Origin of the sequence: Virgibacillus sp. M23 (assembly GCF_034190895.1) — a bacterium.
Classification (GTDB): Bacteria; Bacillota; Bacilli; order Bacillales; family Amphibacillaceae; genus Virgibacillus; species Virgibacillus salarius.
This window is the reverse complement of sequence record NZ_JAWDHA010000008.1, coordinates 1-57,671: the sequence shown is the minus strand read 5'-3', so window position 1 is coordinate 57,671 and position 57,671 is coordinate 1. Positions and strand designations below refer to the sequence as shown.

General features: G+C 36.1%; 51 protein-coding genes, 1 pseudogene and 1 other annotated feature (1 of these 53 running past the window's edge). Of the genes and pseudogenes, 51 read left to right on the top strand and 1 reads right to left on the bottom strand.

Annotation, left to right across the window (positions count from 1 at the left end):
* From purC to RVS70_RS04730, 44 genes are all read left to right on the top strand, one after another.
* Positions 1-498, top strand: the 3' portion of a protein-coding gene (gene purC, locus RVS70_RS04940) for a phosphoribosylaminoimidazolesuccinocarboxamide synthase (RefSeq protein ID WP_026682852.1). It extends 216 nt beyond the left edge of the window; 498 of the gene's 714 nt are visible here — the last part of the coding sequence; the start codon falls outside the window, past its left edge; the stop codon is at positions 496-498.
* Positions 495-746: a phosphoribosylformylglycinamidine synthase subunit PurS gene (gene purS / locus RVS70_RS04935; protein WP_026682851.1), complete on the top strand. Its 252-nt coding sequence runs from the start codon at positions 495-497 to the stop codon at positions 744-746. The genes purC and purS overlap by 4 nt, the downstream gene beginning before the upstream one ends.
* Positions 743-1,426: a phosphoribosylformylglycinamidine synthase subunit PurQ gene (gene purQ / locus RVS70_RS04930; RefSeq protein ID WP_026682850.1), complete on the top strand. Its 684-nt coding sequence runs from the start codon at positions 743-745 to the stop codon at positions 1,424-1,426. Before purS ends, purQ begins: the two co-directional genes overlap by 4 nt.
* A complete protein-coding gene (gene purL / locus RVS70_RS04925) occupies positions 1,410-3,638 on the top strand; it encodes a phosphoribosylformylglycinamidine synthase subunit PurL (protein WP_321132571.1) in 2,229 nt (742 codons plus the stop codon). The genes purQ and purL overlap by 17 nt, the downstream gene beginning before the upstream one ends.
* Positions 3,614-5,023, top strand: coding sequence for an amidophosphoribosyltransferase (gene purF, locus RVS70_RS04920; protein ID WP_321132570.1), 1,410 nt, complete (start codon positions 3,614-3,616; stop codon positions 5,021-5,023). Before purL ends, purF begins: the two co-directional genes overlap by 25 nt.
* A gap of 26 nt (positions 5,024-5,049) precedes the next feature.
* A complete protein-coding gene (gene purM / locus RVS70_RS04915; protein WP_321132569.1) occupies positions 5,050-6,066 on the top strand; it encodes a phosphoribosylformylglycinamidine cyclo-ligase in 1,017 nt (338 codons plus the stop codon).
* Positions 6,063-6,632, top strand: a complete 570-nt coding sequence (purN, locus tag RVS70_RS04910) for a phosphoribosylglycinamide formyltransferase (RefSeq protein WP_121604628.1) — start codon at positions 6,063-6,065, stop codon at positions 6,630-6,632. Before purM ends, purN begins: the two co-directional genes overlap by 4 nt.
* A gap of 2 nt (positions 6,633-6,634) precedes the next feature.
* Positions 6,635-8,167 (top strand): bifunctional phosphoribosylaminoimidazolecarboxamide formyltransferase/IMP cyclohydrolase, encoded by a 1,533-nt coding sequence (purH, locus tag RVS70_RS04905; RefSeq protein WP_121604629.1) that lies wholly within the window; start codon positions 6,635-6,637, stop codon positions 8,165-8,167.
* Between the two features lie 17 nt (positions 8,168-8,184).
* The gene (purD, locus tag RVS70_RS04900) at positions 8,185-9,444 is read left to right on the top strand and encodes a phosphoribosylamine--glycine ligase (RefSeq protein WP_121604630.1); all 1,260 of its coding nucleotides are present in this window, start codon (positions 8,185-8,187) and stop codon (positions 9,442-9,444) included.
* Positions 9,445-10,135: 691 nt separating this feature from the next.
* On the top strand, positions 10,136-10,831 hold the full coding sequence (locus RVS70_RS04895) for a response regulator transcription factor (protein ID WP_321132568.1): 696 nt from the start codon (positions 10,136-10,138) through the stop codon (positions 10,829-10,831).
* Entirely contained in the window at positions 10,824-11,921 is a 1,098-nt protein-coding gene (locus RVS70_RS04890; protein WP_321132601.1) for a HAMP domain-containing sensor histidine kinase, read from the top strand. The genes RVS70_RS04895 and RVS70_RS04890 overlap by 8 nt, the downstream gene beginning before the upstream one ends.
* Before the next feature lie 106 nt (positions 11,922-12,027).
* Positions 12,028-12,918, top strand: coding sequence for a M15 family metallopeptidase (locus tag RVS70_RS04885; RefSeq protein WP_321132567.1), 891 nt, complete (start codon positions 12,028-12,030; stop codon positions 12,916-12,918).
* 512 nt (positions 12,919-13,430) lie between these two features.
* Positions 13,431-15,173, top strand: coding sequence for an adenine deaminase C-terminal domain-containing protein (locus RVS70_RS04880; RefSeq protein ID WP_026682840.1), 1,743 nt, complete (start codon positions 13,431-13,433; stop codon positions 15,171-15,173).
* A 45-nt stretch (positions 15,174-15,218) separates the two neighbouring features.
* The gene (locus tag RVS70_RS04875; RefSeq protein ID WP_166530069.1) at positions 15,219-16,268 is read left to right on the top strand and encodes a DUF3048 domain-containing protein; all 1,050 of its coding nucleotides are present in this window, start codon (positions 15,219-15,221) and stop codon (positions 16,266-16,268) included.
* A 21-nt stretch (positions 16,269-16,289) separates the two neighbouring features.
* The gene (locus RVS70_RS04870) at positions 16,290-16,592 is read left to right on the top strand and encodes a YerC/YecD family TrpR-related protein (RefSeq protein WP_026682838.1); all 303 of its coding nucleotides are present in this window, start codon (positions 16,290-16,292) and stop codon (positions 16,590-16,592) included.
* Between the two features lie 392 nt (positions 16,593-16,984).
* The gene (locus RVS70_RS04865) at positions 16,985-17,662 is read left to right on the top strand and encodes a heptaprenylglyceryl phosphate synthase (protein ID WP_321132600.1); all 678 of its coding nucleotides are present in this window, start codon (positions 16,985-16,987) and stop codon (positions 17,660-17,662) included.
* 18 nt (positions 17,663-17,680) lie between these two features.
* Positions 17,681-19,903, top strand: a complete 2,223-nt coding sequence (gene pcrA, locus RVS70_RS04860) for a DNA helicase PcrA (protein ID WP_121604636.1) — start codon at positions 17,681-17,683, stop codon at positions 19,901-19,903.
* Between the two features lie 13 nt (positions 19,904-19,916).
* The gene (gene ligA, locus RVS70_RS04855; protein WP_321132566.1) at positions 19,917-21,929 is read left to right on the top strand and encodes an NAD-dependent DNA ligase LigA; all 2,013 of its coding nucleotides are present in this window, start codon (positions 19,917-19,919) and stop codon (positions 21,927-21,929) included.
* Between the two features lie 3 nt (positions 21,930-21,932).
* Entirely contained in the window at positions 21,933-23,045 is a 1,113-nt protein-coding gene (locus RVS70_RS04850) for a CamS family sex pheromone protein (protein WP_321132565.1), read from the top strand.
* A 418-nt stretch (positions 23,046-23,463) separates the two neighbouring features.
* On the top strand, positions 23,464-24,741 hold the full coding sequence (locus RVS70_RS04845; RefSeq protein WP_026682833.1) for a helix-turn-helix domain-containing protein: 1,278 nt from the start codon (positions 23,464-23,466) through the stop codon (positions 24,739-24,741).
* Positions 24,742-24,755: 14 nt separating this feature from the next.
* Complete coding sequence (locus RVS70_RS04840; protein ID WP_161629293.1) at positions 24,756-24,899, top strand: hypothetical protein; 144 nt, start codon at positions 24,756-24,758, stop codon at positions 24,897-24,899.
* Between the two features lie 926 nt (positions 24,900-25,825).
* The gene (gene putP, locus RVS70_RS04835; protein WP_321132564.1) at positions 25,826-27,346 is read left to right on the top strand and encodes a sodium/proline symporter PutP; all 1,521 of its coding nucleotides are present in this window, start codon (positions 25,826-25,828) and stop codon (positions 27,344-27,346) included.
* Positions 27,347-28,004: 658 nt separating this feature from the next.
* Positions 28,005-28,295 carry an Asp-tRNA(Asn)/Glu-tRNA(Gln) amidotransferase subunit GatC gene (gene gatC, locus RVS70_RS04830; protein ID WP_026682830.1) on the top strand — a complete coding sequence of 97 codons (291 nt, stop codon included), beginning with the start codon at positions 28,005-28,007 and terminating at the stop codon, positions 28,293-28,295.
* A gap of 11 nt (positions 28,296-28,306) precedes the next feature.
* The gene (gene gatA / locus RVS70_RS04825) at positions 28,307-29,776 is read left to right on the top strand and encodes an Asp-tRNA(Asn)/Glu-tRNA(Gln) amidotransferase subunit GatA (protein ID WP_026682829.1); all 1,470 of its coding nucleotides are present in this window, start codon (positions 28,307-28,309) and stop codon (positions 29,774-29,776) included.
* Positions 29,773-31,203, top strand: coding sequence for an Asp-tRNA(Asn)/Glu-tRNA(Gln) amidotransferase subunit GatB (gene gatB, locus RVS70_RS04820; protein WP_205389617.1), 1,431 nt, complete (start codon positions 29,773-29,775; stop codon positions 31,201-31,203). The genes gatA and gatB overlap by 4 nt, the downstream gene beginning before the upstream one ends.
* A 222-nt stretch (positions 31,204-31,425) precedes the next feature.
* Positions 31,426-32,340, top strand: a complete 915-nt coding sequence (locus RVS70_RS04815; protein ID WP_166530064.1) for a diacylglycerol kinase — start codon at positions 31,426-31,428, stop codon at positions 32,338-32,340.
* An 85-nt stretch (positions 32,341-32,425) separates the two neighbouring features.
* Positions 32,426-33,811: a 23S rRNA (uracil(1939)-C(5))-methyltransferase RlmD gene (rlmD, locus tag RVS70_RS04810; RefSeq protein ID WP_321132563.1), complete on the top strand. Its 1,386-nt coding sequence runs from the start codon at positions 32,426-32,428 to the stop codon at positions 33,809-33,811.
* A gap of 673 nt (positions 33,812-34,484) precedes the next feature.
* A complete protein-coding gene (locus RVS70_RS04805) occupies positions 34,485-34,682 on the top strand; it encodes a hypothetical protein (protein ID WP_321132562.1) in 198 nt (65 codons plus the stop codon).
* Between the two features lie 632 nt (positions 34,683-35,314).
* Positions 35,315-35,506, top strand: coding sequence for a hypothetical protein (locus RVS70_RS04800; RefSeq protein WP_228088950.1), 192 nt, complete (start codon positions 35,315-35,317; stop codon positions 35,504-35,506).
* A 336-nt stretch (positions 35,507-35,842) separates the two neighbouring features.
* Positions 35,843-36,064, top strand: a complete 222-nt coding sequence (locus RVS70_RS04795) for a hypothetical protein (RefSeq protein WP_228088949.1) — start codon at positions 35,843-35,845, stop codon at positions 36,062-36,064.
* Between the two features lie 89 nt (positions 36,065-36,153).
* The gene (locus RVS70_RS04790; protein ID WP_228088948.1) at positions 36,154-36,978 is read left to right on the top strand and encodes a DUF4037 domain-containing protein; all 825 of its coding nucleotides are present in this window, start codon (positions 36,154-36,156) and stop codon (positions 36,976-36,978) included.
* Complete coding sequence (locus tag RVS70_RS23360; RefSeq protein ID WP_374488431.1) at positions 36,968-37,339, top strand: TniQ family protein; 372 nt, start codon at positions 36,968-36,970, stop codon at positions 37,337-37,339. The genes RVS70_RS04790 and RVS70_RS23360 overlap by 11 nt, the downstream gene beginning before the upstream one ends.
* A gap of 933 nt (positions 37,340-38,272) precedes the next feature.
* Positions 38,273-39,964 (top strand): methyl-accepting chemotaxis protein, encoded by a 1,692-nt coding sequence (locus tag RVS70_RS04785; RefSeq protein WP_121604651.1) that lies wholly within the window; start codon positions 38,273-38,275, stop codon positions 39,962-39,964.
* A 710-nt stretch (positions 39,965-40,674) separates the two neighbouring features.
* Entirely contained in the window at positions 40,675-41,037 is a 363-nt protein-coding gene (locus tag RVS70_RS04780; RefSeq protein WP_121604652.1) for a PadR family transcriptional regulator, read from the top strand.
* The gene (locus RVS70_RS04775) at positions 40,998-41,765 is read left to right on the top strand and encodes a VanZ family protein (RefSeq protein ID WP_166530059.1); all 768 of its coding nucleotides are present in this window, start codon (positions 40,998-41,000) and stop codon (positions 41,763-41,765) included. Before RVS70_RS04780 ends, RVS70_RS04775 begins: the two co-directional genes overlap by 40 nt.
* 80 nt (positions 41,766-41,845) lie before the next feature.
* Positions 41,846-42,334, top strand: coding sequence for a VanZ family protein (locus tag RVS70_RS04770; RefSeq protein ID WP_026682816.1), 489 nt, complete (start codon positions 41,846-41,848; stop codon positions 42,332-42,334).
* 152 nt (positions 42,335-42,486) lie between these two features.
* Positions 42,487-43,314, top strand: coding sequence for a helix-turn-helix transcriptional regulator (locus tag RVS70_RS04765; RefSeq protein WP_205389623.1), 828 nt, complete (start codon positions 42,487-42,489; stop codon positions 43,312-43,314).
* 86 nt (positions 43,315-43,400) lie between these two features.
* Entirely contained in the window at positions 43,401-44,378 is a 978-nt protein-coding gene (locus RVS70_RS04760; RefSeq protein ID WP_321132561.1) for an iron-siderophore ABC transporter substrate-binding protein, read from the top strand.
* Positions 44,379-44,548: 170 nt separating this feature from the next.
* Positions 44,549-44,866 carry a cupin domain-containing protein gene (locus RVS70_RS04755; protein ID WP_080668761.1) on the top strand — a complete coding sequence of 106 codons (318 nt, stop codon included), beginning with the start codon at positions 44,549-44,551 and terminating at the stop codon, positions 44,864-44,866.
* A gap of 950 nt (positions 44,867-45,816) precedes the next feature.
* Positions 45,817-46,170, top strand: coding sequence for a PadR family transcriptional regulator (locus tag RVS70_RS04750; RefSeq protein ID WP_026682812.1), 354 nt, complete (start codon positions 45,817-45,819; stop codon positions 46,168-46,170).
* Positions 46,163-46,888 (top strand): pentapeptide repeat-containing protein, encoded by a 726-nt coding sequence (locus tag RVS70_RS04745; RefSeq protein WP_321132560.1) that lies wholly within the window; start codon positions 46,163-46,165, stop codon positions 46,886-46,888. The genes RVS70_RS04750 and RVS70_RS04745 overlap by 8 nt, the downstream gene beginning before the upstream one ends.
* 557 nt (positions 46,889-47,445) lie before the next feature.
* Positions 47,446-48,063, top strand: coding sequence for a lysozyme inhibitor LprI family protein (locus tag RVS70_RS04740; protein ID WP_034679703.1), 618 nt, complete (start codon positions 47,446-47,448; stop codon positions 48,061-48,063).
* Positions 48,064-48,196: 133 nt separating this feature from the next.
* Positions 48,197-48,280: a MerR family DNA-binding transcriptional regulator gene (locus RVS70_RS04735; protein ID WP_121605866.1), complete on the top strand. Its 84-nt coding sequence runs from the start codon at positions 48,197-48,199 to the stop codon at positions 48,278-48,280.
* Between the two features lie 198 nt (positions 48,281-48,478).
* Positions 48,479-48,874, top strand: a complete 396-nt coding sequence (locus RVS70_RS04730) for a VOC family protein (RefSeq protein ID WP_026682809.1) — start codon at positions 48,479-48,481, stop codon at positions 48,872-48,874.
* A 152-nt stretch (positions 48,875-49,026) separates the two neighbouring features.
* Here the strand turns inward: RVS70_RS04730 and RVS70_RS04725 are convergent, their stop codons facing one another.
* On the bottom strand, positions 49,027-49,941 hold the full coding sequence (locus RVS70_RS04725) for a DMT family transporter (RefSeq protein ID WP_321132559.1): 915 nt from the start codon (positions 49,939-49,941) through the stop codon (positions 49,027-49,029).
* 118 nt (positions 49,942-50,059) lie between these two features.
* Between RVS70_RS04725 and RVS70_RS04720 the strand changes: the two genes are divergently transcribed.
* The 7 genes and pseudogenes from RVS70_RS04720 to RVS70_RS04690 all read left to right on the top strand — a co-directional run bounded on the left by RVS70_RS04720 (position 50,060) and on the right by RVS70_RS04690 (position 57,461).
* Positions 50,060-50,947, top strand: coding sequence for an AraC family transcriptional regulator (locus tag RVS70_RS04720; protein WP_321132558.1), 888 nt, complete (start codon positions 50,060-50,062; stop codon positions 50,945-50,947).
* 123 nt (positions 50,948-51,070) lie between these two features.
* Positions 51,071-51,778 carry a metallophosphoesterase family protein gene (locus tag RVS70_RS04715; RefSeq protein ID WP_034679700.1) on the top strand — a complete coding sequence of 236 codons (708 nt, stop codon included), beginning with the start codon at positions 51,071-51,073 and terminating at the stop codon, positions 51,776-51,778.
* 223 nt (positions 51,779-52,001) lie between these two features.
* Positions 52,002-52,457 carry an NUDIX hydrolase gene (locus RVS70_RS04710; RefSeq protein WP_121604664.1) on the top strand — a complete coding sequence of 152 codons (456 nt, stop codon included), beginning with the start codon at positions 52,002-52,004 and terminating at the stop codon, positions 52,455-52,457.
* A 276-nt stretch (positions 52,458-52,733) separates the two neighbouring features.
* Positions 52,734-52,998 (top strand) — a binding site (T-box leader).
* Positions 52,982-53,860 (top strand): annotated as a pseudogene (locus RVS70_RS04705) (methionine--tRNA ligase); the annotation flags it as partial. Its footprint overlaps the feature before it by 17 nt.
* A 249-nt stretch (positions 53,861-54,109) precedes the next feature.
* Entirely contained in the window at positions 54,110-55,222 is a 1,113-nt protein-coding gene (locus RVS70_RS04700; protein ID WP_162986368.1) for a HesA/MoeB/ThiF family protein, read from the top strand.
* Positions 55,223-55,241: 19 nt separating this feature from the next.
* The gene (locus RVS70_RS04695; protein WP_166530056.1) at positions 55,242-56,171 is read left to right on the top strand and encodes a lysophospholipid acyltransferase family protein; all 930 of its coding nucleotides are present in this window, start codon (positions 55,242-55,244) and stop codon (positions 56,169-56,171) included.
* A 24-nt stretch (positions 56,172-56,195) separates the two neighbouring features.
* Positions 56,196-57,461, top strand: a complete 1,266-nt coding sequence (locus RVS70_RS04690; protein ID WP_121604668.1) for an MFS transporter — start codon at positions 56,196-56,198, stop codon at positions 57,459-57,461.
* The last annotated feature ends 210 nt before the right edge of the window (positions 57,462-57,671 follow it).

The following is a 57,671-nucleotide window of genomic DNA, read 5'->3' as shown; positions in this document are numbered from 1 at the left end:
CGATTAACGGAGACAGAACAGTTGGTTCATCAAACAGAAATTATCCCATTAGAAGTAGTTGTTCGTAATGTTGCTGCAGGCAGCATTACGAAACGACTAGGGATAGAGGAAAAAACGACATTTGCTCGACCTCTTGTTGAATTGTTTTATAAGAACGACGAATTAAATGATCCATTAATCAATGATGAGCATGCCTTTATTTTATCAGATGTAACACGGACAGAGCTGCAAGAAATAAAAGAGAAGGTATTGAAAATTAATGAGGAACTAAGAAAGATATTTCGTGATATTCATATTACATTAGTGGATTTTAAAGTTGAGTTTGGAAGATTAGCGAGTGGCTGTATCGTCCTAGCTGATGAGATTTCTCCAGATACATGTCGCCTATGGGATATTACAACGCAGGAAAAGCTTGATAAGGATGTTTTTCGCCAAGGAACAGGCGATTTAATTGAGGTCTATGAAGAGATTTTACGACGACTGGAGGATAAACAATGAAAAACGTAAAGGTCCATATTACATTAAAGTCAGGGGTATTAGATCCTCAAGGAAAGGCTATACAGGAATCATTACATGCACTAGGATATCAAGAAATAGAAGAAGCTCGTGTTGGTAAAGTAATTGAATTACAGGTTCAAGATGAAGCAGATATCGAGGCACGCGTTACAGAAATGTGCGAAAAGTTGCTAGCTAATCCAGTTATTGAAGACTACCGATTTGAAGTGGAGGGGGCTGTTCAGTCGTGAATTTCGCTGTAATTATGTTTCCGGGTTCTAACTGTGATCATGATATGTATCATGCCGTTAAAGATGTACTTCAAGAAGAGGCAGATCTCGTTTGGTATGAAAATAGTGATCTAACAAACTATGATGCTATTCTACTTCCTGGTGGTTTTTCGTATGGCGATTATTTACGCTCAGGAGCTGTAGCTTCTACTTCCAATGTAATGAAGCAAATCAAAGAGCATGCTGCAAAAGGAAAACCTGTATTAGGAGTCTGTAATGGATTTCAAATATTAACAGAAGCTGGGTTATTACCAGGAGCATTACTTCGTAATAAAAAACTTTCCTTTATGTGCCATCAGGAGGAGCTACAGGTTGTTAACAATCGGACGCTATTCACTACAGAATATACGTCAGGGGAAGTAGTGCGCTTTCCGATTGCGCATGGAGAAGGAAATTACTTTTGTGATGACGCTACATTACAAGCAATGAAGGCAAATGGTCAAATTGTATTTACCTATCAAGATAATCCAAATGGTTCCGTCGCCGATATTGCTGGGATTAGTAACAAAGAAGGTAATGTATTAGGAATGATGCCACATCCGGAACGAGCTGTAGAAGCATTATTGGGTAGTGATGACGGCTTACGTTTATTCAAATCAATGGTGCTGAATTGGAGGGAATCCTATGTTGCAAACGCATGAAATTAGTCCAGAAGTGATTGAAAGCGACAAACTGTATAAAGAAATGGGATTAAGTGATGAAGAGTTCCAATTGGTTAAAACCATTTTAGGTCGACGCCCAAATTTTACAGAAACGGGCATATTTTCAGTAATGTGGTCAGAGCACTGTAGCTATAAAACATCGAAGCCATTACTAAAAAAGTTCCCGACAAAATCACCGCATGTATTACAAGGACCAGGTGAGGGGGCTGGAATCATCGATATTGGTGATAATCAGGCAGTCGTGTTTAAGATCGAAAGCCATAATCACCCTTCTGCAGTTGAACCATATCAAGGAGCTGCGACAGGTGTCGGTGGAATTATTCGTGATGTTTTTTCCATGGGAGCACGTCCAATTGCTTTATTAAATTCATTACGTTTTGGGAATCTGACTTCGGAACGCGTAAAGTATTTATTCTCCGAAGTAGTGAATGGCATCGCTGGGTATGGGAATTGTGTCGGTGTTCCAACGGTTGGTGGAGAAGTTCAATTTGATACAAGCTATGAGGACAATCCGCTCGTTAATGCAATGTGTGTAGGATTAATTAATCATGATGATATCCAAAAGGGAATAGCAAAAGGGATTGGTAATACAGTATTGTACGCCGGCGCTCCAACAGGTCGAGATGGTATTCACGGTGCCACTTTTGCTTCAGACGATTTAGGAGAAGATGCAGCAAAGGATCGTCCTGCGGTACAAGTTGGGGATCCATTTATGGAAAAATTATTAATAGAAGCTTGCTTAGAAGTCATTCATTCAGATGCACTTATTGGAATGCAGGACATGGGCGCAGCTGGTTTAACTTCTTCTGCGAGTGAAATGGCAAGTAAGGCTGGAACAGGATTAGAAATGAACTTGGATTTAGTTCCGCAGCGAGAACAGCATATGTCAGCATATGAGTTAATGCTATCTGAATCACAGGAGCGTATGCTACTAGTGGTTAAACAGGGACGTGAACAGGAAATTATCGAAGTATTCCAAAAATACGGATTGCAGGCAGTGGCTGTTGGAAAGGTAATAGAGGAAAAAATATTTCGTATTAAGCAGCACGGAGAAGTGATGGCAGACATTCCAGTGGATGCGCTTGCAGAGGAAGCCCCGGTCTACCATTTACCAGCAAAAGAAGCTAGCTACTATCAAGCATTTCAACAAATGGAAAATGCGATACCATCGATAGAAAACCATGCAGAAGTGCTGAGAAAACTATTACAGCAGCCAACAATTGCATCAAAAGAATGGGTATATGACCAGTATGATTCCATGGTTCAAACAAATACGGTTGTCACTCCAGGATCAGATGCTGCTGTTATTCGGATCAAAGGAACAAAAAAAGCATTGGCGATGACGACAGACTGTAATTCCCGTTATATTTATTTAGACCCAGAAGTGGGTGGGAAGATTGCAGTAGCAGAAGCTGCTCGAAATATTGTTTGTTCTGGTGCCAAACCCTTAGGTCTTACAGATGGGTTGAATTTTGGCAACCCAACAAACCCGGAAGTATTCTGGCAAATGGAGAAGAGTGTGGAAGGTATGAGCGAGGCTTGTCGTATCTTGAATACCCCAGTAATTAGTGGAAATGTATCGCTATATAATCAGTCCAAAGGAAAGGCTGTTTTTCCAACGCCGGTTGTCGGTATGGTCGGCTTACACGAATCTTTAGAGGATATTACGCCAAGTCATTTCCAGTCACCTGGGGACACGATTTATATGATTGGCGAAACGGATATTGCCTTCGGTGGTAGTGAACTTCAACAGCTTGTTAAAGGAACATATGAAGGAAAAGCTCCAGCCATTGACTTACAGGTGGAGGCAAGAAGACAGGAGCAATTATTAACAGCAATTCAAGAAGGGGTCATTGTATCCGCACACGATTTGACAGAAGGTGGTTTAGCTGTCGGTTTAGCTGAAAGTCTATTTAATAATACCTTTTTAGGTGCTGATATTGAGTTGACAGGGGATGCCACCGTTGCATTATTTAGTGAAACACAGTCACGCTTTATCGTGACGGTCAAGGAAGAAAATAAAGCAAGATTTCTAGACTTGGTTGAGGATGCACGAGCCATCGGTACGGTAACAGATAAGCAAACATTATCTATTTCTGTGAATGAAAAGAACGTTATAGAAGAGGAAATTCATCAATTACGAGATTTATGGAAGGGAGCTATTCCATGCTTGCTGAAATCAAAGGCATAAATGAGGAATGTGGTGTATTCGGAATTTGGGGTCATGAAAAAGCAGCAGAGCTTACCTATTATGGTTTGCATTCGATGCAGCATCGTGGTCAGGAAGGTGCTGGCGTAGTAGTAAGTGATGGCAAGAACCTTAAGGCTCATAAAGAGATGGGGCTCGTAAACGATGTATTTAAACATGCTGATTTTTCCGCTTTATCTGGAAGCGTAGCAGTAGGACATGTTCGTTATTCCACGCAAGGTGGAAAAGTCCTTGAAAATGTGCAGCCCCTATTATTTCGTTCACAAACAGAAAGTATGGCGCTAGCACATAATGGGAATATCATGAATGCCTATAAGTTACGAGGAGAGCTGGAGGCAGAGGGAAGTATTTTGCAAACCTCTTCGGATTCCGAGGTTCTTGCTCATTTAATTAAACGAAGCGGCAATAAAATAACCGAGGAAACAATCTCGAAAGCACTTAATCAAGTAGTTGGTGCATATGCCTATATTATTTTAAAGGAAGACAAAATGTTTGTAGCTTTAGATCCGACAGGTATTCGCCCGTTATCTATCGGAAGATTAGGTGATGCCTATGTTGTTGCTTCTGAAACCTGTGCATTTGGGCAAATAGGGGCTACATTTGAGCGGGAAGTGTTACCTGGCGAATTAATAACCATTAGCAATGATGGGTTATCATCTATAAGATTTGCTATGCGTCAGCAACGTAAGATGTGTGCAATGGAGTATGTTTATCTTTCCAGACCAGATAGTGATGTTAATCATGTCAATGTCCATGCTTCTCGTAAAAACATGGGAATGGAACTGGCTAAAGAGTCGCCGGTAGAAGCAGATATTGTCGTAGGTGTGCCGGACTCTAGTATTTCTGCCGCAATTGGTTATGCAGAGGAGAGCGGGCTGCCCTATGAAATGGGGATTATTAAGAATCGCTATGTTGGTAGAACATTTATTCAACCATCACAGGAACTGAGAGAGCAAGGGGTAAAAATGAAGCTTTCTCCGGTTCGCAGCATTATTGAAGGAAAGCGGGTAATTATGATTGATGATTCGATAGTTAGGGGGACCACTAGTAAACGAATTGTGCAAATGTTGAAACAAGCTGGTGCTAAAGAAGTTCATGTACGAATCGCTTCCCCGTCGATTCAAAACCCTTGCTATTACGGTATTGATATGTCGACGAGAGTTGAGCTAATTGCAGCCAATCATTCTGTTCCTGAAATTAGCAATATAATCGGCGCAGATAGTGTTGCTTATTTATCAGAAGCGGGATTAGAAAAGGCAGTTCTTAAGGATAAAACGATCCATCAAGGAATTTGTACCGCATGTATGACAGGAAAATACCCAGTTAAAGAAGAAGGGGAAAAAGAAATTGCCTATACCAGTTGTTAACTTAAACTATAGAGGAAGTGGCGTTCATGTCAGAAGTATATAAAGATGCAGGGGTAGATGTAGAAAAGGGCTATGAAGCCGTAGAAAGAATGAAAAAACATATTCAACGTACGACTCGCCCCGAGGTACTTGGTGGTATTGGTTCGTTTGGGGGTTTGTTTGACCTTACTTCTTTTGCTTACGAGGAGCCAGTTTTAGTATCAGGTACAGATGGTGTTGGAACAAAGCTAAAGCTAGCATTTGAATTAAATAAGCATGATTCTGTAGGAATAGATCTTGTCGCTATGTGTGTAAATGATATTATTGCTCAGGGTGCAAAGCCGTTATTTTTTCTTGACTATATTGCTTGTGGCAAAAACGAACCAGTTCAGATGGAACAAATAGTATCGGGGATTGCCGAAGGCTGTGTTCAGGCGAATGCTTCCTTAATTGGCGGTGAGACTGCTGAAATGCCTGGGATGTATCAAGATGGTGAGTATGACTTGGCGGGATTTGCTGTTGGTATTGCTGAAAAGTCCAAGCTCGTAACTGGAGAAGCAATTCAAGCAGATGATGTCATCATAGGTCTTCCCTCTAGCGGCATTCATTCGAATGGCTACTCATTAGTCCGTAAGCTTGTAGCCGATCTTGATTTTCATAACACCTACGGGTTGAGTTGCTCCCTAGGAGAAGCATTACTGACACCAACGAGGATTTATGCTACATCAATGAAAAACGTGCTAGATTCTGGAAGGATAAAGGGTATTTCTCATATAACGGGCGGTGGTTTCTATGAAAACCTCCCACGTATGCTACCGACTGGTTTAGGTGCAGAGATAGACCGTAACACTTGGGAGCCGCCAGAAATCTTCCCATTTTTACAAGCGCAAGGGAAGATCAACGAAGAAGACATGTACGGGATATTTAATATGGGAATAGGTATGGCTATTGTTGTTGCAGCAGAGAATGTCCGTGATGTGCTCCGTTTATTGGAAATACAAGGAGAACTACCAACAGTGATTGGAAAAGTTATTCCGGAAGAAGGAGTGCATTTTTGTTCATGAGCCGTATTAAAGTAGCTGTATTTGCATCAGGTACAGGTAGTAATTTTCAAGCATTGATGGAGACAAAAAGCTTAGCCTGTGACATTGTACTTCTCGTTTGCGATAAGCATGATGCTCCAGTCATACAGAAGGCAAAGGCGAATGGAGTTGCGACATTCATTTTTGACCCAAAATCCTATTCTTCGAAGCAGGCATATGAGCAAGAAATTACGGATAGGCTAAAGGCGGCTTCTGTTAGTTGGGTATTTCTAGCTGGCTATATGCGAATTGTTGGTTCTGAGCTGCTCACTGCTTATCGTGACAAAATCGTTAATATACATCCATCGTTATTGCCGGCTTTTCCAGGTAAGGATGCTATCAAGCAAGCATTTGAAGCTGGCGTAACAAAAACAGGGGTAACGATTCATTTTGTTGATGAAGGCATTGATACAGGACCAATGATTCAACAGCAGGAAGTATATATCGATGCTACAGCTACATTAGAGGAGTTAGAAGAACGTATTCATCAGGTGGAACATCAATTATATCCACAGGTCATTAATCAACTTTTACAGAATGAGGGGTAATTATGAAAAAACGTGCATTAATCAGTGTATCGAATAAAGAAGGCATTATTGAATTTGCTAAAGGACTTCATGAAGCTGGAGTAGAAACCGTTTCTACAGGTGGGACACTTCGAGCTTTACAAGAGGCAGGCGTGCCAACAATTGCTGTAGAGCAGATTACTGGCTTCCCTGAAATATTAAATGGACGTGTTAAAACATTGCATCCGTTTATCCATGGAGGATTACTGGCAAAACGAGATAATGAAGAGCATCAAAACCAGCTGGAAGAAAACAAGATTTCTCCAATAGATTACGTCATTGTTAATCTGTATCCATTTAAACAAACATTAGAAAAACAAGGCGTAACCAAGGAAGAGATCATTGAAAATATCGATATCGGTGGTCCTACCATGCTAAGATCCGCTGCTAAAAATTATAAGGATGTGGCGGTAGTTGTTGATCCAAGTGATTATAATCAAGTATTACAGGCCATTAAACAGGATACGTTGACGGTTGACCAAAGGCAACAATTGGCTGCAAAGGTTTTCCGACACACAGCAAATTATGATGCACTTATTGCGCGTTATTTTACAGAAGAAACAGGTGAGGATTTTCCAGAAACCTATACGATTACGTATGAAAAGGCTCAGACGCTTCGTTATGGGGAAAATCCACATCAATCCGCTGCATTTTATAAACGATCGATTCCTGTTAAGGGAAGTTTAGCAACCGCAGAACAGCTTCATGGCAAGGAATTATCTTATAATAATATTCAAGATGCGAATGCCGCATTAGAAATACTTGCAGAATATACGGAACCAGCGGCAGTAGCTGTAAAACATATGAACCCCTGTGGAATAGGAGTAGCTCATACGATTGATACTGCCTTTCAACGTGCATACGACGCAGACCCAATCTCCATTTTTGGAGGAATCGTGGCATGTAACCAAGTCATCGATCAACTTACAGCAGAAAAGCTAAGCAAAATTTTCTTAGAAATTGTAATTGCTCCAGGATATACAGAGGAAGCACTTGCTTTATTAACCGTGAAAAAAAATATCCGATTGCTAAAACTCCATGTGGAGCCAGCGGAGGAAGTAGGTCATACATTTACATCTGTAAACGGTGGCATGCTTATCCAAACGAAGGATAACGGTCGTATTAATCCGGATGAACTAACGATTGCTACTACTCGTGAACCGACAGAGAAGGAGCTGGCAGACTTATTATTTGCTTGGAAGGCTGTTAAGCATGTGAAATCGAATGCGATTGTTTTAGCGAAGGAAAAACGAACAGTGGGAGTTGGAGCTGGTCAAATGAATCGAATTGGTGCAGCCAGCATTGCTATCGAACAGGCTGCTGAACATGCGCAAGGTGCAGTGATGGCTTCAGATGCATTCTTTCCAATGCCGGATACGGTGGAGGCTGCAGCAAAAGCTGGAATAACTGCAATTATTCAGCCTGGTGGTTCTAAGCGTGATCAGGACTCCATTGATGTGTGTAATGAGTACGGTATTGCAATGGTATATACAGGGATGCGCCATTTTAAACATTAAATGGAAGGGGATATTTCATGAAGATTTTAGTAGTTGGTCGAGGTGGACGTGAACATAGCATCATTATGAAAGTGGCTGAAAGTGAACGTGTTTCCGCGATTTATGCAGCCCCTGGAAACGGTGGGATTGCTGAGCAAGCAACGTGTATACCAATTGATGAGTTAGATATAGATGGACTTCTAGCATTTGCAAAAGAGGAAGCGATTGATTTAACAATCATTGGACCAGAAAATCCATTGAATGCGGGAATTGCTAACAAATTTAATGAAGCTGGTTTAGCTATTTTTGCACCGACGAAAGAAGCGGCATTATTAGAGGGAAGTAAGCAATTTGCAAAACAATTTATGCAAGCATACGACATACCAACTGCTGCCTATCAGTCCTTTACATCTGTTGAACAAGCAAAAGCCTATATCGCAGAAAAGGGAGCGCCAATTGTTATAAAGGCAGACGGCTTGGCTGCAGGGAAAGGCGTTATTGTTGCCGAAACAAAGGAGCAAGCGTTTACTGCTGTAGAAGAGATGCTTGTAGAAAAAACCTTTGATGAGGCGGGATCTACCATTGTGATAGAGGAGTTTCTTCAAGGGGAAGAATTTTCCCTAATGGCGTTTGTCCATGAAAATCAGGTATATCCAATGGTACCTGCAAGAGATCATAAGCGGGCATATGATCAGGATCACGGCCCAAATACAGGGGGGATGGGGGCTTTTTCACCAGTACCAGACCTCACTCAAGCAGATATTGATTTTTCATATACGCATATTTTACAGAAAACAGTGGACGGTTTAATAGAAGAAGGTAGAGCCTTTACGGGAATTCTTTATGCGGGTTTAATGAATACAGAAGATGGACCTAAAGTAATTGAGTTTAATACCCGGTTTGGTGATCCGGAAACACAGGTTGTACTACCATTATTAAAAAATGATCTTGTTCAAGTAGTTCTCGATGTCCTAGCAGGTAGAAACCCAGAGCTTCAATGGCATAACAAAGCTTGCGTTGGAGTTGTTTTAGCCTCTGAAGGATATCCAGGTGCTTACCAAAAAGGGGTTGAATTACCTACGCTGCATACAGAACGTGCTTTTATCGCTCATGCAGGGACAAAACAAGCAGACGGCGTGTTTGTCTCGGATGGAGGGCGTGTGCTGTTGGCTGGATCAACTGCAGCCTCGATAGAAGAAGCAGCGAGAAATGCATATACCGCATTTGCTAGCGTAAAGAAGGATGGTGGATTCTTTTATCGAACCGATATTGCAAAAATTGAAATGAAGCAAGCATAAAAACGGTACTTCCCTATATTTTTGGAGAGTATTCAGCTAGTGGATAGAAATATTGTTTGTTAAACAGCTACTCAATTGTTAGATCAAACAATAGAGGAAACCAATATGGGTAAAGTGTGGGATTGTCTGCCAGTAAATGTCCGATAGGTTTAAAGGCCTTTAGGTCATACCCGTGGTACTAAATTGGGGGATAAACAACCCCCAAACGGATTGAAGTTTCATTTTATATGACAGATGATAATATTAGGAAAACCAGCTACTCTCCTTATAGGATGGTAGCTGTTTTTTTATAGTCCGGGAAATTAAGGAAATTATAAAATTTGCCCATCTGGACGTGTGGAGCCACCGTCCAGCGCCCAGAAACGAGGCGACTTCACGAATCGCCCTAATCGAAGCCATTATGGCTCCGAACCACATCGAGATTCCTTTATCTCCGTTGACTCGATCCAGTCGCTACGCTTCTAATCGGGCGCTTGCACTTTTGCTCTTGAATCCCCTTTTATCTTGGAAGGGCATGCAAGGATGCTTTTGTATATGACTTACCATGAAATATTTAGTGATTATAAAAAGGTGGAACAACGAGCAATCTGAAGCAGATTAATAGGAATTGTGTTTTATGATAGCACGTGTAAAATAATAAAGAAAGATAAACTGATTTAAAGGTAATGCTCAAAGGAAAGAGATGAATGACATGAACGAATCCTCAATTGTCGTTGCAGACGACGAAAAAGAGATAGCTGATTTATTAGCTATTCATTTAGAGAAGGAAGGATATAAAGTCCATAAAGTTTATAACGGAAAAGAAGTTATGAAAGTGATTGATCAGCAATCTATCGATTTAGTGATTCTAGATATTATGATGCCAGAAATGGATGGGTATGAAGTAACAAGGCAGATAAGAGAGAAACATAATATGCCTATTATTTTTTTGAGTGCCAAGACCTCTGAATTCGATAAAGTGCAGGGGCTTGTTATTGGTGGTGACGACTATATGATTAAACCATTCTCTCCAATGGAGCTTATGGCACGCGTTCAAGCACAGTTAAGAAGATACAAAAAATTAAATGAAACCAAATTAATGTCAACAGCCAATATGGAGTTTGGTGAACTAACTATTTCTAAGGAAGAGCATGTAGTTTATCTATTAAATGAAAAAGTTGAATTAACCCGTAAAGAATTTGAGATTCTATATTTATTAGCAAAGCATCCGAGAAAGGTTTATAGTGTTGACAAGATTATGCAAATCGTTTGGGGAGATACCTATTATGATGGTGCGAATACAGTGATGGTTCATATAAGAACATTACGAAAAAAATTAAAAGAAGATAAAAGAAAGAATAAGTTTATAAAAACGGTATGGGGGGTTGGCTACATATTTGATGGTTAAATGGTTAAGAAGTTTTCGCGCAAAAATAATTGGTATGTTTGCTTTAAGTAGTTTATTATCAGGTCTTTTAACATATCTCATTATCATGCTTGCGAAGCAGTATTATTCTACAGTTGATTATGGTAGCACTGGGCATGCTATTCGTGAATTTATTCGAACGATTGGTGATGTATATGTCTTTCTTTTCATATTCATTGTGTTTTCCTTTTTGTTTTTCTATATGTTAATGAAGCCATATACAACGTATTTCAATAAAATCTCAAAAGGTATTCGGCAATTAGCTCAAGGTGATTTTGATTACCAGGTCAAGCTATCGTCTAAAGATGAATTTAATGATATAGCAAACGATATTAATCGGACTAGTGCTAGACTGAAAGAAGCAATTGAAAAGGGGGAGTTCTTAGAAAGTAGTAAGGATCATTTAATTGTGAATTTAGCACATGATCTACGAACACCGCTCACCTCTGTTTTAGGATATATAGAAATTATCTTAAAGGATAAAACACTTGGTGAAGAAGAAAAGAGGCATTTCTTAAAAATTGCATTTAATAAATCGCAACGCTTAGAGAGACTGTTAGATGAATTATTTGAGATAACAAAAATGAATGACCATATGTATTCTATTGAAAAAACAAAAATTAATATATCTGCTTTACTTTATCAATTAGCAGAAGAAATGTATCCAATTTTTGAAAAAAGTTCTCTACATTTACGACAGGATATCCAATCTAATTTGATGACTTTAGGGGATGGTGATTTACTAGCTCGTGTATTTGAAAATTTACTAACAAATGCCAATCGGTATGGGTCCGATGGGGAATTTATTGATATTCGTGCTTTTCAAGAAAATCAGGAAGCTATTATCCAAGTTATTAATTATGGAAGTATCATAGCAGATGAAGATTTACCACATATATTTGATATGTTTTATACAGGAGATAAATCACGAACGATGCAAAAAAATAAAAGCGGACTGGGCTTATTTATAGCAAAGAATATAATAGAGCAACATAACGGCACAATCACTGCAAAGAGTAATTTGAAGCAAACCGTATTTGAAGTTCGTCTTACTAGCAGTGATGATGAGTAAGAAACAGAATTAGTTAAGAAATATTTAAGATTTTACCCACTTTTTTATTAAAGATATTTTCCTAAGATGTGTATAGAGAGAAGAAATCAAGGAGGGAAAGTTCTACATGAAGAAGTGGTTTTTCATATTGTTGTTTTTATCTATTGTAATAGGCATGGTATATATTACCCCTGTATCCGTATTAAATGAAGATAAACCAAATATGGTTCCAAAGGAAAATATCAATTTGGAACAATTTGATTTACAAGAAAAAGAAATAAATAAGGAAGAAATGTATCAGGGTGAATTATTATTAGTTAATGATGAATTTCCTGTAAAGGAACGATATATTAAAAAAGATATGATCCAATTAATTAACCATCGAGAATTAATCGCAAATTATGGATTGCTCCATCAAGATCTACGTTTATCCGAAAAAGTAGCTAGAAAATTCTCGGACATGGTTGAAGCTGCCCAAAAGGATAATGTGCATAACTTTTTATTAAGTAGTGCTTTTAGAGACCAAGAGGAACAAAAAGTGTTATACGAGGAAAAGGGAAAAGATTATGCTTTACCACCAGGTTATAGTGAGCATAATTTAGGATTGGCTCTAGATGTTGGATCTACGAAGGAAAGTATTAAATATGCAGCGGAGGGAGCTTGGATACAAAAAAACGCTTGGAAATTTGGTTTTGTACTTCGCTATCCTAAAGCTAAAGTGCATATTACAGTTATTGAATATGAGCCATGGCATTTACGTTATGTTGGTCTGCCTCATAGTGCAATTATGTATGAAAAGAATCTCGTATTGGAAGAGTATTTAACTTATTTAAAGAAAGAAAAGCAAATAGCAACCACATACCAAGGGGAGAAATTCCTTATTTGTTTCTTTCCTGTTTCAGAAGACCATCCAAAAATATTGGTACCAACCGATAGTGAATATACTATCTCAGGTAATAATATGGATGGAGTAATTGTGACAACAAGGCAGAATATGGATAGCGGTACTCAAGTATAGCAGAATTGATAGAGAGAAATTTGATACAATGGCTAAATCTAGTGTTGGTTTAGTCTTTTTAATGTCCTGAAAGAATCAGTTAAACTCGAATTATATCCCACATATAACTATTAATGAAGAATCCCTACTGAAAATTTATCTATTACTGTTTACTGTGATCGTTACCTAGAGTTAGTAACACTTGAAAAGTGCCATTCCTGTCTTCACAAAAATTTCACTTTAGTTTACAAAAACATTACAGTGAGAAAGCAAAAAATATGGTAAAATAAAGGAAAATATCGGCTTAGATCTTTTTTATCCGCAGTAAGCCTCCCACTTTATTCAAGTAAGCTAGAGGTTTGTAAGTCATGAGTTCACTTATGCTTCCCTGTCGAACAGGGTTTAGCTAAGCAAATACGAAGGGATTTGGTTGTTACGGATAAAGTTAGCTGTTAACAGTATTTATATCTTTACAGAAGGTATACGGTTAGGAAATGAAAAAGAAATATTAAGATGGAGAGAGTTGTTTAACCATGCAAAATAACGGATATCACTGGAGAAATAGAGAAATTAGGCAACATGTTCGAGTGATTGATGAAGCGTCGTCACCGACATTAGTTTTAACAAATTGCACGTATTTAAATGCGTATACAAAACAATGGTTACAAGCGAACATTTGGATCGATGAGGATCGGATCGTATATGTTGGAGACAAAACTCCTAAAAATATGAACCGTACGGAAGTTTATGACTGTCAGGGAAAGTATGCAGTGCCAGGTTATATCGAGCCACACGCACATCCATTCCAACTGTATAATCCAGAACAATTGGCAAAACATGCTGGAAGGACTGGTACAACGACATTAGTAAATGATAACCTGTTATGGCTTTTTTTGTTGCAAAAAAAGAAAGCGTTTTCTATATTGGATGAATTTCGTAAGCTACCTGTGTCAATGTATTGGTGGGCAAGGTTTGACGCTCAAACTGAAATGCAGCAGCAAGATGATATCTTTCGTACGGAAGACGTCTTAGAATGGATTAAGCATCCAGCCGTTTTACAGGGTGGCGAATTAACCGCATGGCCAGAACTATTAGCTGGGGATGATCGGCTACTTTACTGGATACAAGAGACGAAGCGACATGGAAAGCCGGTTGAAGGGCATTTTCCGGGTGCGTCTGAACGGACATTAACGAAAATGAAATTATTAGGAATTAATGCAGACCATGAATCGATGACAGGAGAAGAAGTAATCCGGCGTTTACAGCTAGGGTATCAAGTTGGTTTACGCTACTCCTCCATTCGACCAGACTTGCCAAGGATACTAGCAGAGCTGATTGCGCTTGACCTAAAGTCATTTGATCATTTAACGATGACAACGGATGGAGCTACACCTGGATTTTATGAAGATGGCTTAATGAATGTCTGTATTGATATTGCTATCAAAAAAGGTATTCCATTGGAGGAGGCATATCTGATGGGGAGCTTTAACGCTGCTAAGCATCTTCGCATGGAAGAACAATTGGGAAGTATTGCGCCTGGTCGGCTTGCTCATATTAATATTTTATATGCAAAGGATAATCCGCATCCAGAAAGTGTCCTTGCTAAAGGAAAATGGATTGTAAAAAATGGAGCGGAAGAAACCGTTCACCAAAAAATTGATTGGCAAGCATACGGACTTAAACCGTTGAATTTAGATTGGGAACTAGGAAAAAATGAACTGCAATTTTCCGTTCCAATTGGTTTAGAAATGGTGAATGATGTCATTATGAAGCCTTATCCAATTGAAATCGATATAACGGTCGATAGACTTCCTGAGCAAACAAATGAGGCCTTTTTATTGATGCTGGACAGAAAAGGAAAGTGGCGAGTTAATACAACATTACGCGGATTTACTAGTAAATTAGGTGCCCTTGCCAGCTCGTATTCAACAACTGGAGACTTTGTGTTCATTGGTAAGGATAAACAAGATATTATACTTGCGGGGAAACGGATAAAAGAAATGGGTGGAGGTATTGTCCTCGTCCATCAAGGGAAGATCCTTTTAGAAATTCCGCTTTCTCTAAGTGGTATGATGTTTGATGGAGATATGAAAGAGCTTATTGAAAAGGAGAAAGAATTAAAGGATTATTTACAGGATTTTGGCTATCCATTTCAAGATCCGGTATATTCCATCTTCTTTCTTGCGTCAACACATCTACCTTATATACGAATTACACAACAAGGAATTATCGATGTGAAGAAAAAAGAAGTTCTATTCCCGGCAACGATGTGTTAGCGTATAATATAATACTATACTAACTTTTCAAAGGTGTTGTGGAATATGAAAAAATTATTATGTATCGTTTTTCTAGCTTTTATATTTCTTGCAGCGTGTAATGATGAAAAGGAAGCTCGTGATAATGAATCGAAGGATTCTGGCTTGGAACAGAAGTCCGATTCGTTCCAAGTCCCGGAAGAATATGAAAATATGTATCCACTAACAGGAATAGGTACAGATGAAGTCGTTAATAATAGAATGGTAGGTGTAATGGTTAATAATCACACAAAAGCTAGACCACAGACAGGATTATCGAAAGCAGATATCGTATTTGAAATGCTAGCAGAAGGTAAAATTACTCGGTTTTTAGCACTCTTCCAAAGTGAAATGCCAGATGTTGTAGGACCTGTACGAAGTGCGAGAGAATACTATTTCGAACTAGCAAATGATTATAATGCAATCTATGTTTATCATGGGGCTGCTGGATTTGTAAATGATAGGATAGAACAGCGGGGAATTGACCATTTGAATGGTTCGTTTTATGATAATGATGGTGTATTATTTAAACGTGAACCTTTTAGAAAGGCACCGCATAATTCGTATTTACAGCTTGGATCTGTCTATGAAAAAGCAGAAGCGAAAGGCTATGATACGAAAGCAACGTATGAGCCCTTGCCTTTCTTATCAGAAGGTGAGCAGGTAGCTGGTGAACCTGGTAACCATGTGAAAATTGTATATTCCGATACGCCTACGGAGATTGTTGAATTTGATTATAATAAACGTTCGCAAGCATATACAAGATACAGTGATCAGGAAAAGACAATAGAGTTAGAATCAGAGGAAGCTATTCAGGCTAGTAATGTATTTATAATAGAGACTCATCATGAAGTAATTGATGATGCTGGTCGTCGGGCTATCGATTTACAATCAGGTGGAGATGCTTATCTCTTGCAAAAAGGTGTAGTTCAAGAACTTCGCTGGGAAAATAGAAATGGAAGAATTGTTCCAATGAAAGACGGGAAAGAAGTTGCATTTGCTCCAGGAAAAACGTGGATTAATGTGATTCCGACCGAACCTGGTATAAAGAGAGCCGTAATGATATCAAATGAGTAATGGAAGCAGGAGGGCTTTGGTGTGCAAATAGATAAACTACGTGGGAAACAATTGGATCAATTATTTGATGCAATCCTTTCATTAAAAGACCGGGAAGAATGCTATCGTTTTTTTGATGATATTGCAACGATGTCAGAAATCCATTCTATTTCCCAACGATTACAAGTAGCAAAAATGCTAATGGATGGAAGTACGTATAATGCAATTGAACAGGAGACAAATGCATCAACTGCTACGATATCACGAGTAAGACGGTGCATTAATTTTGGAAGTGAAGGGTATCAATTAGTACTTGATCGCATCATAGGGGACAAAGACGATTAAACAAAAAACTAGAAATGTCATCATCGACATTTCTAGTTTTTTGTTTTAAACCTCCCTAGCTATGCCAAGGGTTCTGGGAAGCTTTAATGTGGGTCAAAAAACTTCTTGGTAAGATAACGCTGGTTTCCCGACCACTATATGTGCTCTAGGAAGCTGTCCTATGAAGGTCAAGAATAGAAGCACATACAGCAAGAAACGATGAAGTTAACTTTTTGCTTAACAGTTGATAATAAATCCACTTGTTTGCAGTGTACAGCGTTTTCGTTAAAATATATGGACTCACGCATGTTTTACGTAAAAAGATTATCCTTATCTCTAAATTCCTAGAATGTTTTTTGGTATAATAAACTAATGGATTATAATGATGGAGGACTATTATTTTGGATAAAACAATGAATGCTTGGCAGCATATTTTTAAGCTTGATCCTGCCAAAGAAATCTCAGATGAAGATTTAGAAATGGTTTGTGAGTCAGGGACAGATGCCATAATTGTAGGTGGGACAGATAACATAACATTAGATGGCGTGCTTGATCTACTCTCAAGAATACGTAGATATACAGTACCTTGTATTTTAGAGATTTCATCCATGGATGCAATAACTCCAGGCTTTGATTATTACTATATTCCTATGGTGCTTAATTCGAAGGAAAAAAAGTGGATGATGGATATTCAGCATCAAGCTATTAAAGAATTTGTTGATATGCTTGAGTATAGTGAGATATTATTTGAAGGATATTGTATATTGAATAAGGACGCAAAAGCTTTCATACATACGAACAGTTATTTACCGGATGAAGATGATGTGATTGCGTATGCTTATATGGCAGATAAGGTTTTTCACTTGCCTGTCTTTTATATGGAGTATAGTGGAACCTACGGGGAGCCAGTGCTGGTCGAAAAAGTAAAAGCTCAATTGGAACATTCACTATTGTTTTACGGTGGTGGTATTGAAACAGTCCAACAGGCACGGGAAATGAAAGAACACGCGGATGTAATTATCGTTGGCAATCGTATATATACAGATATCAAGCAAGCATTAAAAACGGTAAAAGCGGTAAAAGATAGTTAATAGTTAGGCGGTGTAAAAATGAGTCAAACAAAAGATGACTTATTAAAAGGATTAAATAAACAGCAAAAAGAAGCTGTTACACATACAGACGGCCCTTTACTTATTATGGCCGGTGCAGGAAGTGGAAAGACAAGAGTATTAACCCATCGGATTGCTTACTTATTAGGAGAAAAGGACGTTTCTCCTCGTAATATTTTAGCAATTACATTTACGAATAAAGCTGCACGTGAGATGAAAGAACGCGTGCGTAAATTAGTTGGACCTGAGAGTGATCAAATGTGGGTTTCGACCTTTCACTCCATGTGTGTACGAATTTTACGAAGAGATATTGACCGAATTGGTTATAACAGTAACTTTACTATCTTGGACAGCAGTGACCAGTTGTCTGCGATTAAACAAATTTTAAAAAACCTTAATATGGATCCAAAGAAATTTGAGCCACGAGCAATGCTAGGACAAATTAGTGCTGCGAAAAATGAATTAGTTACTGCTGAAGAATTTAATAAAAAGGTAGGTAACTTCTTTGATCGTCAAGTAGGTCAAGTATATGAGGCTTATCAAAAGATGCTACAAAAAAATCAATCTCTGGACTTCGATGATTTAATTATGCAGACGATACATCTTTTTCAACGAGTACCAGAGGTATTGGAATATTATCAAAGGAGATTTCAATACATTCATGTTGATGAGTATCAAGATACAAACCATGCACAATATGCACTTGTGAAACAACTTGCAAGCAGGTATCAAAACCTTTGTGTTGTTGGTGACTCGGATCAATCGATCTATCGTTGGCGGGGAGCTGATATTACCAATATCCTTACTTTTGAGAAGGATTATCCAACATCACGGACAATTTTGTTGGAGCAGAATTACCGATCAACGAAATCAATTTTACAAGCCGCTAATAAAGTTATCGAACGCAATAGTGGAAGAAAACCAAAGAAGCTGTGGACAGAAAATCCAGAAGGTAAAAATATTCATTACTTTCAAGGTGCTACAGAACAAGAAGAGGCATTGTTTGTAACTGAAAAGATTCAAGAATTAACGCGTAGTCAAGGATATTCACCAAGTGAAGTGGCAATACTGTACAGAACAAATGCACAGTCACGTGCGATTGAGGACACATTAGTGAAGTCAAATATTTCCTATCAAATGGTAGGTGGTACTAAGTTCTATGATCGTAAGGAAATTAAAGATATGGTAGCTTACCTTCGACTTATAGCTAATCCCGATGACGACCTTAGCTTTGAACGCGTTGTTAATGTTCCAAAAAGAGGAATCGGAAAAACATCCATTGATCGATTACGTGAATATGCAGCACTCCATGATATATCCTTTCATGAAGCAGTTAAAGAGGTTGATTTTACCGGTGTTTCGAAAAAGGCCGCAAATGCTCTAGCGGAATTTGGTAATCTTATTCGTACATTATCGCAGCAGCAAGAGTTTCTTACTGCAACCGATATGGTAGAAGCCGTTTTAGAACGGACAGGCTATGAAACAATGCTGAAAAATGAACGAACGATCGAGGCGCAAAGTCGCTTGGAAAACTTGGAAGAATTTATGACTGTAACAAAGGATTTTGAAGAAACCAGTGAGGACAAGACACTTGTTGCTTTTTTAACAGATCTCGCTTTAATTGCTGACATTGATCAAGTAGATGAAGAAGAGACAGAGGCAGAGGAAAAAATTACATTAATGACATTACACGCGGCCAAAGGACTAGAATTTCCGGTTGTCTTCTTAATCGGTTTAGAAGAAAATGTTTTCCCGCACAGTCGTTCGATGTTAGATGAAGAAGAAATGGAAGAAGAACGAAGACTAGCTTATGTAGGCATTACGAGAGCGGAGAAAGAGCTTTATATGACGCATGCTAAAATGCGTACACTTTTCGGCCGGACGAACATGAACCCCGTTAGTCGATTTATTAATGAAATTCCAGAAGAATTAATTGATGGAATGGAAGAAGCGAAAATGTCTATGTTTGGTGGAAGTATCGGACAGAAATCTAAGCCAGCTCCTGCACCTATGAAACGTAAAGCGGAGCGTATGCAAAAAACGACAGGTGCAGAGAATGAGACGTGGGGACCTGGTGAGAAGGCACGCCATAAAAAATGGGGTGTTGGTACAGTTGTTAAAGTTCAAGGAGAAGGAGAGGCAATGGAGTTAGATATTGCTTTTCCAGCGCCAGTAGGTATAAAACGAGTCTTGGCTAAATTTGCGCCAATCACGAAGGAGTAAGGGAGGTGCTTGCATGGATCGACAACAGGCACAAGATAAGGTTAAGCAATTAACCGAAATTTTAAATCACTATAATTATGAATATCACGTGCTGGATAACCCTTCCGTTCCAGATGTGGTCTATGACCAGAAAATGCAGGAACTGCGAAAACTTGAAGAGGCTTTTCCAGACCTGGTAACTGCCGAATCTCCAACGCAAAGAGTGGGCGGAGAACCGTTAGACACATTTCAAAAAGTTCAGCATAAGATTCCGATGTTAAGCTTGGGAAATGCGTTTAATGAACAGGATTTGCGAGATTTTGCACGACGCGCAAGTCAGGGAACAGATGAACCAGTTCAATTTGTCTGTGAATTAAAAATTGATGGTTTAGCTGTTTCGCTGACGTATGAAAATGGAAAATTGGTACGTGGAGCTACGCGTGGGGATGGTACGACAGGTGAGGATATTACTAGTAATCTGCGAACCATTCGTAGTATCCCACTATCCATTAAAGAAACGGAAACCATTGAAGTTCGTGGTGAAGCATTTATGCCTCATCAATCGTTTTTAGCCTTAAATAAGGAAAAAGAAGCAAATGAGGAAGAGCCCTTTGCGAATCCTCGTAATGCGGCAGCAGGTTCTTTACGGCAGCTTGACCCAAAGATTGCTGCTAAGCGAAATTTGGACATCTTTCTCTATGGGGTTGGTGTGTGGGAAAATAGTAAACTAACCACACATAGTGAGCGTTTGGAACGACTGAAGGAGTTAGGGCTGAAAACAAACCCAGAGTGGAAAAAATGCGATACCATTGATGAAGTTTTAGAGTATGTTTCCTATTGGACGAATGAACGTCCAAATTTAAATTATGAAATCGATGGGATAGTTATAAAAGTAAATAATCTCAAGCAACAAGAGGAGTTAGGTTTTACTGCGAAAAGTCCACGCTGGGCAATTGCTTATAAATTTCCAGCAGAAGAAGCAGTAACAAAATTAACGGATATTGAATTAAGTGTAGGGAGAACTGGCGTTGTCACACCAACGGCTATTCTCAACCCTGTAAAAGTAGCTGGAACTACCGTACAACGAGCTTCCTTGCACAATGAGGATCTTATCCGAGAACAGGATATCCGTATTGGCGATACCGTAGTGATTAAAAAAGCTGGTGATATTATCCCGAAAGTGGTACGAGCGATGGTCGAAGCGCGTACTGGCTCAGAGCAGGAATTCCATATGCCAGCTGAATGTCCAGCCTGTGGGAGTGAATTAGTTAGATTAGAAGAGGAAGTTGCCTTACGTTGTATTAATCCTAGTTGTCCTGCGCAATTGAAGGAAGGGCTTATTCACTTTGTTTCACGTAATGCTATGAATATTGATGGTTTAGGAGAGAAAGTAATTATTCAACTTTTTCAGGAGAACCTTGTGCATACAATAGCTGATATTTACCGTCTGAAAAAAGAAGAATTGCTTGAGTTAGAACGTATGGGCGAAAAGTCAGTTGATAATTTATTACGTGCTATTGAAGTATCAAAGGAGAATTCACTGGAGCGCCTGCTGTTTGGATTAGGTATTCGATTTGTCGGATCAAAGGCTGCAAAGACATTAGCAATGGAATTTGAAACGATGGATAACCTGCAAAAAGCAACATATGAAGATCTATTAGAAATAAATGAAATTGGAGATAAAATGGCTGATTCAATCGCGCAATATTTTCAAGAGCAGCAAGTTATTGATCTCTTAAATGAGCTAAGAGATCTGGGAATTAACATGACGTATTTAGGAACGAAGCCTTCTACACAAACAGAGGAAAGCATATTTCATGGGAAGACGATTGTATTAACAGGGAAAATGGAGTATTTTACTCGGCCTCAAGCAAAGGAAATCATTGAGGGATTAGGTGGGTCTGTTACTGGCAGTGTTAGTAAAAAGACGGATATCCTAATCGCAGGAGAAGATGCCGGATCGAAGCTGGTGAAAGCCCAGAAGCTTGAAGTTGACGTATGGAACGAAGAACAATTTCAGCAAGCTATTGAAAATGGAGGAGTGTAAGTCATGAAAAAATTAAGTATTTGGTTACTGGGCGTGCTTTTATTCGTGACAAGCTGTGCTCCCGATGTCAATGAAGAAGAAGTTGTTCAAAACGATGAATCTGATTCGAAGCAGGAAACAGCAATTGTACCAAGCTATCAATTATCGGAGGAGAATTATAAAATGATCCTTCCCTTTGAACCTGGGAAAGCTAGGGGAGTCATCGTTGGACAAGTGGCCAATCGACTAGATATAGATGAGATGGAGGAAGGATTACGTCGTCAATCCAAGGAAGTGTATGATCCAAAGAAATATTTATTTCAGGAAGGTCAATATATTGATGAAGATACTGTGCTTAAATGGATTGATAAGTTAAACCCGCCTAAAAAGGAAAAGGCCAAGAAAAAATACTTTGAGGATAATCCACGTTATCTTTCTCATGTTTTAGAGCAAAATTACTTAGTTAAAAAAGAGGATAAATCTGTAGAATTAGCCGGAATATCGCTTGGAATTGCAATGAAATCCGTTTATCGCTTCCAAACGGAGCCCGGTGGTCCCTACTATTATGAATCGATTTCCAAGTCTGAAATGCTAAAGGAAGGAAATAAGATTGCCCAGAAGGTCATAAAAAGTATTCGAGAAATCGAAGGTTTAGAAAAAGTACCCGTGATGATGGCTTTATATAGGGAGGAAGATCAATCTTCCCCAGTTCCAGGAAATTTTGTTGCAAAGACTAATGTTCCTAGTAATAGTGCATCCATTGGTGATTGGGATACGATTGATGAAGAATATGTTTTATTCCCTTCCGACGAGGGGAAGAAAAAATATTATGAGGATCAAGAGATCGTTACTAGCTTTGGAAAAGAAATTGCTTCATATTTTCCAAACTATGTAGGAGTCATTGGGGAAGGATTCTATATGAATGAAGAATTGCAAAAGATGACAATTGAAATCCCGATTGAATTCTACGGAAAAGGTGAAGTGGTTGGCTTCACACAGTATGCCTATGGATTAGTACAGGATATGTTTAAGGATTACTATGATTTAGAGATTAAAATTACTTCCAGTGATAAACTAGAAAGTATGATATACCGTGAGGCAGGAGCCGATAAGCCGACGGTGCATATTTTCCATTAATAAAGAAAGTAATAAGTAAAAGGATGGAGATCGTCTCCATCCTTTTACTTTATTTGGTTAGGAAAGTCAGGAAAACAAACGAGAACTAAACAATAATGTACAATTTTTCGTAAATTCTTATACGAAAGAGACAGACCAGATTACCTAAAAGTGACTTGTGTTTTTCGAAGACTTCCGAAAAGTTGTAAATTCATAATAAAATAGTCATATAAATAATTCAGGTTTCTTACCATGATTCATGTCGAACAAGGACTAATTTTCCTCTGTGAGGAAAATCGGAAAGTTTTTTTGCCTGTTTCGCCTATAAATAGTGTTCATTTCTCTATTATTTTCCCAATATGAATTATCTGAAATTATGTTATAATATGACTATACAAAATAAAGTAGCATAATAAAAAGTAGATGGTAGGTGGGAAGGTTGATAGAAATAGGTCCCTTTATCAAACTGCAGCGTACGAAGCAAGAGATGACACAAGGAGAGTTAGCAGAAGGCATCGTTTCACTATCCTATTTATCCAAGATCGAAAATAAAAAAACAGACGCGAGCCCTGAAATAATTCAATTACTATGTAATCGACTTGGTATCGAATTGATCGATGGAGTTGATACAGACTTACAAAAAAAGTGTAAGCAATGGTATGCAATGCTTTTTGATGTATATGACAAAAAAGAGATAATCGATACATATAAGGATTTACAAGCATTAATGGACAGAAGCATTAATGATAGCTTTTTTCTATTTGAGATTCACAAAATTAGATACTATATAATCTTAAGACAAATCGATAAAGCGTTATCTAAGATGAATGAATTAAGTGAAATGGTTAATTCATTTGATAATGACCATCTTTATTATTGGTACAAATTTAAGGGGAATTATTATTCATTTACTGGAGAATTTAATCAAGCAATGCGATTGTATAAGATGGCAGAGGATAAAATAAATCAGGTAGATCTTGATGAAGAGGAAGTTGCGGATTTACATTATACGATTTCAGTCACAAATAGTAAGTTACGAAATACGTTGGAAGTTATTGATTATGCCAATAAGGCGATGGATGTCTTTCAACGAAATTATAATTTTATCCGTTGTGCCCAATGCCATATACTGTTAGGGATTTCCTACCGCAGAATTGATATGTATGATAAAGCTATTAAAAATTATAATTTAGCAAAGCATTTAGGTGAACTAAATAAAAATAAACAGGTAATTCAGTTAGCGAATCTAAATTTAGGATATGCTCACTCTAAGATTGGCAATACTGAAGAAGCTATTAAATACTATGTTTTTGTTATTGAAGAAGAAGATGATGAAGCGATAAAAATAAAAGAAAGACTTGCATCAATAACATCATTAATAAAAGAATATTATAATATTGGAGATTATGAAAAAACAAAGGAAATGATTAAAAAAGCTTTAACAATATTAGACTTAGCTAGTGATGATCATTATTATCAACTGTATTACTATATTATTCATACGTACACATATGCATTAAACAATGAGCAAGAAAAGTTCAGGGCATTAGTAACAGATGAATTTATACCTTATCTGAAGCAGCATGACGACCATAGCAATTTAGTTGTCTATGCTAAAATGCTTGGCAGCCATTTTGAAAAGCTTGGTAAGTATAAAGAATCTGTTAAATATTATAAACTAGCAAATTCAGCTTATAATGAATTAATTAATCTTTAAAGGGGGGGATGTTAATGAAGAAGTTATTTGCTTCAATGGCATTAGGCTCACTTCTTATGATAGGATTTTTAAATACTCATGACAATAATTCAACAGAATTAGCTCATGAACTCGAGCCTGAGGTTGTGTCTATTGGGCAACCTGTATCACAATTTTAGTTATTTTTGATTTTTTCGCAAACTGGTTTTTAAATTTTTTTACCCTATTACTATATGATGGATTTTCCTGGGATGGCGTGGAACCCATTCCGGGACTTTTTTTGTAGTCTAGGAGAATATAAAATTTGAGCCTATGGAGAAATAGGGGCGTGTTGAGCCACGTCCAGCTCTAGCGCCCAGATAGGCTACTTCACGAATCGCTCTAGGATAAGTTATCATTGGCTCGCAAGCTCACCGTGATTCCTTTATCTTCGTTGATTCGCTCCAGTCGCTACGTTTCTAATCTGGCGCTTGCGCTTATGTTTCGATAAAGTGAAACTTCATTCCGTAGGAGTTTTCCACCTATTACCTACAGAATGTTCGTACCACAAGAGTATGACCCAAAGGTTCTGAACAAATTGGGTATTTAGGTGTCGTTTTCTCCCACTTAGTCCCTTTTGTACCAACACAGGCTCTTAAAGTGGAAGTCTTCCAGCACTTTAGCGGAATAATCTACAGCATATGGCTCAGATTGAAAAATTTATTGAAAAAAATTTTTATATAGAAATTTTGAGTTATTAGGAGTTATTTAAAAGGATTTGGACTATATTTACATATACGGAACTCTTATCTCTTTCATGTATGAAAATGATTATTCTTCATAACATATCACTGTATATGATAGTTCTATTTAGTAGGAAGCTTGATAGGGCGCCATTTGTGAGCCCTATGTAACTTGAAAAATAATTAATTATATGAAATCATAGTCGATGTGCTTATTTGAGAAATGAATCTCAAAATAATAATGCTATATTTTTAGAGAGAGGGGCATTGTTTGTATGGAATATGCGATTCGAGGTGCTACCTGGTTTTGGTTATTTGTTCCAATGCCAATTGTACTTTTATTATCGATCATTACTTTATTTACTGAGAGGAGAAAATAGTACGTGGATCTTACAACATTAATAACCTTTATTGTATATTTACTTGGGATGCTGGCTATCGGCGTCGTCATGTATTATCGTACCAATAACTTATCCGATTATGTCCTCGGTGGGCGAGACCTAGGACCAGGCGTTGCAGCATTAAGTGCTGGGGCATCTGATATGAGTGGATGGCTGTTACTAGGTTTACCAGGCGCAATCTATGCATCTGGAATGTCAGAAGCTTGGATGGGAATTGGTCTTGCAACAGGTGCTTATTTAAATTGGCAGTTTGTTGCCAAACGTTTACGTATTTACACCGAAGTATCAAATAACTCGATTACAATCCCTGATTTCCTTGAAAATAGATTTAAGGATAGATCACATATTCTCCGTGTTATATCTGCTTTAGTAATTTTATTATTCTTCACCTTTTACACATCTTCAGGATTAGTTGCAGGTGCAAAATTATTTGAGGCATCTTTTGGTCTTGACTATATGACAGCACTTTGGATCGGTGCGATCGTTGTTGTATCATATACGTTACTTGGAGGATTTTTGGCAGTATCTTGGACTGATTTTATACAAGGTATTCTTATGTTTCTTGCACTCATTATTGTACCAATTGTCGCGTTAAACCAAATGGGTGGATGGAGTGACGCTGTACAAGCAGTCGGAGAAATCAATCCATCACATCTTAATATGGTTCAAGGTGTTGGAATAATGGCAATTATTTCTTCACTAGCATGGGGACTTGGTTATTTTGGTCAGCCGCATATTTTAGTCCGTTTTATGGCATTGCGTTCAGCGAAAGATGTACCAAAAGCGAAATTTATTGGTACGGCGTGGATGATTTTAGGACTTTACGGTGCCATATTTACTGGTTTTATTGGATTAGCATTTATAAGTACACAAGAAGTACCGATTCTAAGCCAATTTGGAATTGAAGTGGCTAATCAAGATGGACTTCAAGTGTTGGCTGATCCAGAAAAAATCTTTATTGCATTTTCACAGATTTTATTCCACCCTGTAGTAGCTGGTGTGCTGTTAGCTGCTATTTTATCAGCAATTATGAGTACAGTAGATTCACAATTGCTCGTATCTTCATCAGCAGTAGCGGAGGATTTCTATAAAGCGATTTTCCGTAAAAAAGCATCTGCGAAGGAATTAGTCTGGGTTGGAAGAATAGCAACGGTATTGATTGCGATTGTAGCATTAATTATTGCCATGAACCCGGAAAGCTCTGTTCTTGATCTCGTTGGTTATGCATGGGCTGGTTTCGGTGCAGCGTTTGGTCCAATCATTATCCTGTCACTATTCTGGAAAGGCATTACTCGAAATGGTGCACTAGCAGGTATTATCGTTGGTGCAGTTACTGTTATTATCTGGGGAGATCTATTTTCTGGTGGAATCTTTGATTTATATGAAATTGTTCCCGGCTTCATTATGAATATGATTGTAGCAATCGTTGTGAGTCTTCTTGGCAAAACAGATCCTGAGCTAAAATCAGACTTTGACGAGACCTTAGAAAAATTGAAAGAGTAAATCACAAGTAATAAGATGTGGCTTAAACGCTGCTTCTAATAACGAAAGAACAATAGAAAAAAGTATAAACGAATTCAAGGACTTTATCAAAGCCGCAACAAATTTTAGAACCAGCAACGCCGAACAGATTCGAATGTTAAGGTAGGTATCGCTCCCAGAAGTTAGCGTGAAAAATCTATCTTCTGGGGCAACCATTAATTCGAATAATAGTTCGGCTTTTTCTTTATTAAAATAATTTGCCTTTTTTTATCCCGCATATAACTGGCAGTAACCCCCCCATTCAAGCAATAAGGTGAATCCAATAAGGAAAAGTGTGGGGACAACTGCCAGTAAATGTCCGATTGGCTCAGAGGCCTTTAGGTCATACCCTTGTGGTACTAACCATCCGTGGAGATAAACAGCCCCCATGAATGGAAGTTTTACTTTATAAATTGTGGATGCCCTATAGAAGCATAAACGGCAAATTGCCATTTTGAATAACACTGCTTCGTACGTAAGGCATGGATGCAGTTCCTGCACCGTAAATCAAACACCTTCGCTTTTCTTTCATAGTTGATTATTGTTGGGTCGTTCTGCTATTATCAATAGTGTTACCAAAGTTTATGGATAAGCAATAGATGTATATAATATAGAAGAAACAGATTTGGAGGGAAAGCTAGTGGCAGATATATCGAAGGATCAAGTAAAGCATGTTGCTCATTTGGCTCGTTTGGAAGTTAGCGAGGAAGAAGTAGAAATGTTTACAGAGCAATTAAGCTCGATCATTACATATGCGGAGCAGCTTAACGAATTAGATACATCAGATGTTGAGCCAACGACGCACGTGTTAGACATTAAGAATGTGCTTCGTAAGGATAAGCCAAAGAAGTGGATAACGCAGGAGGAAGCAATGAAAAATGCTCCTGATCAGCAAGATGGACAGTATCGTGTACCATCTATTTTGGAGTAGGAGGGAAAAGCATGTCATTATTTGATCATACGATTAAAGAATTAGAACAAAAACTACATAATCATGAAATTACCGTTCAAGATTTAGTAGCAGCTTCTTATCAACGGATTAAAGAAGTCGATGACAAGGTTCATGCATTTCTTACATTAAATGAAGAAAATGCTAATGCCTATGCGAAAGAATTGGACGAGGCAGCAGATAAACATACCGCATTATTTGGAATGCCTAGTGGTATTAAGGATAACATTGTCACAAAGGCGTTACGCACCACATGTGCAAGTCAATTCCTCGACAATTTTAATGACCCTTTGTATAACGCTACTGTAGTTAACAAATTAAATCACCAGCAAGCAGTTACGATTGGAAAGTTGAACATGGATGAGTTTGCAATGGGTTCTTCAAATGAAAATTCCAGTTACGAACCAACTCGTAACCCTTGGAATACCGATTATGTACCAGGTGGATCTAGTGGTGGATCAGCAGCAGCCGTAGCAGCAGGAGAAGTATTATTCTCTTTAGGTTCAGATACGGGCGGCTCAATTCGTCAACCAGCTGCATTCTGTGGAGTAGTAGGCTTAAAGCCGACATATGGACGCGTATCACGTTTTGGTTTGGTTGCCTTTGCTTCATCCTTAGATCAAATCGGCCCAATTACACGTAATGTAGAAGATAATGCACGTGTTCTGGAAGTAATCGCTGGACATGATCCAATGGATTCTACAAGCGCAGCTGTAGAAGTACCAGCTTATACGGAGGCACTAACCGGTGATGTGAAAGGATTGAAAATTGCCGTACCAAAGGAATACCTTGCTGAAGGTGTAGCACCAGAGGTCAAGGAATCGGTTCTGCAAGCACTTAAGGTATATGAATCATTAGGTGCAACGTGGGAGGAAGTGTCGTTACCACATTCCAAATATGCAGTGGCAACTTATTATTTACTTTCATCATCTGAAGCTTCTGCGAACCTAGCTCGGTTTGACGGTGTCCGTTATGGCGTGCGTTCGGAAAATGCTAATAATATGATTGATATGTTTAAAAAATCACGTAGTGAAGGCTTTGGAGAAGAGGTTAAGCGTCGTATTATGTTAGGAACTTTTGCGCTTAGTTCTGGCTACTATGATGCTTATTATAAAAAGGCTCAAAAAGTACGGACATTAATTAAAAATGATTTTGATAAAATCTTTGAAGACTATGATGTTGTTATTGGACCTACTACGCCTACGCCAGCATTTAAAGTTGGGGAAAAGGTGGATGATCCATTAACGATGTATGCAAATGATATCTTAACCATTCCAGTCAACCTTGCAGGCGTTCCAGGAATTTCTGTTCCTTGCGGTTTTTCTGATCAAGGCTTACCAATCGGACTGCAAATTATTGGGAAGCATTTTGATGAAAACACCGTATTCCGTGCAGCCCATGCATATGAACAAGCGACAGATCATCATAAACAACGCCCTCAATTAGGAGGTGCCAACGCATGAATTTCGAAACAATTATTGGCTTAGAGGTACATGTTGAATTAAAAACACAATCCAAAATATTCAGTCCAAGTACGAATGAATTTGGTACAGATCCAAATACCAACGTAAACCCAATTGATCTGGGATACCCTGGTGTATTACCAGTATTAAATGAGGAAGCTGTTAATTTCGCAATGAAGGCAGCGATGGCTCTTAATTGTGACATTGCTACAAATACAAAATTTGACCGTAAGAACTATTTTTATCCAGATAATCCAAAGGCGTATCAGATTTCCCAATTTGATCAGCCAATTGGCGAAAATGGCTGGATTGAAATAGAAGTAAATGGCAAGAAAAAACGGATCGGAATTACACGTCTACATTTAGAGGAAGACGCTGGTAAGCTTACCCATGGTGATGATGGATATTCGCTTGTAGACTTCAATCGTCAAGGTACGCCATTGATAGAGATTGTTTCTGAGCCAGATATGCGTTCCCCAGAGGAAGCATATGCCTACTTAGAAAAATTAAAAAATATTATTCAATATACTGGTGTATCGGATGTGAAAATGGAGGAAGGTTCGCTACGCTGTGATGCAAATATCTCTCTACGTCCACTTGGACAAGAGGAATTTGGCACCAAAGCAGAATTGAAAAATTTAAACTCCTTTAGCTTTGTACAAAAGGGCTTAGAGTTTGAAGAAACGCGTCAGGAAAAAGTATTGCTTTCCGGAGGAGAAATCCTCCAAGAAACGCGACGCTATGATGAAAAATCAAAAGAAACGATTCTAATGCGAGTGAAGGAAGGATCAGACGATTATCGATATTTCCCTGAACCTGATTTAGTACCTCTATATATTGATGAGGCGTGGAAAGAGCGAATTCGTCAAGAAATTCCTGAACTTCCGGATGCACGTAAAAAACGTTATATGGAAGAACTTGGTTTACCAGAATATGATGCTGCCGTATTGACCAATTCCAAGCAAATGGCTGATTTCTTTGAAGAAGCAATAGCTCATGATGCGGATATGAAGCAGGTGTCGAACTGGCTAATGGGAGAAATCTCTGCTTATATGAATAAGCATTACAAGGAATTGCATGAATTAGCAATTACACCAGAAGCATTAGCTAAGATGATCCAATTAATTGAAGATGGTACCATCTCTTCGAAAATTGCAAAGAAAGTCTTTGCTGAATTAGTAGAAAAGGGTGGAGACCCAGAAAAGATAGTAAAAGAAAAAGGGCTTGTGCAGATTTCCGATGAAGGGCAATTACGCGGAATTATAGCGGGTGTGCTAGATCAAAACGAACAATCGATTATCGATTATAAGAATGGTAAAAATAAAGCAGTCGGCTTCTTAGTCGGTCAAGTAATGAAGGCAACAAAAGGACAAGCAAATCCACCTATGGTAAATAAGCTCCTATTAGAGGAAATAAATAAAAAATAGTGTGGAGGCAAGACTACCAATGAAAAGCATTGGTAGTCTCGTATTTGCAGTCAGTTACACATTGGAAAATAATGCATATTCACGAAACAATTCAACAATTCCCCTTTTCAAAATGATGGAAAAGGTCTATGATAGATGTTGGACTGAAAAATAAACCATGAGACCTAGTGACTTAAATAGTTGAAGGACCCTGCATATTTCATGCAATGCGGAGGGAATGAAATGAAGAAAGCACGTATTATTTATAATCCCACATCTGGCAGAGAAGCCTTTAAAAAAGAATTACCGGCAGTTCTAGAAAAGCTCGAAATTGCTGGATATGAAACATCAACCCACGCAACCACCTGTGAAGGAGATGCGATAACAGCTGCAAGGACAGCGGTTGACCGAGGATATGATCTCGTTATTGCTGCTGGAGGCGACGGCACCATTAATGAAGTGATTAATGGAATTGCCGAACAGGAACATCGGCCAAGGCTGGGGATTATACCAGTTGGTACAACCAATGATTTTGCTAGAGCATTACGCATTCCAAGAGATATAAAAAAAGCGGTTGATGTTATTGTAGATGGTCAATCGATGCTTTTAGATATCGGCAAAGTAAATGATCATTATTTTATAAATATTGCCGGTGGTGGAAAGTTAACGGAGCTAACCTACGAGGTTCCGAGTAAGCTAAAAACAATGCTTGGACAGTTAGCTTATTATATGAAGGGAATCGAGATGCTTCCGTCCTTAAAGCCAATTCGAGCAAAAATAGAGTATGATGGCAATGTTATTGATGAGGATATTATGTTATTTCTTATTTCCAATTCGAATTCTGTTGGTGGCTTTGAGAAGTTAGCACCTGAAGCAAATATGCAAGACGGATATTTTGACTTAATTATTTTGCGCAAAACGAACTTAGCAGAGTTTATTCGTATTGCCACGCTTGCATTGCGGGGAGCTCATTTAGAAGACAAGCATGTCATTTATGAAAAAGCGAAGCATGTGACAGTTACGACAGATGAGAAGATGCAATTAAATATTGATGGGGAATTTGGTGGATTGTTGCCCGGAGAATTTATAAATTTGCAGCAACATATCGACTTTTGTGTTCCAACTGAATTTATCGATAAAGAAGGGGAAGATTACTGAATGCAGTAGTCTTCTTTTTGTTCATACTATTGGTTAGAGTTATGTTAAGATAAGACCACAGACTAGCACGTAAAGGAAGATATACATGGCGAAACAAACAGCACCAGTAAAAAAGAATCAAACCATCACGCTCACTTTCGAAGATCTTACCCATGAAGGAAATGGTGTAGGCAAAATTGATGGGTATCCACTATTTGTACCTTATGGGCTACCAGGGGAGGAAGCCGAGGTAAAAGTTGTTAAAGTAAACAAAAACTTTGGATTCGGCAAACTAGTAGAGGTGAGACAAGCAAGCTCAGAGCGTGTCGAGCCCCCATGTGATGTGTATTATAAATGCGGCGGCTGTCAGCTGCAGCATATGAGCTATGCTATGCAGTTGGATATGAAACAGAATCAAGTAAAGAATGTTATGCGAAAAATAGCACATATGGAACAAGTTCCCGTACATCCTACCATTGGTATGAAGGACCCTTGGAGATATCGTAATAAAGTACAAATTCCGGTAGGGGATAAGCATGGTGAATTAATAACAGGTTTTTATCAAAAACGAAGTCACCAGATTATTGATGATATGGATACGTGCGTCATTCAGGATGATAGTAATGACCGACTTGTAGAAGCTGTTCGCAGAATTGCCGATCGATTAGGGATTAAAGCTTATGATGAAAAGCAAAACCGTGGAGTATTACGACATATTATGGTCCGAACTGGTAGAGAAACAAATGATGCGATGATCGTTATCGTTACACGAACGGAAAAGCTGCTGTATCAGGACAAGCTAATAAAGGAATTAACGGAAACGTACCCACATATAAAATCGATTGTTCACAATGTGAATAGCCAACGGACAAATGTTATCTTGGGAAAGAAAACAAAGGTAATTTGGGGCGAAACCTATATATACGATACGATAGGTGATATTCGCTTTGCTATTTCCGCTAAATCCTTTTATCAGGTGAATCCACCTCAAACAAAGGTGTTATACGATAAAGCGTTGGAATATGCAAAACTTGGAGCAAATGATATTGTTGTTGATGCCTATTGCGGAATAGGAACGATATCTTTATTTTTAGCTCAGCAGGCGAAGAAGGTGTACGGTATTGAAGTGGTTCCAGAAGCAATAAATGATGCCAAAATGAATGCCAAATTAAATGGCATTACGAACACTGAATTTGTTGTTGGTGAAGCTGAGAAAATTATGCCGTGGTGGAAGGCTCAAGGACTTCGACCAGATGTCATAGTCGTCGATCCGCCTCGAAAAGGCTGTGAAGTGGAATTCCTTCAAGCTATGATTGAAATGGAGCCAAAGCGAATTGTCTACGTCTCTTGCAATCCTTCTACCTTAGCTCGTGATTTAAAAATATTAGATGAAGGTGGCTATGAAACGAAGGAAGTGCAGCCAGTTGATATGTTTCCACAGACCAATCATGTGGAGTGTGTTACTTGGTTGGAAAGGAAAGTGTCTAATTAAAAAGTAAACTTCCGACACAAAATAAACATTTCCGATTAAGACCCCGATTTCGTGAAAATAAACATTTCCGATTTCCGGGTCTTTTTCATGCTCATCCCTTGTCTTGTCTCGGTTTTCTCTTCTTTCCTACGCAACTTTTTAAGAGAGCTTTATTTTAAAACAAAAAAGATGACCATTGGATTCATTAACAGAAAGTGTTTGGTCATCCTCTGAGACATCACTGATAGTAACATCGAAGTGATTTAATTCTCCATTGATTAAGAAGTCATATTTGCCAACTGGTTCCACCATTTCAATTGTTTTGTCCGTAATAGCTACAGTGGCTAGTTTTAAGTAGTCTACTCACCTTCCACAACCCCTTTTATTGTCCATTTCTCTTTCGAAATTAAAAACATGTAACAAGAAATTTTAGCGAAAACCTCCTATTCATCACCTTTGTAAACGTTTACTAGATTTATATTGTAATGTTTTGTTTATTCGCGAAAATTTTTTAAGTATTAATTTAGCTGATCTAGTTCTGATTTTTGGAATTAGTAGATAAAATTAGATTAATTACGAATTTAAAAAAATGAATATTTTGTTATTATTAATAATAGTAACAAAACATTCATTTTAATTGCAGTGGTAAAATTTTAGGTATGTATACTTCTTACCGGAGAAAGGAGAAAATTTGATGTCATCAAAAAAACTATCGAGGTGGTACCTTACTATAGCAAGTACAGGTGCCTTTGTTGTGGCAGCTGTTTTAACCTTAATATTTGATCTTAATGTATACACCACTCTAGGCTTTTTAACCGCTGCAATAATATTATTTATTACGGATGCTGTTCGTGTGACTTATAAAAAAAAGAAGTCAACAGAGGGAAATTAATAAAAACTATGGATATAAATAGCTTAATCCTGGATGGATAACAAGCAGAAAAATTAGAAAAAAGCGGGTTACATTATCCGCTCTTTTTATTTATTTTTCAAACATAATCTTCTTAAAATTAAATCGTAGTGCATATTATAAGACCACCTTTTAAATCAATACATTCTTCGAATAGGTTTTTGCTTCGTCTCCCTACTTGGATGCAATCCTCTAGTTTCACCAATATAAATATCAAGAATAAACATTCTTTGAAAAACTCCTTTTATTTCTAAATCAATTTTACATAGGATAAATAGAATTAAAAAAAGGTAATAGCTCTTGCTATTAAGTCGAGGATTAGTTAAAAAAATAATAAATTGAGCTTTGGATATAAAATCCCCCCTAAAGCTGAAGCGTATTTTTTGTCCACTTTAGGGGGAGGTCATAATTCTTAATCTTTTTATATTATTCATCAGTCAAAATGACGAACTAATTTACTGATTCATCGTAATTATACTAAAACAATTAGTGCCAAGTGTATTTATTTTAGAAGGGAAGGTTAAATCATTTTCGTATTGAATAATGGTTATTTAGATAATGACGATGTGAAAAAATATAGAGATTCAAAAGAAGGATTCATGGGGGTGATATGAATGAAAGAATGGTGGGAAAGGAAGAAAGTGAAAGCAAGGAGGAGAAAAAAAGAAAAAGAGAATTATACGTTTTGGAATGTCATTCTTGACGTATTGTGTTGGATACCTGAGTTAGTAATTTTACCTATACGCCTAATTTATTGGCTAATAAAGAGTGTAGGAAGAATGCTTAAAAATATCGTTGACTTCTAAGGGAAAATACAACTAAAGTATTTAACTTTACAACTTTAGAAGTAAACTAAAGATATATAATTTTGATGATGGGAAAGTTTGTATGATGAAAAAAACTTCTAAGGAAGTTATATGTTGAAGTAGAACGAGGGGCTGATTTCACAATAGGAGAAAAGAAATATCTAACTCCTTCTGATGATTAAATAATGATTAAAAAGTATTAAAGTAACTGTAGTAACGGGTATAAGAGCTGAAGAAGGATCAATAGAGATATTATATTATAGCGGTGATATTATGAAACGATATTATATTGCAGTGATGTATGATATATTCGAACCTAATAATCAATAAGAAGATATGAATGAATACCTTTTAGATTTGACTTTTGATATTGATAAGGAAAAAATGTATAGGTATTATAGAAAATGGATAGAGGATGAAGTGGTTAAATTAGAAAATGAAACCAAATTATCCTGGGAAGAACAAACAGAAGATATTGAAGACTTAAATATAAAAGCTAGAAAAACACAATTAGTATTGAGGCATAGATCAGATGTGGTTTTAGAGTTATTAAATTAAAGGGTTTATTTACAGAGTAAGCGTCTACACTTTATTTTAGAATAAAGCAAGATTACGGAACAAATAGAATTGGTTGGGAGTTAGCACAAATGGACTTATTTAAGAAAGCAATAGACATGTCCAAGATATATAGGGAGAATGAAAAAGTGGAAGCCATTATTTTGGCTGGTTCGGTATCAAAGAATTTACAGGATGAGTATTCAGATATTGAATTGCATATTTTGTGGTCAAATTCTCCAACAGATGAGGATCGCCAATATCCCATCGAAGAAGTTAAGGGTACAATTTTATCGTATCATCCCTATGAAGAGGAAGAGTGGTCCGAAGCTTATATGAATCAAGATGGTATTAAGTTTGAGATAAGTAGCTTTTTGTCCACGACAGTTGACCGTTTTATTTTCGATGTAATTGATAGATGCGAAACTGATTTTAATAAACAGTGTATTCTAGCATCTATTGATGATGGAATTAGTCTTTTCGGAGAAGAAATAGTTAATGGGTTAAAAAATAGAATAGCTAAATATCCGTTAGGACTTACCAAACAAATGATTACTGAAAATCTTTGGTTGAGTAATCGATGGAGTAACCGTAATGCACTATTAAAACGACAAGACTGGTTAATGCTTTATGATGTCCTCTGTGGAGTACAAAAGAAACTGTTTGGTGTTTTGTTTGGTTTAAATCATATGTACGTAAATCACCCTGCTTATAAGTGGATGCGGTTCAATATTGAACGTATGCAGATTAAACCGGAAAATCTTTATGACAGAATGACAAGTATAATGATAGGTGATCCACAGAATGCTGTACAAGAATTGGAGTTATTGATTGAAGAGGTAATTGTGTTAGTAGAGAAGCATAATCCCAAATTGAACATTAGTGAACAAAAGAAAAATATTGGATATGCGAAATAGCAATTCTTATTTCAATGTATTACACTCTCTAGAAGATTTATTCGGAAGGAACGTTCTAGTATCTTCTTCTTATTTTCCTCAATACTTTGATTCATTTATTAAATGCCTACCACAAACTTCAAAAGTAACATCTAAGGAAATTAACGATAAACATACTCTATCCCCATTTTATTTCACAAGGAAAACGGATTTCATATACGAGACGACTGAAAAATGGTCGAATGGTTTAAAAATGAACTTTGAAAAGCTAGTTGGATTTGGTGGGAATAAAGTACTTAGATTGAGTTATTTAAGGTATTGTCCGTTATGTTTTAAGGAAGATATTGATACATTAGGTAAAAGCTATTGGAGTACTAATTAGCAAATAATTATTAATAGGAACGCATCTGATTACGGAGATTGATTTCATTGTAATATGGAATTTACTTGGGGGAGATTTTGTATTACTTTAAAGCAACATTCCGAATAAGCCTGACAAACAAAAGGTTTATTTCTTTCTGCATTGATTTTATTTTTGTATAAAACACATAAATGATGTTTGCAATTACTAATATTATTGATGCCGTTAAAAAGCCAAGTATGGAGTATAGATTAGGACCAAGTATTAAGTTCAAAATTTCATTACAATCTTGTATACTTTTCCTTTGCTAAACACAGTTGTCCATTTATATTTACTTCAAACATCGTTCCCGTTCCTCCAATTCTTTGCAAGAATGTAATCAAACTCTTCTCCATAAATCCCTTATATTTCCAATAGTGAAATAACTAACAATCTCATAATATTCACCGATATATGTAATGAGTATTTAGTAATGGTTCTTTAGTATGAATTTAAAAATAAACTTGTAAGGGAGGAAAAGAAATAGAGGATTATAAAAATAATTATATGTAAGCTGAAGATCCATATTTCTGTATTAATTGTGTATCAAATCCTATCTATCCAAGGTTTTAAAAGTAACTAATAGTCATTTGTAAATCATTCGATTTGCCAAATAGCATTATAATTTTACGAATAATAGCATATTCATTTTGGTTGGAAAAAGAGATTGATAAAACAAAATAGAACAGAAGAAAATCGTATTTTTAATTGTAGGCATAGATAATGATAACGTTAGTTTTCTATTCGTTGCAGCTACAAGCGTGGTAGATAGTGAAGAAATAGAGATTAAACCTGCATCAAATATTGGTGGGGTTTAAAAGGATGTGCAAGTATTAAACTTGATTACAAATGATGTCATTCGGTTTGGTTGCAATTAATCTTATACCATTATATAAACTGACAGGGGATACTAGCATGAAAAAACTACTCAAATTTAAAAGAATTAAAACAAAATTGTTATTCGGTTTTGGGTTACTTATAGCATTAGCATTTATAGTAGGAACGGTAAGCTATATTGCTATTGAAAAGTTAAATAATAATACAAAGCAAATTGTTGAAAAGGACGTTCCATACCTAATTATTAATGAAAATTTTTCTTATAATATGTCACAGAGTGCATCAATGGTTCGTGGCTATTTCCTATATAATGATAAGGAGATAAAGAAACAATTAGAGGCTAATTTGGAAAAAGGTAAAGAAATAGAGAAAGAAATGTTGACTTTAAGTGATTCAGAAAATATTAAATCCATTATAGACAAAAAAGCTAAATGGACAGATATGGTAACTAATTCAATCACCGAATATGAATCGGGTAATCGTGATAAGGCTGTTGAGATATTATTGGAAGCTAAGTCACTTTCCAATGAAATAATGGATAGTAATGAAAAATTATCTTCAAGAAGTCAAAATGATGTCAATAAACAAGGAAAACAAATTATATTGTATGGTGATTCAACAGTGTTCTTTATTTTAATCATATCAGGTTTAGTTTTAATAATTGGTATTATTATAGCTTTAATAACTGCAAAGTCTCTTACTAATCCAATCTTAATAATTATGAAACGAATGAATGATTTGGCAAAAGGCGATTTAAGTCAAGAACCGTTGAAAACCAACAACAAAGATGAGGTTGCGCAACTTGTTAAAGCAACGAATATAATGAGTGATAATAATCGGAATCTATTAAATAGAATTTCTGAAGTATCCGAATCTGTTTCAAGTCAAAGCGAAGAGCTAACGCAGGCAGCCAGTGAGGTTAAAGCAGGAGCAGACCAAGTTGCAATAACAATGGAAGAGCTTGCAACTGGGGCAGAAACACAGGCGAATAGTGCCAGTGAGTTAGCATCCATTATGGGAACGTTCACTAACAGAGCTGAAGAAGCAAATGAAAGTGGAGAACGTATTCACGAGAATTCAGGAAAAGTATTAGAGCTGACAACAAAAGGAAGTCAACTAATGAATGCTTCAACTGAGCAAATGATTAAAATTGATCGGATTGTAAAAGATGCAGTAGAAAAGATGCAAAATTTGGATAACCAATCGCAAGAAATCTCAAAACTTGTTTCGGTGATTAAAGATGTTGCAGAGCAAACAAATCTATTGGCTTTAAATGCTGCCATTGAAGCTGCAAGAGCGGGTGAGCATGGTAAGGGCTTTGCAGTTGTGGCAGATGAAGTAAGAAAGCTGGCGGAGCAGGTTGCTCTATCCGTAAATGATATTACGACAATTGTAACCACCATACAAACTGAATCCAGTGTTGTAGCTGACTCATTAAGAGATGGATATTCAGAGGTAGAACAAGGGACATCTCAAATAGAAACCACAGGTAAAACGTTTAATAATATAAGTTCTGCAGTTACAGATATGGTTCAAAGTATTCAGGCTGTATCTGAACACTTATCTGAAATTGCGGCTAATAGTCAAGAAATGAATGGTTCTATAGAGGAAATAGCCTCAGTTTCTGAAGAAGCTGCAGCGGGTGTAGAACAAACATCAGCATCAGCACAGCAATCAAGTGGATCCATGGAAGAAGTAGCAGGAAGCTCTGAGCATCTTGCTAAATTGGCTGAGGAATTAAATGAATTGGTAGGGCGGTTTAAGTTGTAATGTTACAAATCAATTTTGTATAAGTAGCAGAGTGGTCATTAATGTTTTGAATAAAGGTAAGAATGTATAACATGTTTAATAACCGATATTTCTCCTTTTCGGTCAAGCAAGTCTAAACTAGGTTCTATAGCATTTGAAATGAATAAGGCAGAAAAGAAAGTGAGAAGCTATTAAAGTTAATGATAGATAGTTAATGGCATTTGTTAAATTTGAAAAGTTTAATTCAATGTTAGAGTTGAGGAAGCAAATAATAATATGCAATTTTTTGCTTCATAGAATGACATACTTTACTATTCAATATTTGCGTTTTCAGAGAGTAGCGGACATGATAGCCTATTGTGAGCGGCTTATTGGAGAAGTGCCTTGAAGATAGATCGTGTCCGTAATGGGCTCTATGACAAATGATTTTAATAATGACAATGACCCCGTTTTTCGTGAAAATAATCTTTTCCGATTTTCGGGTCTTTTTCATACCTCTTGTCATTGCTGACTTTACTCTTTTCTGGAGCTCCTTTTTTATAATTATATTTTTTATCCCTCTTTTCAAAAATAGAAATAGAATTGTCTTCACTGGCTGTTGTTTCTCTATTTTGGGACTAATTCGTCTGTAAAGTGTGAATTTGATAGGTCGATTCTTTTTTAACCTTGTAATGCGATGTACTATTGTGTTACGATGTAAATATAATTCGTTTGAAAGTGAGGTGTCGTTTATGGACAAAGAGATAATGAAGGGTAGTATTGATATTTTATTTTTATCTCTATTAAATAAAAGGGACATGTATGGTTATGAAATAGTAAAAACATTAAAAGAAAATAGTAATGAACTATACAACATGAGTGAAGGGACGTTATATCCCGCTTTGAAGCGATTAGAAAACAAAGAATGGCTACAATCTTATTGGGGCAGTTCAGAGAATGGCGGGAGAAGGAAGTACTATAGGATCACACAAGATGGGAAGAAAGAGTTAGATAAGAAATTAAAGGAATGGAATCAAATAAGTAATTTAATTAAAGTATGTTCGGAGGGTATCGCATGGATAAAAAAATCGAAAATTATATTGATAAAGTTGTGAATCAATTACATTGTGACGAGGAAGAAAAGAGAGAAATAATTGATGAAATGAGAGATCATTTACATTTATTAAAAAATGAATATATAGATCAAGGTTTTACTAAGGAAGAATCAACAAAAAAGGCGTTAGAGAGTTTTGGAGAACAGAAACAATTAACGAAAGGTTTACAGGAGTCACTGTTTCCATTCTATAAAGTAACTAAGATAGGAACATGGATTTTATTTGGTCTTTACTCATTTATTATTCTATTTAAGTTACTCTTTCAACGTATCATTTTCCGAATCAACGATTACTACGTAACTGGAGATACATTTAACAGATATGTTTTTACTCCAATGAATTCAGAAGGCTATGTTGAATTTATAAAGGTCAATTCGAATTTCATTCCGTTTAAAAATACCATCGAATACATATCTGGAGCTGACCGTTTTAATATGGACATCATCATCAATAACACATTAGGGAACATTTTAATTTTTCTGCCACTGGGAATTTTTCTTCCTTTATTAATTAAAAAATACAGTAGATTTACTAGGGTAATTGTTGCTTCAACCGTTATTAGTTTTTCAATTGAAACTTTGCAGCTGGCTTTAAAAATTGGGCAATTCGATATTGATGATGTCATTTTGAATACAATTGGCAGTATCATTGGTTTTCTGATTTTAAAGATAGCCAAAAGTGTCATCACTTTTCCAAAGGGAAGTTTCGTTCGAAGAACAACAAATTGATTCGCTTAACATTCCATACAAAGTGCAATAGATTTTTTAAAAGGTTTGTAGAAATATCGAGAATTAGGGGAATAGTGATTATGAAAATTTTATTGAAAGTAGGATTAACAGTTGTATTATGCTGTTATTTGTTCATTCTTTCAAAACTAATTCTATTCAAACACCTTGCCATTCCAGACATTATGAGCCATTTTACATTTAATTTTGATGGCTATTACTGGAATAACCACAATTTTATTCCGTTTAAGACGATTACGTATTATTTGTTCTTGGCGAATGATATAAACATCAACATACGGGTTGAAAATCTAACTGGAAATATTATTGGGTTTATGCCATTCGGATTTATTCTTCCACTGTTATCAAGCAAGTTCCATAGGTTTAAAAAGATTACAATTGCAGCTCTTTCTTTAAGTTTAACATTCGAACTAATTCAACTTATTTTCGGCTTTGGTAGTTTTGATGTTGATGATATTATTTTGAATACACTCGGAGGAATATTAGGGTATCTACCCATTAGCATATACACTAACCGCAGGCAGGGACAACAAAAGAATGTAATGGATTAAATGAAGAAATTTATGGTAAGTTGCACGGCTTATGGGAAACCCAACCGTGCTTGTTGAAGTGTATGTAATACTTAGGTGTAGAGTGGTACAGCATGTACATCGGTTGATTTCACAGCTTACAGGCAAATTATTAGTGAAATGAGGCAAGCATTTTGAAAATGGACGTTCATCAATTAGCAGAGTATCTCGCAGACAATCCTTTTCAAGTAGAAGGAATATATCGTTATGCTAAAAACCCAGGTGTACCTGACGCTGATTATACAGACTCTTTTCCTGGATTTGTCTTTCCACTTGCAGGGAGGACACAATTTCAATTTAATGGTACACCTTATATCCTTTCCCCAGGGAAAATTATCCATGGGGGTGCAAAAATGGAACTGGCTCAAAAAATGTTTGGTGACACAAACTGGGAATATATTCTAGTTCTATATCGGATAGGTAACTCAAAACTAGAAGACACTAGCTTTTCTCAACAGCATTTTGAATTATCAACAGGGCAATCCCCTCGACTTGTCGAATTACTTATGCGCCTGTGGCAAGTATATAATCAGCGTGGAGGAATTTCAATGTTTCAGACCGAAATGCTGTTTCGCGAAGCACTGAATGAAGTCTTATTATCTGTTATTAATAGGCAAAATAGCTGTGAATCACATACTTTATTCGAACGGGTATCTAATTATATTCATGAAAACTATTATCAAAGCCTTACAATAGCATCGCTTGAAGAACAATATAACGTTAATCGAAATCGACTTTCTTACGTATTTAGAAGACATGCAGGGATGGGACCGGCAGAATATCTATTAAACTATCGAATAAAGATGGCACAAAAAATGTTATTTACAAGAAATGTGTCTATACAACAAATTGCACAAGCTGTTGGAATCACTGACCCCTTCTATTTTAGTAGAGTGTTCAAGAAGCAAGTTGGCATTTCTCCTACTAAATATCGCGAGAAGTTCATCAATAATCCATGCTAATTTCAACAAGCATCCATTCTTAACTGAAAATGAATGTACTATACTAATGGAAAGCCACAGGCAACATGGTATAGGGGGAAATTAATATGCAAAAAATGAAAGGACTTCTGTTCTTAATAATATTAGTAGGCATACTAGCTGGTTGTAATAAAACGCCTACTGAAAATAATAATGGATCAGTCTCAGAAGTTGAATCTGAAACAGAAGTTAATATAGATGAAACGGAATGGCCGAGAACGTTTAAGGATGCATCTGGTAAAGAAATTATTATGGAGAAGAAACCTGAAAAATTGGCCACGCTATGGTATTTTTATCCTGAAATATTAGTTGCACTAGGTGAACCACCTACTGCTTCTACAGAAAAAGAATATCTATCTTCTCTATCTTATTTAAAAGGAAAGCTGGATTCAACTGAAGAATTAGGAGATAAACTGTCCCCTAATATTGAAAAGATTCTATCTACTGAGCCTGATTATATTATAGCCACAGAACATCATAAAGAGATACATGACTCTTTAGAAAAAATTGCGCCTGTCATTACACTAAACTCCAATGACATCTATGAAGATTGGCAATACGGTCTTCGTACAGTAGCCGAGATTATTGGAAAGGAAGACGAAGCGGAAAAAGTAATCGATCATATGATGAAAGCGATTGAAATGGGTCGTGAAGCATTAAAGGCAATTGAAGGAGAGTCAGTAGCATTTATAGTATCTTGGGATGGAAAAACGTTTAATGTTCTAGGTGAAGAAAATCCTGTCTATACACTAGCGTTTGATAAAAGTAGGGGGCTGGGGCTTACACCAGATAAGACATTTAAAGGTACTAATAATGAGTTTATTACATTTGAAGGAATTTCAACGATTCAAGCAGATCATATTTTCCTTATAGGCGACATTACAAAAGAGGATAAATTGATGAATGAATTAGAACAAAGTAATGTATGGAACAACCTGAATGCTGTGAAGAAAAGCAATGTCTATTTAATGGATACTTCCGCTATTACTGGTGGTCCATTGGCTATCGAATATGCGTTACAAAATATAATAAATTCTTTACGTTAGTTCTAAAAGGTGGAGATAAAAGTTATTGAAATCACTCAGTTGTAACAACCGAACGACAAGGTTTGGCCTGAGCATCTTCTTTTTAAACGTAAAGAGCTTTACTAATGCATACTATTTTTTTACTCATTACTGTAACGGTATAGTGGAAGTCAAAATAAGGAGGGATTATTATCCATTACCAACCTATAAAACTAAAGGACGAGTTATCTAAAATTAACGATTATTGGTCCCCACAAGTTATTGGTGAAATGAATGACGATCAAATTGAGCTTGTTAAAATTGATGGAGATTTTATATGGCACGAGCATCCTGATACAGATAAGCTATTTATCGTGCTTGAAGGGGAGATGTTCATCGATTTTCGTGATGGGCAAGTAAAAATTTCTAAAGGCGAGATGTGTATTGTCCCAGGAGGCGTCGAGCATAAGCCTTTCGCCGAAAAGGAATCACACATCATGCTGGTGGAGCCTAAAAGGAAAATAGACTGATAAAGCATCTAATGTCTGTTGGCAGTTAAAATAAGCGTCGAGTACTTACGTAATTCAGAATTGCGTGAGCACTTGACGCTTTTTAATAAAAAACCCTTTGTTTCGCTAAATGATGGCATACTTAAATTACTCCAATAAGAGCTTGATTACCCAGAGTACGCTTATTCCAATCTCCTAAACGCTTCTTTCTACTATTATGTAAAAAAGCAGCGGTGACGAAATAATAGGTACTCAACTCAATTATGATGCAATATAATATCCATTCTAATCCGGGGCTGGATCCAAGTGATCCAGTTTCTTTTCATAGACTAGGAAATGATGAAATTTGGCCTATATAATTATGGGCGTATTGGGCCGCGTCCAGCTCCAGCACCCAGAAACGAGGCGACTTCACGACCCCCTACGAAAAGTCATCATCGGCTCACAAGCACACCGTAATTTCGTTGTCTCCGTTGACTCGCTCTGTTTCTAATCGGGTGCTTACTTTTGTTATTCCCTAATACCCCCTCAATCCTTATCAATAGTGTTTTGGGCAGTATCCACCCATTCCAATTGCAGTCCTCACTATATCAATCTGCACGATTTTTTCAATTTATACGCAGTGTAATTCCCAACTGTAACATCATCCTAAAACTTCTACATTTAACATAATAATCTTTCTTCTTTCGTTTTCTAAGTGAAAACTTAGTACACTGACTTTAGGTTAACAATAGGGGGAATCTCTGATTAAGGAGAGATGTAGGACGATTTAGTCTGGGAAGGATCTTTTATAGTTTCCTATATCGAGACATCATTTTAATCGTAAAAGTATAATTGTCGTAAAAGTACATTGACGATCATAGTAATATGATGTATATTATAATTATAAGGAAGTGGGGCGATGATCAACGATACAACTGCCAATACACTGAAGTTAGAAGTATTGTAGGTATGGTATAGGAGGTGTGAATATGGTAAATAAGAAAGTTTCCTCGGATCTACTAAGAGGACATACCGATACAATAATTTTGAACCTGTTGATGACTGGAGATAAATATGGGTATAAAATAACCAAATTAATAGTAGAGAACTCAGCTGGGGAATATGAATTAAAAGAGGCTACCATGTATTCAAGTCTGAAAAGGCTTGAAAAAGATGGCCATATCGTGTCCTACTGGGGAGATGAGACCTCTGGTGGAAGAAGGAAATATTATAAAATTACAGAAAAAGGGAAAGACACGTATATCGAAAATATAAGGAACTGGGAGAACACTAAACGAATATTAGATCAATTATTAGAGAAGGGTGGATATGGAAATGAATGAAAAGTTAAGTAAATATCTGGATAATGAGTTTTCACCTTATGTGGAGACAAACTCAGTTAAGGAATTAAAAGAAGAATTAATGAATAATTTGCAAGAGAAATTAAATGATTTAAGAGAACAGGGACATGATGATGAAACTGCTTTTAGCATGACGATAAAATCTATTGGGGATATATCCGAAATGTTGGATTCTAATGCAGAAAAGCAAACTATGCTCCAGCAGCAGGAAAAGGAAATGGATTTCACTAAAATGGATCTTCGTGAAGCTGATTTTAAAGGGGTAAGTTTAAAAAAAGCAGAGTTTAGCAAAAGCGATCTAAGAGATGCCGATTTTACTGAAGCCAATTTATCTTATAGCTCATTTATCGTTTGTGATTTAAGGAATGTAATATTCGATGGTGCAAATCTTACAGGAGCTAAATTATCAAAGTCGGATTTATCCAAGACAAGTTTTAAACATGCCAAGTTGAATAATACAGATTTAAGCTATTCTGATTTATCGGGTGTTCCATTCGAAAATCAAATTTTCAATGGTACAAATTTTTATAGTTCGGGATTAAAGGGTACGAATTTTAAAAATGCTGTATTTAAAAATGCTTCGTTCAAGTATGCATACGCTTGTAACAAAGCGAATTTTGATGGTGCAACAATGGATAAGGTAACATATGCAGTACTGAAGAAGAATAAAGCAGATTTGACCAATGTTACAGTAATTTAAACTAAATAAAGCATTATTAGTTGGAACGGAGTTCATTAGACCTCGTTCCTTTTCTAATGGTTGGGGATCATAAAGTGGTTACCTTATTGTTATAAACTTATCGTTGGTCTTTCATCTAGTTTTTTCTGTTAAAAAGTTGGTATAGTCTAAAGAAGAAAGAGGGAGGAAAAAGAAGAGAGTGAGCAATAGTACTTATTTAGATTCAATCCTAAAATCAATATCAATCCAAGTTGAATTTAATTGAAATGAGAAGTGTAAGGATAGATCTAGATCATAAGTAATTTTAAAATATGATAAAATAAAAAAACATAACGAAGATTGTTAAATAGTGATAACCAGATACTTCAGTAATAGGATTTAATATGTGACGGGGGTTAAATAATGGAAGCCATTGAATTAGTAGAGTTGAACAAAGTAAACCAAATTCAATAGGTTACAAAAACAAAAATGAATGGCTTTCGGGAAAGTTTTAGGTAGATTAATTTAAGAAGAGCATCTTTTTTGATAAATTAAATATAGTCACGAGGAAGAATAATGAGAAGAAAGGTAGTATTTCAATGAAACGCAAATTCTTATTAGGCATGTTAACAGTAGTTTTAGTAATATTGACTGCTTGTGGAACCTCATCTGACGAGTCTACATTGGACAATCAGTCACCAAATAAAAACTCTAGTCAAAATACAAATGACGATTCTGCAAGTGCAGCTTCGACAGATAATGACACAAATACCAACAATACGAACACAGATACTGGAAGTAATGGTACCGATGAAAAGGGAGATACAACAAACAATGTACCAGCAAAAGATACAGCTAGTTTGAAGGATCAGTACCTTAAGAAATTAAATGATACGAAGAATGAAGTGGAGGAGATGCGAAAAAATCCGATAGACGATACAACATATGCGTTGAAAAAAGTTGAAGGAGATGCATACGATATTTGGGATGAATTGTTAAATGAAATTTATGGAGCCCTAAAGGAGCAACTACCTAAAGAAGAGATGGATCAACTAAGGAAGGAACAGCGTGAATGGATAGCGTACCGAGATCATACTGCAAAAGAGGCATCGCTAAAATATAAAGGTGGCACGATGGAACAGTTAGAATATGTAACGGTCCAGAACAATCTTACCGAAGAAAAGTGTTTTGAATTAGTTGAAGACTATATGAAATAACCCTTCATTATTACCGTGAAGGGGAATACGTTGAAAATTATGATAATTTAAAAAATATTGTTTATTATAAAATAAATAGTTAATACTATTTATACAGAACATTAAAATGATTGAAAGAATAAAATAATATACCATAGAAAGGTTCTCAAAAATATGTAATGTGTCTGTTAAAATATTACGGTATTATGATGAAATTGACTTATTAAAGCCTTCGTAAATAGATGTTGAAACGAATTATCGTTATTATGATTATGACAAAATTGAAGCAATTAAAATAATCTTGTTTTTAAAGCGTCTACATATTGATCGACTGTCAGTAAATGTCCTCAAAAAAAGTTATATGGAGCAATTGAAAAGAAGTTTGCCGGTTGTTGTTATGCTAACCTAGTAGTAATTTGCTAGAAGGAGGATAATTATGATAAAAAAGGCGATTCAACTGACATTGTTCGTCCATGATTTAAAAGAAGCGAAAGATTTTTACGTGAACAAGTTAGGATTTGTAGTACGGGAAGAAGAGGAGTTCGAACCAGGGTGGCGTTATCTTGCTGTTTCCCCTGAGAATGGTAACGAAACCATGATTGAACTAGCTGAAGCTAAAACTCCTAAACAAGAACAATTGATAGGCAAACAAGGCGGCGATACGGTCATGCTAATGTTTGAATCCGATCATATTGAAAGAGATGTTAGTGATTTGCAGGAGCGAGGAGTAGTTTTTCAAGGAGAGATACAAGGGGTACCAGGAGGTAAAGGGGTAGTATTTAAAGATTTATATGGGAATAATCTTGATTTATTCGAACCTAGAAAAGAATAACAAATAGACCTTTACCTTTAGTGAAAATTTGAGCTCCCCTTAATTGTTACTAAAAAACAACGAATATATCCTTGTTTACTTAGTTCAGATTAGAGACGCAAAGCCCTCTCAGCGAAAAACGAAACTAGTTAATCCTGGGGGGCTTTTTCTAATTAGACGGCGTGATTTTTTGCTGAAGAATCTTTATGTAAAGCTACTATTAAAATCATGATAATGATACAAGCTGTACCAACCCATTGGTAAATGCCAAAGGGTTGTTTTAACCAGAAAACAGTTGTTAAAACAGCTGCTAGGGGTTCAATACTACCTATAAGACTCGTTTCTTTAGGTGACAGGCTCTGTAAACTTTCTATATAAAACCAAAATGCAATCATCGTTCCGAAAATGATAACGAAGACTATATATAAATATGCTTCTAGCGTTAAGCTGCTATTGTTAAGTTCCCAAGGTGGGTGGATAAAGCTTAATGCAGTACCTCCGATAATCATTGCCCAGCCAACAATGACAAGCGAATCGTATTGCTTTAGCAAAGGAATGGCATACAACGTATAAAATGCTAAAGCTATCCCAGATAAAACACCCCAAACGATTGCTAGTAAAGGTACAGATAGTTGTGAGAATGAGCCATTGGTTAATAAGAAGAAGCATCCAACGAAAGCTAGCAAAATAGTTAACACATCTTTTTTTGTTAGAACAGATTGTCTGCTTAAAATGAGATAAAGAATAATCATTACTGGTGCTAAATATTGTAATAGTGTTGCTACCGCAGCATTGCCATGTTCAATCGAAGCCATATATGTGTACTGAACAGCAAGCATACCAAGTAACCCGAAAATAAGTAAATGAATAGCGATCCTTCTGTTTTTCCAAACAGCAATTATTTGGGAACGGTCTTTTTCAAAAAATTGAACTGCTAATAGTAATAAACCAGCCAGTAGTAACCTGGTCGCAACAAGCCAATCTACATCAATAGAGAATTCTTGAAATAGCTTTTTTGCAACTGTGCCACCAATCCCCCAAAATGCTGCTCCCGTTATTACAAGAAACATTCCTTTCCCTCTATTCATGATGAATTCTCCACCTTTATGATAAAAATAGTGTTATCATATGGATAATAATAAGAGGAGAATTCTTGGAATAATACGTAAATCGAATCAAAAAGTATAATTATATTGAGGTTTTGCTATGCAAATAAAAAATTTTATCGTTGACCAAAATTTAAAAGAATTAACGGAACATCGCACGGTTGTATTACCGCTTGCATGTTACGAAACGATGATTACTAAAAACATACATGGCTTTATACCACTGCACTGGCATGATGAAATTCAATTTGTTCTCATTATAAAAGGAGAAGCAATCTTCCAAGTTAATGAAGAAAAAATAACTGTTCGAGAGGGCGAGGGACTGTTTATAAATAGTGGGTGTTTGCACATGGCAACAGATGAAAATGATTCGGGCTGTATTTATATTTGTTTAAATGTATCTCCACATTTTATTTTATCTCAAGAGCTTTATACAACCCATGTAAGTCCGTATACGCAAGCCACTAATTTGCCTTACCTTCACTTGGATACAGAGGAAGTTTGGGAGAAAAATATTTTAGCTGCTATTGTAAACATCAATCAACTGATACAACAAAATCCCTCATGTTATGAAATCGATATTAGCATGCAGCTAACGATAATTTGGAAAAATTTAATCATAAATGGTTTTGATTTAGAGTACGAACAGGTAGAAAAGCTAAAGAGTCATCGAATGAAGCAAATGTTAAATTGGATACACACACATTATGCGGAAAAAATTCTTTTAGACGATATTGCACGTGCTGGTCAATTGAGTCGATCCGAATGTTGTAGATATTTCAAACGAATTTTAAAGAAAACACCATTGAATTATGTAACCGATTATCGAATTCAAAAAAGCTTAATTTTACTACAACAAATAGAATCCAATGTCACGGATGTTGCCTATGAAGTAGGCTTTAATAGCACAAGCTATTTCATTGCTCAGTTTCGCAGATCGATGAACATGACACCATTAGCATATAAAAAATATAAAAATAGCTATTAATGACCGCGAGTGTTGAAGAACATTGATATCTTGTGTGAACGGCACTATATACCTTTTAGCAAAAATGATTGATTATCATCTTAATCTAGTATCTGAAAATGTTAATACGTGGAGGTATTTGTTATGAAAATAGCAGCAATTTATGATATTCACGGTAATAACGTTGCATTAGAAGCTGTCTTAACTGAAGTGGCAAATGAAAAGGCTGAAAAAGTTATAGTTGGTGGGGACTTAGTCTGGGGACCGCAGCCTAGAGAAGTCATGGAAACTTTAATGAGATATAAGGATACATTTTTATTTATAATGGGTAATGCAGATAGAGAGGTAGCGCATCGATATAGCATAGAAGATGGCTGTCAGGATTTTGTAGCAGAAATAAATTACTGGTGTGCAGATCAATTAACAAGGGAGCACTTGAGTTTTTTGAAAGAATTGCCTGAGAGACAACGGATGGCTATTAACGGGTTAGGCGATGTATTGTTTGTACACGGTTCTCCAAGGAATGACGAAGAAGCAATAAGAGCTGATACCGATGAACGAGAAATTAATGAGATGGTAAAGGATACTGAAGCGAATATTATAGTATGCGGCCATACGCATATTCAGTTTGACAGATTAGTAGCTGGTAGGCGAATAGTCAATGCTGGTAGTGTTGGTCTACAGAGTAAAGCTAAGGGGGCTTGTTGGCTATTTATTCATGATGATGAAATAGAACATAAGGAAACGCAGTATGACATAGAAAAAGCTGTGAAGGAAATACTCCAAGGTACCTGTCCATATAAAGAAGATTTTGCTGAACATATACGAAACCCTCCAAATATTGGTCCATAATTCAATAAGTTATTACTTTTAATTCATCTAAAATACTCAAGATGTAACTTCTCCTTATTAAAATTACAGAGGCAGAAGAGAAAAAATTCTTAACACCACTATAGAAAATGGGGAGTTTAGAAGAGATGATTAAAAAATTATTAACCTAAAGATAATCCAGTTAAAATATTTTGAATTTATGGTAAAATGTATATTTTTATTTCAAAAAGGAGCAATAATTGATATGGCAAAAACTTCAGGCTGTTTTACCATCGTTTTTAATAAAAAGGGTTACATATTGTTAGTGAAGAGAAAGGATTATCCTGTCTGGGATTTACCTGGGGGAATGTTAGAAAAAGATGAACACTTAGAGAATTGTGCTATACGAGAAGCTAAAGAGGAAACGGGGTATATCATTTCGATTAAACGAAAAATAGGAGAATATTATCAACCTCAATTTGATGATTTACAACACATATTTTTAGGGGAATTGCTAGGTGGTACGCTAATTAAAAATGGTCCTGAAACAGATAAAGTGGATTGGTTTCATCCAAAAAAATTACCTATGTTTATGATTCCCAATAGAAGAAAGCAAATTAAAAATTTTCTTAGACATAAAAATACAGTAATAAAAGATTCAATAACCGTTTCTCGATTTAAAATTTCACTATTTAAAGTGTTTTTTAAGGTGTTTGGTTAAGTTTCTGCAATTCTTAAATAAGCATGTGGATGAACGTATTAATTTTACTATTAAAATAAATTGTTTTTATTGTAAGATGCTGAAGGATGTATAAAATATATTTTATTAAAAGAGTAATTGAAGTTTACATGCTAAATATGAGATTTGCATATATACAGTGGCCGTGAAATGCTGTTGGGTGGAATATTGAGGAGAGGTTAAATTGTACCGTTGATCAAAGTAGAAATATAATTTCCTATTGTGTTTATGAATATGAAATGTAATAATAAGTTAAATATAAAAGCAATGATGAGAAGAGTAAATCATTTTTATTCCGTTACAGAGAGCTTCGTTGGCTGAAAAGAAGCATGGAATTATTTGATTGAATATGGTCTCTGAGCTGCATAGTTGAACGTTCTATTGAGCGTTAGGCTATGACGAGATTTGGCACTCGTTATAAATGTCAGGGTATAAGAACTTTATCGTTCCGTACTTATTGAGGCTAATCATGTGAGTGGTTAGCAAATTAAGGTGGTAACACGAGAATAATCTCGTCCTTAGACAGTTGTTTTGTCTTTGGACGAGGTTTTTTATTTTCAAGAGATGAAAATAGTAAGGGAGGAAATAAGATGAATGTATTTATCGGAGGAGCATGGCCTTATGCCAATGGTTCACTACATTTAGGCCACATATCTAGTTTATTATCAGGTGACGTTTTAGCCCGGTATTATAGAATGAAAGGAGAAAATGTTCTTTATGTATCAGGAAGTGATTGCAATGGAACTCCAATTACGATTAGAGCAAAGCAAGAAGATGTAACACCTAAGGAGATTGCTGATAGGTATCATAAAGAGTTTTGTGCGTGTTTTGAAAAGTTGGGTTTTACTTATGATTGCTATACAAGGACAGATAGTGCCCATCATCATAGAATTGTGCAAAATATATTTTTGCAGCTATTTGATAATGGAAAAATCTATAAAAAGGAAATTGAACAGGCGTATTGCAATAGGTGTGAACAATTTTTACCCGACCGGTTTGTCGAAGGAACTTGTCCATAATGTGGACAGGATGCTCGTGGTGACCAATGTGACCACTGCTCAAAAATATTAGAACCACTAGACCTTATAAATAAGAAATGTAAGATTTGTGGTGATTCTCCAACTACGAAACAGACAGAACATTTCTATTTTAAGTTAAGTGCATTCCAAAAAGAACTACAGCAGTACGTAACTAATGCTAAAGTGAAGAACTTATGGAGAGAAAATGCGATTCAATTATCGGAAAGATATTTAATGGAAGGATTGCCCGATCGAGGAGTTTCAAGAGATTTACCAATAGGTGTTCCAGTTCCAGTAAAGGGATATGAGGAGAAGAAGATTTATGTATGGATCGAAGCTGTTTCCGGATATTATGCAGCCAGTAAAAAAAGTTTATAAAATTTTATGTTGTATTTAACTTTAATTCGATTTATTCGATTAATTTTATCAATACAAATATTCTGAATAATGATTTATGATATAAGTAGTAGGAGAAAGGAGGGTTACATATGAAAAAAATAGCTGAATTTGTACTAGAAGGCGATGCGAAAAATGGTTCTTGCTAACTATTTTGGCAGAGAAAATGGGCACACCAAATTTATGTGGTGTGCTCATTTTATAAGGAGGACAAATGAGTTGAAGAATATATATCCAATGATCAAATCTAGTGTAGGTGTTTTTAAAGAAAAAAATACTAAAAGAATTCACTTTGTTTTTTATTCTACTTCTTGTCATAAAGTTTTTGAAATCGAGAATGAATGTATTTTGAAATCTATATTATTAATGGATGGGACTAAGCCACTTTTGGATATTTTTTTAAAGATTAATCTCAATTTTCAGCAATTTACATATAAAGAATTAGAGGAGTGTACAGAACTGTTATTAAAAGAAGGAATTATCGAAAATACCAATGATCCAATAAGAGAACAGTTTACTACTGAAGAATTAGAAAGATATTCAAGGCAAGTGGACTTATGGAGTGATTACTGTGATTTAAGTTCTCCTTGGGAATTACAAAAGAATATAAAGGAATCTACTGTAGCAATTATTGGAATTGGAGGCATAGGTAGTTGGATGGCTACTTCACTAGTAATGGCCGGAATTGGAAATATTAAATTAGTAGACTATGATCGAGTAGAGCGACATAATATAACAAGACAATTACTTTACACTACTGAAGATATAGGTAGAGAAAAAATAAAAGTTATGGAGATGAAGTTAAGAAGTATTAATCCAAACGTAAACATATTCCCTGCTCATATGGAGATAGATGAAGGTACAGATTTGTCCCATATAGTAGAAAGTTGTGATTTGGTAATTAATTGTGCAGACAATCCAGATATTAATACTACAGCTCAATGGGTATCAAAGGTGTGTTTAAAGTATAAAGTACCCCATATAGTTGGGGGCGGTTATATAGGCCATTTGGGATTAATTGGTCCCACAATTATTCCAGGAAGAACTAAATGTTGGGATTGTTACCAAATTAATTATAAAAAAAGGAGGAAAGAAGGTAAATTATTAACTAATTTATTTCCAGATAGAAAGAGACATACTGGTGCAACAGCGTCCATTTCTTCTATAGTAGCCAATTTTCAAGTTTGGGATGCAATACGTCTTCTAGGAAGAATTGGGGATCCAAATATTATAAATAAAACTGGAGAAATAGATTTAAATAATTTATCCATACGTTGGAATAACTTAAGTGAAGATGATCTATGTGAGGTTTGTTCAGAGTACTATATATAAAAAATGGGAGGAAATTAAAATGGCAGATGGTATTATGGATTTTGATATTGTAGAAAGTAATCCAACGATCTATCAAATTTTGAGAGACTATCCTTTTGAGTTTTTGTATGACTTTCTTAAAAAAGGAATGAGTTACGAGAAAAATACGAAAATGGCAGAAAGATGGAGAAAATACAATAAAGAAATGGTAGAAATAATGAGAGTATTAAAAAGGGACTCAACAGATTGTGAAATAGAAGAATTTTCTAACCGTTGGACAGATTATTTGTTCTACCGAAATTTAGATATAAATCTTATTTCAATGTATGCTACACAACAAGACTTCCTTGAAAAACATGTTAGGTTTAAAGGCCTGCATAATTTAGATCATAGCTTAAAAAAAGGGAACCCTCCTGTATTAGTATCTTTGCATATGAATGCTTACCAAGCGATCGTTCCGTTACTTGCAGCCAAAGGTTATAGATTAAGTTATTTTATGGATAAACAAACTTTGAATGTATGGAATAGGATAGGTGAATCCTTTTTAGGTGAAGTAATGAATAAACTATCACCAATTGGATTACCACAAAACTCAGCAATTAAACAAGCTCTAAGAAATTTAAAAGAAGGTAAACCTTTGCTTATGTTTCCCGATTTCACTCTAGGAGATATGCCAAATGTTGAGACTAAATTCTTAGGATATGATGTTTTTGTACCCGTTGGACCAGCAAAGATTGCTACTTTACTTGAAAGTCCTATTATTCCAATCATATTAGAAAAAAGTAATAGATATCAATATACATTAAGAATTGAAGAACCACTTTTTGAACCAACAGATGTTAAAAATGTTGAGGAAATATCAATATCTATTTTTAAATGGATTGAGAAAGAAGTAAAACAGTGTCCGGAAAATTGGTGGTGTTGGTATATTTTCCGAGATAAGATACTTAAAACTAAGCAAGAGGTATGAGGCAAATAAAAGGGAAGTGACTATATGATAAAGGTTTTGAAAAACATAGAGTTTGTGAAATTATTAATTGGTAGACTTTTCTCCAATGCAGGTGACAGCTTATATGCCATAGCTTCTATGTGGTTAGTACAAGAACTAACTCACTCTACTTTTTATACTGGCTTAGTTGGTTTTTTAACATTATTTCCTCAAGCTTTAACTTTTTTGATAGGGCCCTTGGTTGACAAACTAAATTTAAAAAAAATCCTTGTTTATACTCAATTATTTCAATCTATATTAATTTCAATTATCCCTATTGCTTATTATGGAGATTTTTTGAGCGTTACTCTAGTGCTAATTATCATGCCAGTTGTTTCATTTACAAATCAATTTTTTTACCCTACACAAAATGTAGTTTTACCATATATGGTATCGAAAGATAACTTAGTACATGCTAATTCATTGTTCACTTTTACTTATCAGGGTACGGATCTTACCTTAAAAGCAGTAGGGGGGGTCCTTATTGGAATGTTTGGTGCTATTTCTATTTACATAATAGATTCAATTGCATTTTTAATTACCGCATTATTACTGTTAACTATTAAAATTCCAGAGAGGTCAATTCAGAAATCTGCTAAAAGTAGTTTTAAAGTAGAAGTAAAACATTATTTTTTATTATTAAAAGAAGGCTTTGCTTTTGTTATAAAATCTGTATTAATATGGCTCTTTGTAATATCATCCTTAGGAAATCTGATTATCGGGATGGTATTTGCTATTTTACCTTCATTTGCTGATAGATTTTCTGGTCCAGAAACTTATGGATTTATTTTAGCTTCTATGTCTTCAGGACTATTAATAGGTGCTTTAGCTGCATCTTGGCTATCTAAATACCCAATGGGATTACTTACAGTTTTTTTGTTTTTTATTGGTGGCACTTCTTGGATTATATCTGGTTTCATAAAAGATAGTGTATTAGTAATTATATTATTTGGTATAGCTTGGGTTCCTATGGGGGCTACAAATATATTACTTTTTACTTTTATTCAAAGTAACGTTCCAGAGTTGATGATTGGAAGGGTGGTTTCTTTAATAACAAGTATAAGTATGTCTTTAATGCCCCTAGGAGCTTTTTTGGGAGGGATTATTGGTGAAATTCAAAGCAGTCAATTCGTTTATACTATTAGTGGAACAAGCCTACTAATAATATCTTTATATTGTTTATTTCATCCAACAATAAGAAAAATACCAAAGATAAGCAATATTCAGCCTGAAAGATATGGATTAAATAACGTATTAAAAGAGAATGGGTAGAGTATGATTATTATTTTAATATCTGAATCAATTTCATAATTGCTGTTTTTAAAAATGCATAGAGTTGTTCCTTGATGATTTTCAAGTTTTTTTAATAAAGATCAATTTTATTTATGCAGCTTTTAGCGTCTTATGTTTCATTTCTAGTCTAATCCGATCCGCGGCTAATCTCGAGGCATTATAAACAAGCGTCACCAAATGGAAGTGAAG

Excerpts from the sequence above, each read along its gene's own strand:
- RVS70_RS04840 (WP_161629293.1), top strand. The coding sequence starts at position 24,756 with ATGAAGAAGTTATTTGCTTCAATGGCATTAGGCTCACTTCTTATGATA.
- pcrA (WP_121604636.1), top strand. The coding sequence starts at position 17,681 with ATGAGTCAAACAAAAGATGACTTATTAAAAGGATTAAATAAACAGCAA.
- purD (WP_121604630.1), top strand. The coding sequence starts at position 8,185 with ATGAAGATTTTAGTAGTTGGTCGAGGTGGACGTGAACATAGCATCATT.
- RVS70_RS04800 (WP_228088950.1), top strand. The coding sequence starts at position 35,315 with ATGAAAGAATGGTGGGAAAGGAAGAAAGTGAAAGCAAGGAGGAGAAAA.
- RVS70_RS04720 (WP_321132558.1), top strand. The coding sequence starts at position 50,060 with ATGCAAATAAAAAATTTTATCGTTGACCAAAATTTAAAAGAATTAACG.
- RVS70_RS04740 (WP_034679703.1), top strand. The coding sequence starts at position 47,446 with ATGAAACGCAAATTCTTATTAGGCATGTTAACAGTAGTTTTAGTAATA.
- RVS70_RS04865 (WP_321132600.1), top strand. The coding sequence starts at position 16,985 with ATGAATGCTTGGCAGCATATTTTTAAGCTTGATCCTGCCAAAGAAATC.
- RVS70_RS04795 (WP_228088949.1), top strand. The coding sequence starts at position 35,843 with ATGAATGAATACCTTTTAGATTTGACTTTTGATATTGATAAGGAAAAA.
- RVS70_RS04875 (WP_166530069.1), top strand. The coding sequence starts at position 15,219 with ATGAAAAAATTATTATGTATCGTTTTTCTAGCTTTTATATTTCTTGCA.
- RVS70_RS04815 (WP_166530064.1), top strand. The coding sequence starts at position 31,426 with ATGAAGAAAGCACGTATTATTTATAATCCCACATCTGGCAGAGAAGCC.
- ligA (WP_321132566.1), top strand. The coding sequence starts at position 19,917 with ATGGATCGACAACAGGCACAAGATAAGGTTAAGCAATTAACCGAAATT.
- gatB (WP_205389617.1), top strand. The coding sequence starts at position 29,773 with ATGAATTTCGAAACAATTATTGGCTTAGAGGTACATGTTGAATTAAAA.
- purM (WP_321132569.1), top strand. The coding sequence starts at position 5,050 with ATGTCAGAAGTATATAAAGATGCAGGGGTAGATGTAGAAAAGGGCTAT.
- purF (WP_321132570.1), top strand. The coding sequence starts at position 3,614 with ATGCTTGCTGAAATCAAAGGCATAAATGAGGAATGTGGTGTATTCGGA.
- rlmD (WP_321132563.1), top strand. The coding sequence starts at position 32,426 with ATGGCGAAACAAACAGCACCAGTAAAAAAGAATCAAACCATCACGCTC.
- RVS70_RS04770 (WP_026682816.1), top strand. The coding sequence starts at position 41,846 with ATGAAAATTTTATTGAAAGTAGGATTAACAGTTGTATTATGCTGTTAT.
- RVS70_RS04885 (WP_321132567.1), top strand. The coding sequence starts at position 12,028 with ATGAAGAAGTGGTTTTTCATATTGTTGTTTTTATCTATTGTAATAGGC.
- RVS70_RS04775 (WP_166530059.1), top strand. The coding sequence starts at position 40,998 with ATGGATAAAAAAATCGAAAATTATATTGATAAAGTTGTGAATCAATTA.
- RVS70_RS04730 (WP_026682809.1), top strand. The coding sequence starts at position 48,479 with ATGATAAAAAAGGCGATTCAACTGACATTGTTCGTCCATGATTTAAAA.
- RVS70_RS04790 (WP_228088948.1), top strand. The coding sequence starts at position 36,154 with ATGGACTTATTTAAGAAAGCAATAGACATGTCCAAGATATATAGGGAG.
- purS (WP_026682851.1), top strand. The coding sequence starts at position 495 with ATGAAAAACGTAAAGGTCCATATTACATTAAAGTCAGGGGTATTAGAT.
- RVS70_RS04805 (WP_321132562.1), top strand. The coding sequence starts at position 34,485 with ATGTCATCAAAAAAACTATCGAGGTGGTACCTTACTATAGCAAGTACA.
- purL (WP_321132571.1), top strand. The coding sequence starts at position 1,410 with ATGTTGCAAACGCATGAAATTAGTCCAGAAGTGATTGAAAGCGACAAA.
- RVS70_RS04725 (WP_321132559.1), bottom strand. The coding sequence starts at position 49,941 with ATGAATAGAGGGAAAGGAATGTTTCTTGTAATAACGGGAGCAGCATTT.
- RVS70_RS04715 (WP_034679700.1), top strand. The coding sequence starts at position 51,071 with ATGAAAATAGCAGCAATTTATGATATTCACGGTAATAACGTTGCATTA.
- RVS70_RS23360 (WP_374488431.1), top strand. The coding sequence starts at position 36,968 with ATGCGAAATAGCAATTCTTATTTCAATGTATTACACTCTCTAGAAGAT.
- RVS70_RS04850 (WP_321132565.1), top strand. The coding sequence starts at position 21,933 with ATGAAAAAATTAAGTATTTGGTTACTGGGCGTGCTTTTATTCGTGACA.
- RVS70_RS04690 (WP_121604668.1), top strand. The coding sequence starts at position 56,196 with ATGATAAAGGTTTTGAAAAACATAGAGTTTGTGAAATTATTAATTGGT.
- RVS70_RS04880 (WP_026682840.1), top strand. The coding sequence starts at position 13,431 with ATGCAAAATAACGGATATCACTGGAGAAATAGAGAAATTAGGCAACAT.
- RVS70_RS04785 (WP_121604651.1), top strand. The coding sequence starts at position 38,273 with ATGAAAAAACTACTCAAATTTAAAAGAATTAAAACAAAATTGTTATTC.
- RVS70_RS04760 (WP_321132561.1), top strand. The coding sequence starts at position 43,401 with ATGCAAAAAATGAAAGGACTTCTGTTCTTAATAATATTAGTAGGCATA.
- RVS70_RS04895 (WP_321132568.1), top strand. The coding sequence starts at position 10,136 with ATGAACGAATCCTCAATTGTCGTTGCAGACGACGAAAAAGAGATAGCT.
- gatA (WP_026682829.1), top strand. The coding sequence starts at position 28,307 with ATGTCATTATTTGATCATACGATTAAAGAATTAGAACAAAAACTACAT.
- RVS70_RS04745 (WP_321132560.1), top strand. The coding sequence starts at position 46,163 with ATGAATGAAAAGTTAAGTAAATATCTGGATAATGAGTTTTCACCTTAT.
- RVS70_RS04890 (WP_321132601.1), top strand. The coding sequence starts at position 10,824 with ATGGTTAAATGGTTAAGAAGTTTTCGCGCAAAAATAATTGGTATGTTT.
- RVS70_RS04780 (WP_121604652.1), top strand. The coding sequence starts at position 40,675 with ATGGACAAAGAGATAATGAAGGGTAGTATTGATATTTTATTTTTATCT.
- purH (WP_121604629.1), top strand. The coding sequence starts at position 6,635 with ATGAAAAAACGTGCATTAATCAGTGTATCGAATAAAGAAGGCATTATT.
- RVS70_RS04710 (WP_121604664.1), top strand. The coding sequence starts at position 52,002 with ATGGCAAAAACTTCAGGCTGTTTTACCATCGTTTTTAATAAAAAGGGT.
- RVS70_RS04695 (WP_166530056.1), top strand. The coding sequence starts at position 55,242 with ATGGCAGATGGTATTATGGATTTTGATATTGTAGAAAGTAATCCAACG.
- RVS70_RS04750 (WP_026682812.1), top strand. The coding sequence starts at position 45,817 with ATGGTAAATAAGAAAGTTTCCTCGGATCTACTAAGAGGACATACCGAT.
- purN (WP_121604628.1), top strand. The coding sequence starts at position 6,063 with ATGAGCCGTATTAAAGTAGCTGTATTTGCATCAGGTACAGGTAGTAAT.